Origin of the sequence: Stutzerimonas stutzeri, from assembly GCF_024448935.1 — a bacterium.
Taxonomy (GTDB): domain Bacteria; phylum Pseudomonadota; class Gammaproteobacteria; order Pseudomonadales; family Pseudomonadaceae; genus Stutzerimonas; species Stutzerimonas stutzeri_AO.
In genome coordinates, this window is record NZ_JAMOIE010000014.1 from 1 (window position 1) to 56913 (window position 56913).

Consider the following 56913-nt stretch of genomic DNA (forward strand, 5'->3'; position numbering starts at 1 on the left):
AACCGGCCATATCCGTCGGCCCGTCACCGCAACCGCCCCCACCCTCTCGATCGTCGGATTACGCCTTCGGCTAATCCAACCTACGTTGACTGGACACCGCGGAACGCGGTACGGGTGAAACCCGCGCGATTTGCAGGGCGCCGACACAACCGATGCGCGATCAAATCGCCCCACGCTCACATCAAATCGCCCCACGCTCACGCAGCAACTGGATCACTTGCCTGGCGCCCTCTTCCACGGTCAGCGCTTCGGTGTCGATCACCAGGTCGGCATTCACCGGCACGTCGTAGGGGAAGGACTCGCCCGGTATATTTTCGCCACCGGCGGCATACAGGCCCTGCGGGTCACGCTGCTGGCAGGCCTGCGGTGACGCCTGGACGTAGACGGTGATGGCGCGCTCGCCCCCGATCAGCGCCTTGGCCTGCTCGCGGCCTTCGGCGTCCGGCGCAACGAACGCGGCCAGGGTCAGCAGGCCCGCCTCGTTGAATTGCCGTGCGACCTGGGCGGCGCGCCGCCAATTCTCGGTGCGCCCGGCGCGGTCCTGCGGCAGGCCTTTGTTCAAATCGTGGCGCAGGTTCTGGCCGTCCAGTACGAAGACCGCGCGGCCCATGTCGAACAGCTTGCGCTCCACCGCATAGGCCAGGGTGCTCTTGCCGGCGCCGGACAAGCCGGTGAACAGCACGGTCGCCGGCTGCTGGCCGAAGCGGCTTGCACGCTCTTCGGTGGAGACATGAGCCAGCGCGCCATGGTGTCCGCCGGCACCATGGACGACCGGCTCGGCAATGATCATGCCGGCGCCAACGGTGCCGTTGCTGAGGCGATCGATGATAATGAACGAACCGGTAGTACGGTTCTGCGCGTAGCCGTCCAGGGCAATCGGCGCATCCAGGCTGACCTTGACTCGGCCGATCTCGTTGAGCTGCAGGCTGCTGGCGGGGCCATGCTCCAGTGTATTCACATCGACCCGGTGAGTAATGCTGGCGATTGAGCCCGGCACGTAGCTGGTGGCGCGCTTGATGTCGTATTTCTTGCCCGGCAGCATCGGTTCCTCGGCCATCCACACCAGCATTGCGTCGAAACCGTCTGTGATGCGCGGCAGGTTGTCGGCATGCACGAGCATGTCACCACGAGACACGTCGATCTCGTCTTCCAGCGTCAGGGTAACCGCCTCGCCCGGTGTCGCCTGTTCCAGTTCACCGTCGAAGGTGACGATGGACTTGACGGTACTGCGCTTGCCGGACGGCAATACCACGACCTCGTCGCCCTTGCGCACGATGCCGCTGGCCAGGGTGCCAGCGAAACCGCGGAAGTTGAGGTTGGGCCGGTTGACGTACTGCACGGGGAAGCGCAGGTCGTCGAAGTTGCGGTCGCCGGCGATCTCGACGCTTTCCAGAATCTCCATCAGCGACTGCCCTTCATACCAGGGCGCGCGCTCGGAACGGTGGACCACGTTGTCGCCCTTGAGCGCGGACATCGGCACGAAGTGCAGCGACGACGGCTTGAGCTCGATGCGTTCGGCAAAGGCCAGGTAATCGGCCTTGATGCGCTCGAATACGGACTGGTCGAAGTCCATCAGGTCCATCTTGTTGATGGCCACGACGATGTGCTTGATGCCCAGCAGCGAGGTGATGAAGCTGTGGCGCTTGGTCTGGGTCTGCACGCCATAGCGGGCGTCGACCAGGATGATCGCCAGGTCGCAGGTGGACGCACCCGTCGCCATGTTTCGCGTGTACTGCTCGTGGCCAGGGGTGTCGGCGATGATGAACTTGCGCTTGGCGGTGGAGAAATAGCGGTAGGCGACATCGATGGTGATGCCCTGCTCGCGCTCGGCCTGCAACCCATCGACCAGCAACGCCAGGTCGACGTCATCGCCGGTGGTGCCGGATTTCTTCGAGTCGCGGGTGATGGCTTCGAGGTGGTCCTCGTAGATCATCTTCGAATCGTGCAGCAGCCGGCCAATCAGCGTGCTCTTGCCGTCATCGACGTTGCCGCAAGTGAGAAAGCGCAGGAGTTCCTTGCGCTCGTGCTGCGCCAGGTAGGCGAGGATGTCGGCGGAAATAAGGTCAGAACTATGCGACATGCTTTCTTCTCTATCGCTGGAGGCTTTAGGCTGGATGGCTTGACGAAAAAGCCCTCTGGCCGGCCTGGGTTATTTCTGGTGGAGGAGCTTGAGCAGACCGGAGAGCATCGCAGCGACCCGCTTGCTGCGCCTTATCCAGTCGTTTCCGCATTCAGCGGGAATAAATCCCACCTCAACCCCTATGTATATTTGTGTCCGCAACTCCGAGCACGAACCCTTCGCGATGCTCAGAAAGTAGCGTTTTTCCTTATCACCATCCCGAGTCATGCCTTCGGCAATGTTGCTTGGGATTGAAAGGCCAGACCGGGTGATCTGATCCTTGAAACCAAAGTCTCGGCAGTCAGCCAGCTCCCGATAAATATCAACAGAAAGCCGCGCCGACAGTTTCCATACATCCAGGCGTTCGAAATCCATTCGTTCAGCCTCCAGCCTTTAGCCTCCAGCGGCCTTAAAAATACCCCTGCCGCTTCTTCTCCTCCATCGAACCTGCGCCATCGTGGTCGATGACGCGGCCCTGACGTTCGGAAGTACGCGTCAGGAGCATTTCCTGGATGATCTCGGGAAGGCTTGACGCCGTAGATTCCACCGCACCGGTCAACGGGTAGCAGCCAAGGGTACGGAAGCGGACCATGCGCTTTTCGATGCGTCCCTTCTCCTCGTCGGTGAGATGTTCGAGGATGCGCTCATCGTCGATCATGATCAGGGTGCCGTTCTTCTCGATGACGTCGCGCTCGGCCGCGAAGTACAGCGGCACGATCGGGATCTGCTCGAGGTAGATGTACTGCCAGATGTCCAGTTCGGTCCAGTTCGACAAGGGGAACACGCGGATGGATTCGCCCTTTTTCACCTTGCCGTTGTAGAGATTCCAGAGTTCCGGGCGCTGGTTCTTCGGATCCCAGCGGTGCTTGCTGTCGCGGAAGGAGTAGACGCGCTCCTTGGCGCGGGATTTCTCCTCGTCGCGGCGGGCGCCGCCGAAAGCGGCATCGAAGCCGTATTTGTCGAGCGCCTGCTTGAGGCCCTCGGTTTTCATGATGTCGGTGTGCTTGGCGCTGCCGTGGGTGAACGGGTTGATGTTCTGCGCCACGCCATCCGGGTTGATGTGCGTGATCAGGTCCAGATCCATCTCGTTGACCATCTGCTCGCGGAAGCGGTACATCTCCTGGAACTTCCAGCGTGTATCGACGTGCAGCACCGGGAACGGCAGCTTGCCCGGAAAGAAGGCCTTGCGCGCCAGGTGCAGCATCACGGCCGAATCCTTGCCGATGGAATACAGCATCACCGGGTTGCCGAATTCGGCTGCCACCTCACGGATGATGTGGATGCTTTCCGCCTCCAGCTGTTTCAGATGCGTCAGTTTGTCGACCATGGCTACTCACGATTTGGCAGGTGGACGGCCGGCGGGCCGTGGATTGGGCGCAACTTTAACACGGCATTAGATTCTAATCAGGGCGCCTTTTAGATCTAAATGCTCTAGCTATATGCCGGGGAAAACCTTCCGTCCTTTTTGCATCACACCGCGTCGCAGCCTTCGAAGGGCTGCGTCACGCGGGGTTTGGGCAATCGATGAACAGGTGCTCGATGGCAAACCGCTTCGCCAGATGCTCACCCAGGGCCTGAACGCCGTACCGCTCGGTGGCGTGGTGACCGGCGGCAAAGAAGCTCAGTCCGTTTTCGCGTGCGATATGCACCGTAGGCTCCGAGATTTCTCCCGTCAGGTACGCATCGACGCCTGCGGTTACCGCTTGATCGATATAGCCCTGTGCACCGCCAGTGCACCAGGCGATCCGCCTGATCAAGCCAGGCCCTTCGACCATCAGCGGTTCACGCCCAAGCGCAGCGTGAACCCGACGCATGAAATCAGCCGGCATAAGCGGCATATCGAGAGCACCCACAAGCCCGACCGAGCGAGGATTATCCGGCTCCAAAGCGCCCTCGATGGTCAACCCGAGCAGGCGCGCCAACTGCACGTTGTTACCCACCTCGGGATGGACATCGAGTGGCAGGTGATAGGCAAGCAGACTGATGTCATGGCTGAGCAGGGTTTTCAGCCGTCGCTGCTTGATCCCAACGACACGCGGATCTTCGTTCTTCCAGAAATAGCCGTGGTGCACCAGCACCACATCGGCTTGCGCCTCGACGGCCGCATCCAGCAACGCCTGGCTAGCGGTGACGCCGCTGACGATGCGCTGTACCTGCGGGCGGCCCTCCACCTGCAAGCCGTTAGGACAATAATCGGGAATCTTCGCGGCGTTGAGGAAGCGGTCGGATTCCTCGACCAGGGTGGTCAGCGCGACGGCCATGCAAGCATGCTCCTTGTACAGAGTATCTACGGGATCAGTGAGTCGGCGCGGTCCATCGGCGAAACGGACGGGACACCAATCAGAAATGTTGCGGATTAAGCGTTCTGGACGGTGCGTTGCAGTTTTGCCGCCGGCAAGGCTGCTTTTCACGGCCAGCTTCGTATAATGCCGCCACCTTAAGAGGCGCTCTTGCCTTCCGCAACCTGTCCGGACGTCCCATCGCGATGATCAATGCCCTGCGTTTTTTTGGCTGGCCGTTGCTGGTAGGCCTGCTGGCGGCCCTGCTGATCATTCAGCGCTATCCGCAGCTGGTAGGACATCGCGCCGAGCCGGAATACAGCCTGCAGCAAGCGCCGCTGATCGGCATCCCCCAGCAAGGCCCCTACTCCTATGCCAACGCGGTCAGCAGCGCTGCGCCCGCAGTGGCCAATCTCTACACCACCAAGGTGATCGACAGCGCCAGCCAGCCGCCCATGCTCAAGGACGATCCGCTGTTCCGGCGCTTCTACGGGGACAACCTGCCGCGTCAACGCCGCATGGAATCGAGCCTGGGCTCGGCGGTGATCATGAGCCCGGAAGGCTACCTGCTGACCAACAACCACGTCACGGCGAATGCAGAACAGATCGTCGTGGCGTTGCGCGATGGCCGGGAAACCCTGGCACGGGTGATCGGCAGCGACCCTGAAACCGATCTGGCGGTACTCAAGATCGACCTGGCGGACCTGCCTGCGATCACCATCGGCCGCTCGGATGGCATTCGCATCGGGGACGTGACGCTGGCGATCGGTAATCCGTTCGGCGTCGGGCAAACCGTGACGATGGGCATCATCAGCGCAACCGGCCGTAACCAGCTGGGTCTCAATACCTACGAGGACTTCATCCAGACTGACGCGGCGATCAACCGCGGTAACTCGGGCGGTGCGCTGGTGGATACCGCCGGCCACCTGATCGGCATCAACACGGCAATCATCTCCGAGTCCGGCGGATCACAGGGCATCGGCTTCGCCATCCCGGTGAAGCTCGCCATGGACGTGATGAAATCCATCATCGAGCATGGCCAGGTCATTCGCGGCTGGCTGGGGGTCGAGGTGCAGTCCCTTACGCCGGAGCTGGCCGAATCGTTCGGCCAGGCCGGTCGGCCCGGAATCGTTGTTGCGGGTGTCTACCGCGACGGGCCGGCTGAACGCGCCGGCCTGCTGCCGGGCGACCTCATCCTCAGCATCGATGGGGCGCAGGCAAGCGATGGCCGCCGTTCAATGAACCAGGTTGCCCAGGTGCGACCCGGGGACAAAATCGATATCGACATTCTGCGTAACGGCAAGCCGCTGACGCTGACGGCCGAGGTGGGCATGCGGCCACTGGTGGAGAAAGCGCCGCAACAGCAAGCGCCGCAATAGCCCGCTCGCGCGGCCAAGCGATCAAGCGATCAAGCGGGAGCGTACTCGACGCTCGAGCAGGCCTGGGCGCTCGTTCGCAGTGGGGCGAAAACCGTAGCGGTAGTTCACCTGCGCAGAGAGACCACCGCAGGAGCGAAACACCTGCCCGGTCTGTGCCGAGCAGCGCCTGGGGAGAACGGGCGATACGCGATCAAACTGGCTGCGACCGCGGCCAGCACCGGCCGGAGACAGACGCTGCATGGGCCAGAAGGCTTGCAGCGACAGTGGTCAGCCGATGCGCTTCAGCGCATCGAGTAATGCCTGATTCTGCTCCGGCGCCCCGATACTGATCCGCAGAAACTGCTCGATGCGCCCCTGCTTGAAGTGGCGCACGATAACGCCATGCTCGCGAAGCCCGGCAGCCAGCGCAGCAGCATCGCGCTGCGGATGCCGGGCGAAGATGAAGTTCGCCGCCGAGGGCAGCACCTCAAAGCCTAACGCCTGCATGGCAACCGTCAAGGCTTCGCGACTGGCGATCACCTGCTGGCAGCTTTGCTCGAAATATGCACGATCTTCGAACGCAGCCGCCGCGCCGGCAATGGCGATGCGGTCCAGCGGGTAGGAATTGAAACTGTTCTTGATGCGCTCCAGCGCTTCGATCAGATCCGGATGCCCTACCGCCAGGCCGACACGCAGCCCTGCCAGCGAGCGAGATTTCGACAATGTCTGGGTGACCAGCAGGTTCGGGTAGCGATCCACTAACGCAATTGCCGACTCACCGCCGAAGTCGATGTAAGCCTCATCGACCACAACGACCGAATCGGGGTTCGTCTGCAGCAGCCGCTCGATGGCCTCCAGCGCCAGCAGGCGGCCGGTCGGTGCGTTGGGGTTGGGAAAAATGATTCCGCCGTTGGGCCGGGCATAATCGGCCACCTCGATCTGAAACCTGTCATCCAGCGCAATGGGCTCATAGGCGATGCCGTACAGGGCGCAATAGACCGGGTAGAAGCTGTAGGTCACGTCGGGAAACAGCAGCGGCTTGCCATGCTGGAAGAGTCCGTGAAAGACGTGGGCCAGTACCTCGTCCGAGCCATTGCCGACGAACACCTGGTCCGGCCGGACGTGATAGTAATCAGCGACGGCGCGCTTGAGTCGCTCGCCGTTCGGATCCGGATACAGCCGCAGGTTGTCGTTCAGCTCGGCCTGCATCGCTGCGAGCGCCCTGGGCGAAGGACCGTAGGGGTTCTCATTGGTGTTGAGCTTGACCAGATTGGTCAGCTTCGGCTGCTCGCCGGGCACATAGGGAACCAGCTGTTTGACGAAGGGGCTCCAGAATTTGCTCATCGGCCTTATTCCTTGGTATTCAAATGGTTTGATCGCTGGAAGCTGGAGGCTGAACGAAGATGCACGCGCGCAGCACCAACCTTGGCTGCGCCACCCAACCCGGAGCCAGCTTGCTGGCGAAGCTTTCAAGGCGGTTCGCGAGCAAGCTCGCGCCTACACGTCCAGCCTTCAAGCCCGCAGCGTTTTGTTCGTCTTTACCGCTTTATCCGGTATTCGGCGCTGCGTGCGTGAGCGGTGAGCGACTCACCGCGCGCCAGTACCGAGGCGACCTTGCCCAGCGCGGATGCACCCTCAGCCGAACAGTGGATGATCGAGGAGCGCTTCTGGAAATCGTACACGCCCAAGGGTGACGAGAATCGCGCAGTGCCCGAGGTGGGCAAGACATGATTCGGCCCAGCGCAGTAATCGCCCAGCGCCTCGGCGGTGTAACGCCCCATGAAAATCGCTCCCGCATGGCGAATCTGCGGCAGCCACGCATCGGGATCAGCCACGGACAGCTCGAGGTGCTCGGGCGCGATGCGATTAGCGACATCGATCGCCTGCTGCATGTCAGCAACCTGAATCAGTGCCCCGCGCCCCAGCAGCGAGGCGCGAGCGATTTCGCTACGCTCAAGGCTCGGCAGCAAACGGGAGATGCTTTCAGCGACCCGATCAAGAAAGGACGCATCCGGGCTGACCAGGATCGACTGCGCATCTTCGTCGTGCTCGGCCTGGGAGAACAGGTCCATGGCGATCCAGTCGGGATCGGTCCGGCCGTCGCACACCACCAGAATCTCGGAGGGGCCGGCGATCATGTCGATACCGACCTTGCCGAATACGTGGCGCTTGGCCGTCGCGACATAGATGTTGCCGGGCCCGACAATCTTGTCGACTGGCGGGACGCTTTCGGTGCCGTAGGCCAGCGCAGCGACGGCCTGAGCCCCACCGATGGTGAAGACCCGGTCGACGCCGGCGATGCACGCGGCCGCCAGCACCAGTTCGTTGAGCTCACCGCGCGGAGTGGGGACCACCATCACCACCTCCGGCACCCCTGCAACCTTCGCCGGGATGGCGTTCATCAGCACTGACGACGGATACGATGCCTTGCCACCCGGCACATAGAGACCCGCGCGATCAAGCGGCGTGACTTTCTGACCAAGCACGGTGCCGTCAGCTTCGGTGTAGCTCCAGGAGTCCTGCTTTTGCCGTTCGTGGTAAGTACGGACCCGTTCAGCGGCAGCTTCCAGCGCCTGGCGCTGGGCCGGGCTGATCCGTGTGAGCGCCAGTTCAAGCCGCTCACGCGGCAGGATCAGGTCAGCCATGGAGGCCACCTCAAGGCCGTCGAACCGCTGGGTCAGCTCCACCAGTGCGGCATCGCCACGCTCGCGCACGGCCCTGATGATCTCCAGCACACGCTGATTGACACCATCATCGGAGACGCTTTCCCAGCTCAGCAGACGATCCAGGTGTCGCGAGAAGTCGGGATCGGCGGCGTTGAGTCGGCGGATGTCGATGGGAGCGGTCATAACGGGCCTCATGAACGGATGAATACAGCGATAGTCAGGCGCCCTAGACTAACAAGCCGACCGCGCGGGCACCTGGATATTTAGGCTATGACGCGGATCGGCTGGCCGGCGGTTTAGCGTCCGGCCGGTGCTCACGGGTGCTGGGCAGTGGCGCTCTGGAGCGCATCGATCAGGGCCTGGATGCGCGCATGCTGCATCTTCATCGAGGCCTTGTTGACCACCAGGCGCGAGCTGATCATGGCGATCAGTTCCTGGGGCTCCAGACCATTGGCGCGCAGCGTATTGCCGGTGTCGACGACGTCGATGATCTTGTCTGCCAGCCCCACCAGGGGCGCAAGCTCCATCGAGCCGTAAAGCTTGATGATGTCGACCTGCCGCCCTTGCTCGGCGTAGTAGCGCTTGGCGACGTTGACGAATTTGGTCGCGACCCGCAGACGCCCCTTGGGCTCTGCTGCGCCGACCTTTCCGGCGGTCATCAGCTTGCAGTTGGCGATCCGCAGGTCCAGCGGCTCGTACAGCCCTTGCCCGCCGTATTCCATCAGCACGTCCTTGCCGGCGACGCCAAGGTCCGCTGCGCCGTGCTCGACATAGGTCGGTACATCCGTGGCACGCACGATCAGCAGACGCACATCCTCCTGCGTAGTCGGGATGATCAGCTTACGGCTTTTTTCCGGATTCTCGGTGGGGACGATGCCGGCGGCGGCGAGCAGCGGCAGCGTATCGTCCAGGATGCGACCTTTGGACAGGGCGATGGTGAGCATGAACGGTTAATTCCTTGAAGCCTATTGATGGCGACCTTGGCATCGGCCCGGGCAGGGCAGGTACGGATCTCGACCTTGGCCGCCGGCAGCGCCGGCAGCCGCAGCCTGTTCCGCCAGTTAGCCCGGCACGCGACGAATCTTGGCGCCCAGCAATTGCAGCTTTTCCTCGATGCATTCGTAACCGCGGTCGATGTGGTAGATGCGGTCGATCAATGTGTCGCCCTCAGCCACCAGGCCCGCGATGACCAGGCTCGCTGACGCGCGCAGGTCGGTCGCCATGACCGGTGCACCCTTGAGCCTGGACACGCCGGTCACGATGGCGGTATTGCCCTCGACCAGAATCTGTGACCCCATGCGATTCATTTCGTAAACGTGCATGAAGCGGTTCTCGAACACCGTCTCGATAACTGTCCCGGTGCCTTCAGCGATCGCATTCATGGCAATGAACTGCGCCTGCATATCGGTCGGAAACGCAGGATAAGGCGCTGTGCGAACATTTACCGCTTTTGGCCGATTGCCCTTCATGTCCAGCTCGATCCAGTTGCTCCCGGTGTCGATGTGCGCACCGGCCTCGTCGAGCTTGTGCAACACCGCCTCGAGCAGCGTCGCATCGGTGTCCTTGAGCTTTACGCGTCCGCCAGTGGCGGCAGCGGCCACCAGATAGGTGCCCGTCTCGATGCGGTCGGGCATCACGCTGTAACGGCCGCCACCCAGGCGCTTCACGCCGTCGATGGTGATGGTATCGGTGCCGGCGCCGGTGATCCGTGCACCCATGGCGTTGAGGAAGTTGGCCAGGTCGACCACCTCCGGTTCACGCGCGGCGTTCTCCAGCACCGAGCGGCCATTGGCCAATGCCGCCGCCATCATGATGTTCTCGGTACCGGTCACGCTGACGATGTCGAAGAAGAAGTGTGCACCGCGCAGACCGCCAGCTGGCGCCTTCGCCTTGATGTAGCCGCCTTCGACGTCGATCTGTGCGCCCATGGCTTCCAGACCGCGAATGTGCAGGTCCACCGGACGTGAGCCGATGGCACAACCGCCGGGCAGGGCCACTTCGGCTTCGCCGAACCGAGCCACCATCGGCCCCAGAACGAGAATCGAAGCCCGCATGGTCTTGACCAGCTCGTACGGCGCGACCAGTGTCTGGATGCCGCTGGCGTCGACTTCAACGCTGAGTTTTTCGTCGATGATCGGTTGCACGCCCATGCGGCCGAACAGCTCGATCATGGTGGTGATGTCGTGCAAGTGTGGCAGGTTGCAGACGGTCACCGGCGTATCGGCCAGCAAGGTAGCGGCCAGAATCGGAAGGGCCGAGTTCTTGGCGCCGGAGATGCGAATCTCGCCGTTGAGGCGGGCACCGCCAGTGATGATCAGTTTATCCATGAATGTTCCCGTAACCCACAGGCTCGAAGCACTGGCGAAGGAGAGCCGCGCACGACCCTGACGGTCGCGCACGGACTGACTGAGAGATGCCTGTTATGACCGGCGATCAGCCACGCGCAAGCCAGTCGGCACGACTGAAGAATTTCATCGTAACGGCGTGGAGGCTGCCGTCGGCGATCCACGGATTCAGATGAGCATAGATCTGTTGCTGGCGCTTGACCGGGCTCATGCCCGCCAACTCGTCGCTGATCACATTCAACTGGAAGTTGCAGCCCTCGCCTTCGACTTCCACCTGAGCGCCTGAAAGCTTCTCTTCCAGAAAATTCTTAACTTCTACGGCCTGCATGTTCAACCTCGATCGGCGCCGGACGCGCACGGCCGGTCATCATACAAAAAAGCCCGGAGACTGCGAACCCCGAAGCCACGCTGACTGACGAAGCTGCATTCAGTCGAGCGTTTCGGCATCGGCGTCGCGCCGCTGCGGATGTCGGCTGCTGGCCGCCACCGCGGGGAAACGAGATGACGCGAAGCGCACCACCAGAACAGCCACTGCCAGCAGCAGGATCGCTGCGGAAATATAGACGACACCCATATCCGGACGGTGGTGGTGCGAGACGTCGGAGATCAGCAGCCGGGTCAATGCGGTGATTGCGACATAGATCAAAAAACGCACCGGCATATGGTTGGTCTTGAAGTAGATACCCACCATCGCACCGAGTTCGAGGTAGATGAACAGCAGCAGAATGTCATCAACGCTGATGCTGCCTTTCTCGACCATGCCCAGAAACGCAACCAACCCAGCCCAGGCGGTGACGGCGCCGATCGCGAACAGCGACAGGTAGTGAAAGGTCTCGACCAGAAGATTACCCAACGACTCAGCGGCCAGGTGCACCTTGGCCCGCGCCGCTTCCGCCCAGCGCAGCACCATCAGGCAGCGCCTCCCGTGTCGTCTGCCAGCGAAAGGATATCCAGCAAACCGGAGACCCGCGCCAACTCCCGCATGTCTGCCGGCAGGCCGGTAATAACCAGCTCATCGCCCTGTTTCTGCACATCCCGGGTGAAGGCCAACAGCAAGGACAAGCCGACGCTACTGGATCGTTCAACCGCAGAGCAATCGACCGACACGCGCGCGCCCTTGGCCTGACGAATCAGCGCCTGACCCTGCCGACGCAAGGCTGGGCCGGACTGATGATCGAGCACGCCCGACAGGCGAATCTCGCCGTCAGCGCCCCGCTCAACCCGTCCGTCACTCATCGCCCGCCGCCCGTTGGCCCGCCTCGGTGTCCTTGGCTCGCGCCACTACCTCGGCCCAGCCATCGATGGTCTTGTCCAGGTCGCCGTTGTTTTTCTGCATGGCGTCGGCAAACTGATCACGGAACAGCTTGCCGATGTTGATGCCGTTGATGATCACGTTGCGAATCATCCAATTGCCGTCATGATTGACCATGGTGTAGGAGATTGGATAGATCTCGCCCTGGCGCCCGGTCACCTCCATGCCGACACTGGTGCGCTGCGGGTCCTGCTTGCCGCTGGCGGGAAGGACCTTGATCTGCTGGTTGTTGTATTCCAGCAGCGCATTTCCGTAGAACTGCATCAGGCTGCGCTTGAAGCTCTCCTGGAAGCGAGTCAGCTGGGCGGGACTCGCATTACGCGAGTACTTCACGGTCATGATGCTCCGTGAAATGCCTTCGGCATCCACCACCGGCCCCAGAATATCGTTGAGCGAGTCGTAAAATGCGCTCGGATCCTGCCGGTACTGCTCCTTGTTGGCCTTGATATCAGCAAGCAATTCATCAGTGGTGCGCTGGATCACTTCGTGGGCGCTGGGCGCCGCCTGAACCAGGAGGGGGAAGGCAGCCAGCAGCACCAGCAAGCCGCGACGCAGGGCAGTCATCATGGGTTGCACCTCACTCTTTATTAACCGAATTGAGTAGAAACTTGCCGATCAGCTCTTCGAGCACCAACGACGACTGGGTATCGTGGATCGTGTCGCCGTCGCCGAGCGTTTCCTCTTCGCCACCAACGCTGATGCCAATGTATTTCTCGCCGAGCAACCCGGCAGTGAGGATAGAAGCGGTGGAGTCGATCGGCAGGATGTCGACGTCTTTCTGAACTTCCAGGGTGACACGTCCGGTATAGCTTTCGCGATCCAGATCGATCGCCGTCACCTTGCCGATGGTCACCCCAGCCATGGTGACTCTGGAGCGGACACTCAGACCGGCCGTATTGTCGAAATAGGCGTACAGCTTATAGGTGTCGGTACTGGCAACGCTCAGTCCGCTGACCCGCAACGACAGCAGCAGCAAGGCCAGAACGCCCGCCAGCAGAAACAGACCAACACCTATTTCCAGGGTGCGGATACGCATCAGAAATCTCCATACATCAAGGCGGTCAGAATAAAGTCGAGACCGAGTACCGCCAGCGAGGCGTAAACCACGGTTCGGGTGGTGGCGCGACTGATCCCTTCGGACGTCGGTTCGCAGTCGTAGCCCTGGAATACCGCGATCCAGGTCACCACGACAGCAAACACCATGCTTTTGATGACGCCGTTCAACACATCGGACGAGAAGGTGACACTGTCCTGCATGTTGGCCCAGAACGAGCCTTCATAAACGCCGAGCCAGTCCACCGCAACCATGGCGCCGCCCCAGATGCCGACGACGTTGAAGATTACGGTGAGCAATGGCAGCGATATGAAGCCGGCCCATAACCGCGGTGCGACGATGTACTTCAACGGATCGACACCGATCACTTCCAGGCTGGACAGCTGCTCGGTGGACTTCATGTTGCCGATCTCGGCCGCCAGTGCCGAGCCCGCACGCCCGGCAAAGAGTAATGCTGTGACCACTGGCCCCAATTCGCGCAACAGCGTCAGCGCCACCATCTGGCCCACGGCCTGCTCGGAGCCATAACTGCTGAGGATGCTGTAGCCCTGGAGCGCCAATACCATGCCAATGAACACCCCAGAGACCACGACAATCGCCAGAGACAGCACGCCAACCGAATACAACTGCCTGATCAGCAGAGAGAATCGACCGTCCAGCCCGCTGGGGCCGCACAATGCGCGAAAAAGAAACAGCGTCGCGCGCCCCTGAGCCGCGACCACGTTCATTCCAGCCTCACCTACCAGGCGGACACGCTCGATCAACGAAGGTTTACGCATCTGGGCCTCGCAAAAGATCCTCGGCATAGGCCGGCGCCGGAAAATGGAACGGCACCGGACCGTCCGCGGTCCCTTTCATGAATTGCCGAATCCGCGGGTTGGTCGATTCGTGAAGCTCCGCCGGCGTCCCCTGCCCCAGTATCTGGGCGTCGCCCACCACATAGATGTAGTCAGCGATGCTCGCGGTTTCGGCCACGTCGTGGGAGACGACGATACTGGTGATTCCCAGCGCGTCGGTCAGCATGCGAATCAGCTGTACCAGAACGCCCATTGCAATGGGGTCCTGTCCCGCGAACGGCTCGTCATACATCAGGATCTGCGGGTCGAGCGCGATGGCACGCGCCAGCGCCACCCGCCGTTTCATTCCGCCCGACAGCTCTTCGGGCATCAACTCGACTGCACCGCGCAAGCCAACCGCCTGCAGTTTCATCAGCACGATGTCGCGAATCATCTCTTCGGACAGCTTGGTGTGGACGCGCAGCGGGAAGGCGACGTTCTCGAACACATCAAGGTCCGTGAACAAGGCGCCGCTCTGGAACAGCACACCCATCTGCTTGCGCATGTCGAACAGCTCGCGACGCGACAGCGTCGGCAAATTGGTTCCCGACACCCAGACTTCACCGTGGGCCGGCTTGAGTTGGGCGGCGATCAGGCGCAGCAAGGTAGTCTTGCCACAGCCGGAAGGGCCCATGATGGCCGTCACCTTGCCGCGGGGAATGACCATGTCGACGTTGTTGAAAATGCTCCGGTCACCGCGCTTGAAGGTCACATCCTTCAGCTCGACGGCGTTAGCGTTGGCGGTGCTCATCGGATCTCCTCGGATACAGCTTGCGAATCAGACGCCCCCCGTTCTTTCGGAGATACTTCGCAGAGCCGTTTTTGGCGGTGCGAACTATAGCACCGCGTCATGGGCGCCCCAAGCCGGTCTCTGTATCGCTGCATGAACGAGCGTACAGTCGTTCAGCCTGGGTTCAGCTTCAAACGCGACGATCCGCGCCACGCTTTTCGGTGAGCGGCGCCCAGTTTACCGTTATAATCCCGCGCTTTCATTCAGGCGATGATCCAGACATGAGCCAGAGCAGCCAGCTGATCGAGACTGCCCAGCGTACCATCCGCATGGAAATGGAGGCAGTGGAGCAGCTCAGCACACGCATCGATGAGCACTTCGTCAACGCTTGCGAACTCATCCTTCGGTGCAAGGGCCGAGTCGTTGTCGTCGGCATGGGCAAGTCCGGGCACATCGGCAACAAGATCGCCGCCACGCTCGCCAGCACCGGTACCACGGCATTCTTCGTCCATCCGGCCGAGGCCAGCCATGGCGACATGGGGATGATCACGCATGATGACGTGGTGCTGGCGCTTTCCAATTCGGGAACCACCAGCGAAATCGTCACCTTGCTGCCACTGATCAAGCGCCTCGGCATCACCCTGATCAGCATGACGGGCAACCCCGATTCAGTGCTCGCAAAGGCGGCGGCGGTGAACATCGACGCGAGCGTCGCCATCGAGGCCTGCCCCCTGAACCTGGCACCGACATCCTCGACCACCGTCAGCCTGGTATTGGGTGACGCGCTGGCGATTGCGCTGCTGGAAGCGCGCGGCTTTACCGCCGAGGATTTCGCCTTCTCACATCCGGGCGGCGCCTTGGGCAGGCGCCTGCTGCTGAAGGTCGAGCATGTGATGCACACTGGCGACCGCCTGCCGCTGATCAATCGTGGCACATCCCTGCGCGAGGCCCTGCTGGAAATGACCCAGAAAGGACTCGGCATGACGGCGGTGGTCGAGGCAGACGGCCGCCTGGCGGGGATCTTCACCGACGGCGACTTGCGCCGCACGCTGGACAAGGACATCGATATTCGTCAGGCCAGCATCGATCAGGTCATGACACTGCACGGCAAGACCGCTTATGCCGACATGCTTGCGGCCCAAGCACTGAAAATCATGGAAGACAACAAGATCAGCGCGCTCGTGGTGGTTGATGAAAACGACCGACCGATTGGCGCGTTGAACATGCACGATCTGTTGCGCGCAGGAGTGATGTAAGTGAACGACTTGTTACGACGTGCCCGCGACGTTCGCCTGGCCATATTCGATGTCGATGGCGTACTCACCGACGGCAAGCTGTACTTTCTTGTCGATGGCAGCGAGTTCAAGACCTTCAACACCCTGGACGGCCACGGCATCAAGATGCTGATCAACTCCGGCGTACGCACCGCGATCATCAGCGGCCGCAAGACCCCGGTGGTTGAACGCCGGGCGCAAAACCTGGGCATCCAGCACCTGTATCAGGGGCGTGAGGACAAGCTCGTGGTGCTCGATGAATTACTCGGCGAACTCGGCCTCGACTACGCCGAGGTCGCCTACCTCGGCGATGACCTGCCAGACCTGCCGGTGATTCGCCGGGTAGGCCTGGGCATGGCGGTCGCCAGTGCCGACGCGTTCGTTCGCCAGCATGCTCACGGCGTCACCACCGCCCGTGGTGGCGAGGGCGCGGCGCGAGAATTCTGCGAACTGATCATGCGGGCCCAGGGCAGCCTCGAAGCCGCTCAGGCCGCTTACCTCTAGGGGCATCCATGTTAAGCAGACTCCACTTCCCCGTCATTCTGCTATTCATCGCTCTGCTTCTGATTGCGATCGGCTACTGGAACATTCGCCCCGAGAGCTTCATGCAGGACGCACCCGCGACCCAGGACAAAGAGTCGACCATCGACTTCTACGTCAGCAACTCCCGCACCGTGCAATACCAGCCGGACGGCAAGCGCAACTATGAGCTGACTGCCGAAAGGGTGGAGCATATCAAGGCCAGCGATATCAGCTTGCTGACCCGCCCCGACCTTCGTTCCTTTCGAGGGTCCGAGCTGCCGTGGCAGGTCACCAGCGAGCGCGGCGAAGTGGGCCCGCAGGGCGAGGAAGTCGAGCTGATCGATAACGTCAGGATCGAACGCAATGACGCCAAGGGCCGCCCGACGGTCATTACCACCAGCCGGATGACGGTGCTGCCCGAGAAGGATTATGCCGAGACCCGCCAACCCGTTAGAATCCTTGCCGCAAACGGTGTAACGACCGCTACGGGCATGAAAGCGTATCTAGATGAAGGCAGGATGCTCCTGCTATCCAACGTAAGAGGCCAGCATGAGCTGCGTTAAGACCCTCCCCCTCCTGATCGGTTTGAGTATCTTCCTGCTCGGCTCGAACGCCCATGCGCTTCCAGAAGACCGCAACCAGCCTATCCGCGTGCAGGCCGACACCGCCGAACTGGACGATAAACAGGGCGTAGCCGTCTATCGCGGCGATGTGGTCATCACCCAGGGCACCATGAAAATTACGGGCAACACGGTCACCATCACCCAGGACGAAAACGGTGATGTCGAGGTTTTCACCGCCATCGGCAAGCCGGCCCACTACGAGCAGAAGCCAGCGGCAGACAAGGAAATCGTCAAGGCGTACGGGCTGACCATCCAGTATTTCGCCGCGAACGAAAGGATCGTGCTGATCGACCAGGCAAAGGTCGTACAGGAAGGCAACACGTTTGAAGGCGAAAAGATCGTCTATGACAGCCAGCGGCAGATCGTCAATGCTGGTCGCGCCACTGATACCGATGTGACCACGCCGCGCCCCCGTGTGGACATGGTCATCCAGCCGCGCAAGAAAGACCGGCCGGCAACGGAGCAGACCGAGTAATGGCAATTCTCAAGGCCCAGCATCTGGCGAAGAGCTATAAGAGTCGTCAGGTCGTGCGTGATGTCAGTCTGTCCATCGAAAGCGGCCAGATCGTGGGCCTGCTGGGCCCAAATGGTGCCGGCAAGACCACCTGCTTCTACATGATCGTCGGTTTGGTAAACGCGGATCAGGGCCGGGTGCTGATCGACGACCAGGACGTGACGCACCTGCCCATGCACGGCCGAGCCCGAGCCGGTATTGGCTATCTGCCGCAGGAGGCCTCGATCTTTCGCAAGCTGTCGGTAGCCGACAACATCATGGCGATCCTGGAAACGCGCAAGGACCTTGACCGCAGCGGTCGGCAACAAGCCCTGGAAGGCCTGCTGCAGGAATTTCACATTCACCACATCCGCGACAGCCTCGGCATGAGCCTGTCCGGTGGCGAACGACGCCGCGTCGAGATAGCCCGTGCCCTGGCCACGGCACCCAAGTTCATTCTTCTCGACGAACCCTTCGCTGGCGTCGACCCGATCTCGGTCGGCGACATCAAGCAGATCATTCATCACCTGAAGGTCAAGGGCATCGGTGTGCTGATCACCGATCACAACGTCCGCGAGACGCTGGACATCTGCGAAACCGCCTACATCGTCAATGACGGTCAATTGATCGCCGAAGGCGACGCAGAGACCATCCTGGCCAACCAACTGGTCAAGGAAGTCTATCTGGGACACGAATTCCGCCTTTGACGTGGTTTTTTCTGCCCGGACGAACCTGCAGGGCTAGGCAAAGGCTTCATTGGCAGGCATATAATTTGCTTACGCGGGCGCGCGGCGCCAGCGAAATCGGAACAGGCGCGGTTGCGCCGGCAAACAAGGTTCGAAGTCCTCTGCCATGAAACCATCGCTAGTCCTGAAGATGGGCCAGCAGCTGACGATGACACCGCAGCTGCAACAAGCCATACGATTGCTCCAGCTATCCACGCTCGATCTGCAGCAGGAGATCCAGGAAGCGCTGGACTCCAATCCCATGCTCGAACGCGAAGAAGACGGAGAAGATTTCGATAACTCCGACCCGATGGCCGAGTCGATCGAAAAGAACAGCGAAAGCCCTCCAGCCGACTCGCCCGCGCAGAGCGAGCCGGACAATCACCATGACGAGCCCATCAATACCGTTGAGAACCTCGAAGAAGGCGACTGGGGCGATCGCATCCCCAATGAACTCCCGGTAGACACCGCCTGGGAAGACATCTATCAGACCAGCGCCAGCAGCTTGCCGAGCAGCGATGACGATGAGTGGGATTTCACCAGCCGGACCACCAGCGGCGAAAGTCTGCAAAGCCACCTGCTCTGGCAACTCAACCTCGCCCCGATGAGCGACACCGACCGCCTCATCGCGGCCACCCTGATCGATTGCATCAATCCACAGGGTTACCTCGACGAAACGCTTGAAGAAGTCCTCGAATCCTTCGATCCAGAACTTGAAATCGAACTCGATGAGGTCGAAGTGGTGCTGCGCCGCATCCAACAGTTCGAGCCCGCAGGCATCGGTGCCCGCGATCTACGCGAGTGCCTGTTGTTGCAGCTTCGTCAACTGCCCGAACGCACCGAGTGGCTGAGTGAGGCCATCCGGCTGGTGAGTGATCACCTGGATATTCTTGGCGGGCGCGATTACAGCTTGCTGATGCGCAGGATGAAGCTCAAAGAAGACGAACTGCGCCAGACCATCGACCTGATCCAAACGCTCAATCCACGCCCCGGCTCGCAGATCGAAGCGGGCGAGCCCGAATATGTGGTGCCTGACGTGATCGTGCGCCGGCACAATGGCCGCTGGCTGGTGGAACTGAATCAGGAGGCAATGCCGCGCCTGAGGGTAAATGCCCAATACGCCGGGTTCGTCAAACGTGCCGACTCCAGCACCGATAACACCTTCATGCGAAACCAGCTGCAAGAAGCCCGCTGGTTCATCAAAAGCCTGCTCAGCCGCAACGAAACGCTGATGAAGGTGGCCACCCAGATCGTCGAACATCAGCGGGGCTTTTTCGAGCACGGCGACGAGGCCATGAAACCGCTGGTGCTGCACGACATCGCCGAAGCGGTGGGGATGCACGAGTCGACCATTTCACGGGTCACGACGCAAAAGTTCATGCACACCCCCCGGGGCATCTACGAACTCAAATACTTCTTCTCGAGCCATGTGAGCACTGCCGAAGGCGGCGAGTGTTCATCCACCGCCATCCGCGCAATCATCAAGAAACTGGTGGCCGCGGAAAACCAGAAAAAGCCATTGAGCGACAGCAAGATCGCTGGTCTACTGGAGGCACAGGGGATTCAGGTCGCACGCCGCACCGTCGCAAAGTACCGCGAATCACTCGGTATCGCGCCATCCAGCGAGCGCAAGCGGCTGATGTAACACCAGGGCACTGGTCGATTTCTTCCGATGGCGGCTTACAGCCCACCAATCCGCACGTGACAAAAAGGAGACGCAGTATGCAAGTCAACATCACTGGCCTTCACCTGGAAATCACCGAACCCCTGCGTGACTACGTCGAGGAGAAATTCGAGCGGTTAGAACGGCATTTCGATCGCATCATTGCCATTCAAGTCATTCTTCAGGTCGAGAAGCTGAGGCAGAAGGCCGAAGCGACCTTGCATGTAGCCGGCCGCGAAGTTGTCGCCAACGCCGAGCACAGCGACATGTACGCCGCGATCGATCTGCTTGCGGACAAGCTCGACCGGCAACTCATCAAGCATAAGGAAAAGCAGCTCGACCACCTTCAGGGCGCCCTGGCTCGCTAACCCATCATGATCCGAATCGAAAATATCCTGACCCCCGGCCGCGCCCTGGTGGGCGTACCGGGCGGCAGCAAGAAGCGCGTCCTGGAGCAGATCGCCAAGGTGCTTGGCGGGGACCTGCCGGATCTTGATAGCCAAGCGATCTTTGAAAGTTTCATTGCCCGCGAGAAACTTGGCTCAACCGGCTTCGGCAATGGCATTGCGATCCCGCACTGCCGTATGCCCGGCTGCACATCGCCGCTCAGTGCAGTGCTGAGGCTCGATACGCCAGTAGATTTCGATGCGATCGACGGCGCTCCCGTCGATCTATTGTTCGTATTGCTGGTGCCAGAAGCAGCCACCGATGAACATCTGGAGCTGCTCCGCCAGATTGCCAGCATGCTCGATCGCGAAGAGGTCCGTGAACGGCTGCGCCAGGCCACGTCGGGACAGGAACTGTATCAGGCGGTGGTGGATATTCAGAACGGTCGTTAGTGGTCGGCCGAAACAACTTAAGCGGTGGCAGGCAAGCCCGACCGCCGGGTTCCGTGGAGGCCCGAAGGAACGCGCATGGATGGGCTATGGCTGTGTTCTGACCGGGTTCGCAGCCGTGGCTGTTTTAACGAGACATGTCTGCTCGAGTGGTTTTCCAACAGCCTGCTAGGACAGCGCAGTATTCTGCCGCCCTACGCTGAGTGAGAAAAGAACGTGCCCCTTATTTGCCAATACAGCCCCTGCCGGGGCGACGCGAAAAAAGCTTTTCGAGGCCAAGCCCTGCTCAATGGTGCAGTTCGATGCGGTTGATCATCGTCAGTGGGCGCTCTGGCTCCGGCAAGAGCACTGCGCTAAATGTCCTTGAAGACAATGGTTTCTACTGTATCGACAACCTCCCCGCCGGCCTTCTGCCAGAGCTGGCGGAAAGGGCGCTGTTGCACACAGAGCTGCTGCAGCCACAAGTCGCGGTGTCTATCGATGCGCGCAACCTGCCGAGTCAACTGAAACGCTTTCCCGAGCTGCTCGAAGACGTCCGTGGCCGATATATCCAGTGCGATGTACTGTATCTCGATGCCGCCGACGAGACATTGCTCAAGCGCTTTTCGGAGACCCGTAGGCGGCATCCGCTGACCAACCAGAACCGCTCCCTGGCCGAAGCCATCCGTGACGAAGAATTGCTTCTGGCGCCTATCATCGATCACGCCGATTTGAAGATCGACACCACACACCTGAATCTTTATCAGCTACGAGACACGCTGAAGCTGCGCCTGCTGGACAAGCCGGAGCCGGGTACGGCTTTTCTCTTCGAGTCCTTTGGCTTTAAACGTGGCATGCCGGTGGACGCCGACCTGGTATTCGATGTGCGTTGCCTGCCCAACCCCTACTGGAAGGCCGATCTGCGCGATTTCTCCGGGCTTGATCAGCCTGTTGTCGATTATCTTGCGGCGCAAACGGATGTCGAAGAGATGTTTCAGGATATCTTCGCCTACCTGAGCAAATGGCTTCCGCGCTTCGCCGCCAGCAACCGCGCCTATGTCACGGTCGCCATTGGCTGCACCGGTGGACACCACCGTTCGGTCTATCTGGCCGAGCGGCTCGGTCATGCGCTGCGCGCACCTCTAAAGAACGTCCAGGTCCGCCACCGCGACCTGACCTAGGAATACACATGCCGTCGTGCGAAATCACCATCATCAACAAGCTCGGTCTGCATGCCCGGGCAGCTGCCAAGTTTGTCGGAGTCGCTAATCGATTCCCTTGCGACATCCGCTTGGGGCGCTGTCCCTCCAGCCTCATAGATGGCAAAAGCATCATGGCGGTGATGATGCTCGCTGCCAGCAAAGGCACCCGTCTGCACGTGCAGACAGAGGGCGAACAGGCGCATGAAGCGCTCCAGGCGCTGCTCGCCCTGATTGAAGACTGTTTCGAAGAGGGCGAATAGAGCCGCTGAAGGCTGAAGGCTGAAGGCTGAACAGTTTCAGGCCCGACCTGGTCAGGCTGCTAGTTTCCGGCTTACGGCTGCTTTTCCGTCCAGCTTTCCAGCCTCCAGCGCCGTTGTCGTCTTTTCAGCTTCCCGCCACCTTCATCCGCTCGATCAGCACCGACCCGGTGTGAATGCTGCTGCGCGACTCGACATCACAGCCAACCGCAACGATCTGGCGGAACATGTCGCGCAGGTTTCCCGCGATGGTGACCTCCTGCACCGGAAACTGAATCTCGCCGTTCTCGACCCAATAACCACCGGCGCCGCGCGAATAGTCACCCGTCACCAGGTTCAAGCCCTGCCCCATCAGTTCGGTGACCAACAGCCCACGGCCCATTCGGCGGATCAGTGCGGCCTGGTCTTCATCACCTTGGCTGACGAAGAGGTTGTGTACCCCACCCGCATTGGCAGTACTGGGCATGCCCAGCTTGCGCCCGGAATAGGTGCCAAGCACATAAGAGACCAACTGGCCATTCTCGACGAACGGCTTGGCATAGGTCGCCAGGCCATCGCCGTCATAAGCCGAACTGGCCAGCCCGCGAGGCAGATGCGGACGTTCGTCGAGATTCAGCCATTGCGGAAACAGCGTCTGCCCCAGTGCGCCTTCCAGATAGGACGAGTTTCGATAGAGATTGCCGCCGGAGATCGCCGCGAGAAAATGCCCAAACAGCCCCGTCGCGAGGTCCGCAGAAAACAGCACCGGCACATCGCAGGTCGGAACGGGACGCGCACCCAGTCGGCGAACGGCACGCTCGGCGGCACGCCGGCCAATCGACTCGGCAGAGGCCAGGTCGGCTGCAACACGCGAGACGTCGTAGTGATAATCCCGCTGCATCTGCCCGCCGGCCTCGGCAATCATCACGCTGCTGAGGCTGTGACGAGAACTGCAGTAAGCACCGATGAAGCCATTGCTGTTGCCATAACCGCGGCACCCCTGGTGGGTGCTCAGGCTGGTGCCGTCGGCGTTGAGAATCCGCTTGTCCGCGGCGAAAGCCGCCGCCTCGCAGCTGAGCGCCAGCTCGATGGCTTCGTCAGGAGAGATCCCCCAGGGATGATAGAGATCCAGGTCCGGCACGTCCTTCGCCATCAACGCCGGATCGGCAAGCCCGGCAAACTCGTCGGCGGACGCGTGTTTGGCGATCGCCAAGGCAGCCGCCACGGTTTCGCGGACCGCTTGGTCGCCGCTGCCAGTCGTGCTCGCCGAGCCTTTGCGCTGACCGACGTAAAGCGTGATGCCGAAGCCCTGATCGCGATTGAATTCGACCGTTTCCACTTCCCGCTGGCGGACCGTTGTCGACAGGCCCTGCTCCATCGAGACGGAGACTTCGCAGGCACTGGCACCTTGTCGGCTGGCCTCCTCCAAGATCTTCGCGATCTTTTCGCGCACGCCTGGCAACGCATGCGGACCGATCCCCTCGACTTCACTCATACATACTCCAACAACTGATTCGACCAAGTTGCAGCCAGCGCTGCTCGGCTGAGCTCCGTCGCTAGGCTACTGTTATCATGGCGGCATTACCTACTGGATCAGCCCCATGCCTGATATTTCCGATCTCGACGGTTTCGAGGAAAAAAGCAAAACCCAGGTCAAGCGCGAACTGCATGCTCTGCAGGATCTGGGTGAACGCCTCACGACCCTAAAGCCCGATGTGCTAGACCGCCTGCCACTTACCGATGCACTGCGCAAGGCGCTTGCCGACGCACCGAAACACACTGCGCATATCGCGCGCAAACGTCACCTGCAATACATCGGCAAACTGATGCGTGATCAGGATGTCGACGCCATTCTCGCCCTGGTCGACCAGCTCGATGCCTCGACCCGCCAGTACAACGAACGCTTCCACGCCTTGGAGCGCTGGCGCGACCGTCTGATCGCTGGCAATGACGAAACCCTCGAAGCCTTCATCATCGAATATCCCGAAACCGACCGTCAGCACCTGCGCAGCCTGATCCGCCATGCCCAACACGAAGCTGCGCGGAACAAGCCGCCGGCCGCCAGCCGCAAGATCTTCAAGTACATCCGCGAGCTGGACGAGGCGCTACGCGGACTTCGCTAGCTGAAGCTTCAAGCTTCAAGCTTCAAGCTTCAAGAGGAGCCCTGCCCTGGACGGCTTTAACTTGCGGCTTGCGGCTTGCGGCTTGTGGCTTGCAGCTTGTGGCTTGCGGCTTGAAGAAGCTTCAGGCCCCGGTCCCCCCCACCGTGATGCCATCGATCTTCACCGTCGGCTGACCGACGCCGACCGGTACCGACTGGCCGTCCTTTCCGCAGGTCCCGACGCCGCTGTCCAGGGCCAGATCGGTACCCACCATCGACACTCTGTTCATCACCTCCGGCCCGTTACCGATCAGGGTCGCCCCCTTGACTGGCGCGGTAATCTTGCCGTCCTCGATCAGATACGCCTCGCTGGTCGAGAACACGAACTTACCGCTGGTGATGTCCACCTGCCCGCCACCGAGGCTCGCGCAGTAGATACCCTTCTTTACCGAGCGAATGATTTCCTCGGGATCGCTTTCGCCCGCCAACATGTAGGTGTTGGTCATCCGCGGCATTGGCAGGTGGGCATAGGATTCGCGCCGTCCGTTGCCGGTGGGTGCAACCCCCATCAAGCGTGCGTTGAGCTTGTCCTGGATGTAGCCCTTGAGTATGCCGTTCTCGATCAGGGTGGTGCACTGCGTCGGCGTGCCCTCGTCATCAACGCTCAACGAGCCACGCCGATTGACCAGCGTGCCGTCATCGACGATGGTGCACAGCTTGGAGGCGACCTGCTGACCTATCCGGCCGCTGTAGGCCGAACTGCCCTTGCGATTGAAGTCGCCTTCCAGGCCATGCCCGACAGCCTCGTGCAGCAATACGCCGGACCAGCCCGGCGCCAATACCACCGGGAGCGTCCCGGCGGGGGCGGCAACGGCGTCCAGATTCACCAGCGCTTGACGCAAGGCCTCGCGGGCATAGCCCATTGCTCGGTCCTCACCGAGAAAATAGTCATAGCCGGTACGCCCGCCGCCGCCCTGGCCACCGCGCTCACGACGTCCGTTCTGCTCGACGATAACGCTGACATTGAAGCGCACCAACGGCCGTATGTCGGCCGCCATGCCGCCGTCCAGGCCAGCCACCAGAATGTGCTCCCAGACGCCCGCCAGGCTTACGGTGACTTGCTTGATACGCGGGTCCAGCGCCCGTGTGGCGACATCGATACGCTTGAGCAGCTCGACCTTTTCCGCTCGACCGAGCCCGTCCAGCGGATTGTCCTGACCGTATAGCGGCGAAAAAGCGGCGCTGGACAGCACCTTGACGCGCCCCTGCTGGCCGTTCCTGGCAATCGAACGAGCCGCTTCGGCGGCCTGCCGTAGCGCCTCGGCAGTGATCGCATTGCTGTAGGCGAAGCCGGTCTTTTCACCGGACAGCGCGCGCACACCTACGCCTTGCTCCAGATGGAAACCGCCCTCCTTGACGATCCCGTCTTCCAACACCCAGGACTCGGTCACCTGATCCTGGAAATAGAGGTCGGCGGCGTCGATCCCGGGGCCCGCCAGCTCGCCAAGCAACTCAGGCAGGTCATCGACGCCCAACCCGCCCGGGGTTAGCAGACGCTCGGTGACAGCTAACAACAGTTCACTCATATCTACTCCAATGTCCCCGAAACGATACGGGGCGCGGTAAAACGACGATGATCCAGCACCGGCATACGTTGGCGCGTCGCCGCCTGACCAGCCGTGTCTCGCCCGACGACCAATGCAGCCTCGCCGGTTGAATGCTCGCGCATCACTCGCCCCCAGTAATCAACAACAGATGAATGGCCGTGGGTCAACCGCCCGCCTGGGTGTTCGCCACCCTGCGCTGCCGCCAGCATATAGCATTGTGTCTCGATGGCCCGCGCGCGCAACAACATCTCCCAATGCGCCTGGCCGGTCACCGCAGTAAACGCCGACGGAACACTGATCAACTCGGCCCCAGCCAGACGCAGAGCTGTGTACAACTCAGCGAATCGCAGGTCGTAACAGACACTCATGCCCAGCCGACCAACCGGCGTATCGACCACCACCAAGCGGTCGCCCGCCGCATAGTCATTCGACTCCTGATAGCGGCCACGCGCATCGCTGACGTGCGCATCGAACAGATGCAGCTTGTCGTAGCGTGCGACTCGCTGCCCCTGATCATCCACCAGCAGCGAGCAAGCCCGAACCTTGGCCTGCGGCTGGCCGTCCGCCGGCAGCGGTAGCGTGCCGGCAACTATCCATAACCTGAGGTCGATGGCAGTCCGTTTCAACCAGGGCAGTATCGGCCCGACCCCTTCGGCTTCGGCACGCCCGACCGCCGGCAGATCGGTGCGGCCCATGGCTGCGAAGTTCTCGGGCAGCACCGCGAGCTGTGCGCCCGCCTCAGCGGCTCGTTGCAGCAGCCGTCTGGCGTTGGCGAGGTTCGCCCGGATGTCGGCCTGACTGGCCATCTGGATAACCGCCAGGGTCATATTGAGGCTCCTCTGCAGCACGCCTCCATCTGTCGGCACGCGGATCAGTTGGGTTTTTCGAAGGGCTTGTCGTAACTGATGGTCGGCGCCTGCCAAGGCCCCTCGACGCTGTATCGAACAGTCGCAAAGCGTGCGACCCTGTCGCCCAGCAATTTATCGACGACGAACAGGGCGCCACCGATGGCCGGTGCGCCGACGATCAGTGCAGCCAACGGCAAGTTGTTGCTCACCGGGAGTGTCACCGACAGCTTGGCGTCGATGCGATCCTCGACCAGATCCAGGCGGCCATCCAGTTCGAGGTTACTGGAGGGCCCTGCGACTGTCAGCGGCCCGGTCGTCACGTAGACGCCGTTCGTCGCACGCAGCTCGGCCTTGATTCGGTCGTAGCTCAGGCCCTTGCTGAACAGGTCCGAAAAATCCAGCCGCAGGCGCCGCCCGATCGAATCGAAATTCAGCAAACCAAATACCCGTAGCGCCTGCGCGCCGCCGTCTACCTCATGCAGCTGGCCCTTGCGCAACCGGGCGTCGAGCCGACCGGAGAACCGATTTAGCGCGAAGGCCGCCGGTGAGCCGGACCAGCCGCCATCCACGTCCAGCCGGAAATCCTCGCTGGTGGTCGAGGGCGCGAAGCCCCAGGCCAGCAAAACATCGGCAAGGTCCTTACCCTCCAACCGACCCTTGTACCAGGTCCGCGAACCGTTCCATCCGCCAGCACCACCGATCTTCAGCCCCCTGAGATTGAGGTCGAGGTCAAGGAATGTGACCCCCTCTGCGCTGGGTCGCATCTTCAATGCGCCCGCCCCCAGCAGCTCGTTGCCCCGCAGCAGTTCGGCTACGACAATATCAACCGCAGGCAGAGCCTTCGGATCGACGCCGGCCAGGCGATCCTGAAGCGGCGCCTCGGCGTCGCTGGGTTCGGCGCCAGGAAAGCGCAAGCGCGACAGGTCAACCGCGATCGGCGCGCCCTCGGCATCGGGCAAGCGAACGGTCCCCGCCACCGTATCGCTCTGCAAGCCAAGCCGCCAGCCTGCTCGCTGGCGCTGCAGCTCGACGCGCAGATTGTCGACCTCTGCACCAAGCCCAGAAAAGACACCGATCTCGAGTTGAGCGCGCCGTAACATCGAACCGCCCGGAGCCGTTGCCGCGCCGCCATATTGGTCCAGCAAGGCCTGCCACTCGCCCAGATCGAAGCGCGGCACGCTGCCACGTATGTAGAAACCCTCATCGGTGCGCAGGTTCGCCGCAGCGCCACCGAGCACCAGCTCACCGCCGCCCACGCGCCAGTCGTCGTTCGGCGCGACGAAGGTCAGTGCTGCCAGCGCGTCATATCGGAGCGTATAGCGCTGCCGCTCACCACCGAAGGTCATACGTAACGTCGTGTCGCGCCGCTCCCCGGCCGTCTTGCCGAAGGGTGCAGGAAGCGCCAACGTGGCACCCAACAGAGAAGAGTCCACCTGCAGGTGGTTGTCCGTACTGCTCAGAAATAGGCTCAGCCGCAGGGGCAGCGTCCCTGAGGCGGGCAAGGGCTGTTCAATGTTGCGCCAGGCCAGAAGTGGCGTCACGCCGACCGTCCCGGTCGCTTCGATCCGCGTGGATGGTCTGCCCGGTTCGCCGGCCGCAAATGCCCGCCCCTTGATCGCACTGCCCAGCGCGCGGCCCTGAAAAGCCTTTGCGCTGAAGCCACGTTCGCTGTCGTAGCGAAAGGCGCCTTCCAGCGCCCCGATTTGCAGATCCGCCTGGGCGATGAACAGAGAGGCATCGGCTGTCGAAAACTCGGCATCGACCTGAGGCTGCCCGCCTTTGGCCAGAGGAATGCCCAGCCTGAGCGTGCCGCTCAACGGCCCATCGCCGTGCCAGCCGGCGAACAACTCGCCCGTGCCGATCGGCGCTACCTGCAGCAGGGTCAATGCATCCCGAACATAGCCGTCCACCTGCCCGTTGATGTCCAGCTTTGCCGTCTTGGCGTCAGGGTTGCGAAGGAGTTCAGCCGTCGCGTCGTGCACACGGCTGTCAAGCATCCGTGCATCGGCCAGGCGCACGCGCACTCCGCTGTTCTCGATGAGCACCTCTGCGCGACCTTCACGCAACACCGGCCAGCCCGGCTGGAACGCCAACTCGGCATCTTTCACCTTGAAGTACAGGCTCAGGCTGCGGTCTGTAGACGCAGCGTTCGTGTTCAGCGAACCCTGATACTGAAAATAACCCTGCTCGACGGTGCCGCCGCGAATCGCGGTGCTCAGCCACTCGGCCAATGCCGGGCTCAGCGCTGACGAGCGTGTCGGTAGATACTTCCCGGTGTAGCGCGCGTCTCCATCGGAGAGGCCGACACGCAGGTCCATGTAGTCCTCGGCCGCCGGATCGCGCATCAGACGGATGAGGAAATCGCCAGCGATATGGCCCTCTTCGCCTTCCACCTGCAGGTAGGGCGCGGCGAGGGTGAACGCCTGATCGTCGAGGGTCCAACGGAGGCTTCCACGGGCACGCTGATAATCCCAGGGACGCGGAAACAGTTTAGCCAGATGCAGCGCGAAATCCCGATTGTCGAAGCGCAGCTCGCCCCCGCCCAGATTGCCCCGCACCGCGCCGCTGACGTTGCGCACAGCCGGCACCCATTGATGCGCAGCGATACTGATTGCATCGAGGTTGGCAGTGAAAGCCAGGCGCTCGTCACGGGTCGCCGCTGGGCGGTAATCGACTTGCAGATTGCGCAGCGTTCCGCTGGGAGCAAGACCTTGCAGATACTCACGGGCCAGCTCGGGCAGTGGCAGTATCGCCTCGACCAGTTTTGCCACCGGCGCGACAGCGATGCGATCGGCCTGCAGTCGCCAGCTCTCTTCAGCAAGATTGTGCTGGGCAAGCAGTGTCGTATCCCGCCAACGGTCATTGTCGAAGGTGAACGCCAGCCCGTCGAGCTGGAGCCGGTAGCCCTCGCTCGCTCGGTCAAGGTAGGCATTTACCACCAGATCCTCGATCGTTAGCGGACCGTCGGGCTGGCGGCCCAACCGCACCGCGGGCGCATTCAGCCGAGCAACTGCTCGGGACAGTCCGCGCCCGCGCCAGTCGAGCCACAGCTCGCCGCCCGCCTGCAACTGCTCGAGGTTCCAGCTTCCGGTCAGGCTCGCAGGCAACCAGGCCGCCCAGTCGCTTTGCGGCAAGCTGAGGTACAGTTCAGCGTCGCTGGCCAGCCAGTCCGCCGGCTGCACCTGCGCCTCGGCATGCAGGCTCAGCGGCTGCCCATCGGGAAGCAACAGGCGACCATCCAGGCCCAGCCGCTGTCCCAGGCTGTGCAATTCGAGATTGGCATAGGTCAACGTCAGAGGCGCTTCGTCGAGGGCCTCAACGGTCAACTGGCTATCCAGCAACCGAAGACGCCCGATACGCTGCAATCGAGTAATCGACGTCGCCAGGTTCAGCGGCGGTTGGTCGCCACGCTCGGGCAGGCCATCGACACGCCATTTACCTTCAGCCGTCTGCACCAGGCCGAGGCTCAGGCCGGCCAATTCAACGGTATCCAGTTTCAGCTGTCGGGCCAGAAGACTGCCCGAAACGTCAGGCACCAGAGCCAGACGATCCAGGCGTACCGCCCCGTCGCCTTCACCGATAATCACGTTGTGAGCCATCAGTTGGGGAGCAAAACCCTCCCAGCGGCCTTCCAGCTGGCCGAGCGTAACCGGCATATTGAGCAGGTCGCGCGCTTTGTCCTGAACCTCGAGGCGATATTCAGCCACCAGCGGCACCAACTGCCGCCCGAGGCTCACATAGAGCGCAAGCAATATCACGCCCATTGCACCCAGCCAGAGGCTGCGGCGCAAAACGGCCAGTACGATGGTCAAGAGCCGACTCATGCGGCTACGCTCCGCACGCCCAGGCCCGAGCGCCCAGGGTCCGTTGCCGTTTCGTCGCGGCCGCAGCAAAACGGCAACAGAGCCTGGTCAGAGCAGCACCACGTCGTACTGTTCCTGGGAATAGATGGTCTCCACCTGGAATTTGATCGAGCGGCCGATGAAGCTCTCGAGGTCAGCGACGTTGCCCGACTCCTCGTCCAGCAGCCGGTCAATGACCTTCTGGTTCGCCAGTACCCTGTAGCCTTCGGGCTGGTACGCGCGCGCTTCCCGGAGGATCTCGCGGAAGATCTCATAGCAGACGGTTTCCGGCGTTTTCAACTTGCCGCGTCCCTGGCAGCACATGCAGGGCTCGCACAATACCTGTTCGAGGCTTTCGCGGGTGCGTTTGCGGGTCATCTGCACCAGGCCCAGCTCGGTGATGCCGATGATGTTGGTCTTGGCGTGATCACGTTCAAGCTGTTTTTCCAGTGTACGCAAAACCTGGCGCCGGTGTTCTTCATCCTCCATGTCGATGAAATCGATGATGATGATGCCGCCGATGTTGCGCAGCCGCAACTGGCGCGCAATCGCGGTGGCCGACTCGAGGTTGGTCTTGAAAATGGTTTCTTCGAGGGTGCGATGACCGACGAAGGCACCGGTGTTGACGTCGATGGTGGTCATCGCTTCGGCCGGATCGATGATCAGATAACCGCCAGACTTGAGCATGACCTTGCGCTCGAGCGCCTTCTGGATTTCGTCCTCGACGCTGTACAGGTCGAAGATCGGCCGCTCGCCGGGGTAGTGCTCAAGATGCTCGCCGAGCTCGGGCATCAGCTCATCGACGAACTGGCTGACTTTCTGAAAGTTTTCCCGCGAGTCGATGCGAATCTTCTCGATACGCGGATTGACCAGATCACGCAGGGTGCGCATGGCCAGAGACAGGTCCTCGTAGATGATCGAGGGCGCGCCGGCCGTTTTCATTTGCCCGTCGATTTGCTCCCATAGGCGGCGCAGGTAGCGGATGTCCATCAGAATCTCATCGCTGCCGGCGCCCTCGGCAGCAGTGCGCAGGATGAAGCCACCGGTTTCCTCGATGCCTTCGGCCACAACGCACTCGGCCACTACCTGCTTGAGTCGCTCGCGCTCGCCTTCATCCTCGATACGCAGAGAAATCCCGACATGGCTGGTTTTGGGCATGTACACCAGGTAGCGCGAAGGTATCGATAACTGGGTCGTCAGCCGCGCGCCCTTGGTGCCGATCGGGTCCTTGGTCACCTGCACGACCAAGGCCTGCCCATCATGGACCAAGGCGCTGATCGGTTCGACAGCGTTGCCTTCACGGTTGGAAATCTCCGAGGCATGAATGAACGCCGCTCGTTCCAGCCCGATGTCGACGAACGCCGCCTGCATGCCGGGCAGCACCCGCACCACCTTGCCCTTGTAGATGTTGCCGACGATGCCCCGGCGCTGGGTGCGCTCGACATGCACTTCCTGCAGGACGCCGTTTTCCACCACCGCCACCCGCGACTCCATGGGGGTGATGTTCATCAGGATTTCTTCGCTCATTATTGTTCTCGGCCGATGGCGGTGGGTATAGCAGCCGAAGCTGACCAGTTGGCTCGATTCTAACGGCATACGCCGCCAAGCCCCAGGCTCTATACCGAGCTTTTACACCAGTACGGAAGCCCGAATGCGTCGAGCAGTTGGGCCGTTTCACACAACGGCAGCCCAACCACGGCCGAATAGCTGCCTTCCAGCGCGCTGACGAATACCGCACCCCAGCCCTGGATCGCGTAACTGCCGGCCTTGTCCTGCGGCTCGCCGCTGGCCCAGTAGGCTTCGGCTTCGTCGATACTGATCGGACGGAAGCGCACCCGGCTGGGAACCAGCCGCACCGCGCAACCCGACCGATTAGCCAACGCAACGGCGGTCATCACCTCGTGCTCACGCCCAGAGAGGGCGCGCAGCATTGCCAGCGCATCCGCCTTGTCGACCGGCTTGCCCAGAATTTGCTGATCCAACACAACCGTCGTGTCTGCGCCCATCACGCAAGCCGAGTCGTCGCCGACGAGCGCCAGGCCAGCCAAGGCCTTCTCCCGCGCCAGGCGCTGGACATAGACATCAGGCGATTCCGCTGCGCCGGGCGTTTCGTCGATGGCAACGGAAAGAAGGGAGAATGGAACGCCGATCTGAGTCAGCAATTCACGGCGTCGTGGCGACGCGGAGGCAAGAAACAAATTGGGCATGCCGGCTCCTGGGTGGTCGAGCGCAGCAGATTCACACATCCGCACAACGATCGAAAGCCGTCTGCAGGCTCAATAGACATCGAAGCGCCGCCGCGCCCATTCCAGCCCGACAAACACCCAGGGCCAAAAGAGTGCACTGACCGGCACGGGGACCAGAAACAACAGTGTCGGTGGGCGGTTGCCGGTCAGTGTATTGAGCCACAACTGCACCAGTTGCCCGATTCCCAGAATCACCAGCAACACCAGGCTTTGCTGGAGCAACGGGAACATACGCAGGCGCTGCTGCAGGCTCAGCACCAGAAAGGTAATCAGCAGCAGCGGCAAGCCGTTCTGCCCAAGCAAAGTGCCCGACAACACATCCAGCATCAGCCCAAAGAAGAAGGCCGCCGCCATCCCTCCACGATGCGGCAGGGCGATTGCCCAGTAGGCGATGAACATGCCGAGCCAGAGCGGACGCGCCAGGCCGAAACTCTGGGGCATGGGGGCCACGCTGAGCAGTAGCGCCAGCAACAGCGACAGCCAGATAACCCAGCCACTGTTTGAACGACCGGGGATCATGGTCGCTCCTCCGGTTGCGGGGATGGGGATGGCGTATCGGACGTTGTGGGTGCAGTGGGCGCGGCGGGCGCCGACTGCCCCGAAACCGCACCGTCGCCAGCCGTTGGCTCTTGCGCCTTGCGCTCGGCGGACTCCTGGGCCTGGGCCGCTGCGGCCGCCCTTTCCTCCGGGCTACGCGAATCGCTGAAGACCAGCAGCAGGTAGCGGCTGCGATTGAGCATCGCGGTGGGAATGGCCCGCACGATCAGAAAGGGTTGCCCCGAGCCGCGCACCACTTCGGTCACCTGGGCGACCGGGTAACCACTGGGAAAGCGCTGCCCCAAACCGGAACTGACCAACAGATCGCCTTCCTTGATGTCCGCCGTCTCGGCGACATGACGCAACTCGAGATAATCCGGGCTCCCGGTGCCAATTGCAATGGCCCGCAATCCATTGCGATTGACCTGCACCGGAATGCTATGCGTCACGTCTGTCAACAGCAGCACGCGCGCCGCGTAGGGCATGACCTCGACGACCTGGCCCATCAGCCCGCTGGCGTCGAGCACTGGCTGGCCGAGAAACACGCCGTCGCGCTCACCCTTGTCAATCAGGATGCGGTGGGTGAACGGATTCGGGTCCAGCCCGATCAGCTCGCTGACGATCACCTTGTCGTCAACCAGCGCGGCAGAGTTGAGCAATTCGCGCAGGCGCACGTTCTGCTCCGTCAGCATCGCCAGCTTTTGCAGGCGCCGCTGCATGAGCAATGCTTCGGCCTTCAATCTTTCGTTTTCGGCCACCAGGCTGGTGCTGCTGCTGAGCTGCTCGGTCGCCCGCTGCCAGGTGCGAACCGGCAAATCGGCCAGCCAGTAAAAGGGCGTGAGCACCAGCCCCATCTGGCTACGCAAAGGCTTCAGCGTCTCGAAACGCGCATCCACCACCATCAGCACGACACAGAGCACGGAGAGCACCAGCAGGCGCACTCCGAGCAAGGGTCCTTTGGCGAAAAGCGGTTTGATGGGCGGGTCCTCGCAGCTGCAGGCTTCACACTAAACGCGAAAAGCCGAGAGCAGGGCAGGCCCTGTCATCGGCTTGTAATCAGAGCCTGTCAGCTCACTCCGTGGACAGCAGGTCCATGGCGTGACGGTCCATCATTTCCAGCGCGCGACCGCCGCCGCGCGCTACGCAGGTCAGCGGCTCTTCCGCGACGATGACCGGCAAGCCGGTTTCCTGCGCCAGCAGCTTGTCCAGGTCACGCAGCAGGGCGCCGCCCCCCGTCAGGACCAGGCCGCGCTCGGCGATATCGGAAGCGAGTTCTGGTGGCGACTGCTCCAGCGCACTCTTGACCGCCTGAACGATGGTGGCCAGGGACTCTTGCAGCGCCTCGAGCACTTCATTGGAATTGAGGGTAAAGCTGCGCGGTACGCCTTCGGCCAGGTTGCGGCCACGTACGTCGATTTCGCGGATGTCGCTGCTTGGAAACGCGGAACCGATTTCCTGCTTGATGCGCTCGGCAGTGGACTCGCCGATCAGGCTGCCGTAGTTACGGCGCACGTAGGTCACGATGGATTCGTCGAAACGGTCACCACCGACCCGAACGGATTCAGCGTAGACCACGCCATTCAGCGAAATCAGGGCGATTTCGGTGGTGCCACCGCCGATATCCACGACCATGGAGCCGCGCGCTTCGTCTACTGGCAGGCCGGCGCCGATGGCGGCGGCCATGGGCTCTTCGATCAGGAACACTTCACGCGCGCCCGCACCCAAGGCGGACTCGCGGATCGCACGACGCTCAACCTGCGTGGACTTGCAGGGCACGCAGATCAACACCCGTGGGCTGGGCTGCAGGAAGCTGTTTTCGTGAACCTTGTTGATAAAGTACTGAAGCATCTTTTCACAGACGCTGAAGTCGGCGATGACGCCATCTTTCATTGGGCGGATGGCATTGATGTTACCTGGAGTACGACCCAGCATGCGTTTGGCGTCGGTACCCACGGCAACAACACTCTTCTGGTTGCCATGGGTACGGATGGCAACGACCGAGGGCTCGTTCAGGACGATGCCGCGATCGCGCACATAGATGAGGGTATTGGCAGTCCCCAGGTCGATCGACAAATCGCTGGAAAACATGCCACGCAGTTTCTTGAACATGGGAAAAGGGCCCTGGGGCAAACGCGTGGGGAAAAAAGTGCCGCAAACTCTAACAATGGCGCGAAGTTAGGGCAAGGCGAGAGTCCGTGGTCATCGGCCCATACGTGAGCCATTGCGCGAAATGCATGCGCCTCGGAAAAACCCCGCAAGGCGCAGCCGTGCTACCGAGAAGCCCCACAGGCATGTAAGATTGACGGCTTTTCCGGGCTCGAATGCCCGCCGCTGCGGCTCGAACCCGCCGCCCCTCGTCGTGCTTTGCCGACGAAAGGCGCAGCCGACTCGCTTCCCGCTGGAGAATCCCGATGACGCTTGAACGCTCCGAGGTGGAACAGATCGCTCATCTGGCCCGCCTGGGTCTGAATGAAGACGACCTGCCCCGCACCACCGAGACCCTGAACAACATCCTCGGCCTGATCGATCGCATGCAAGCCGTGGACACCTCGGGCATCGAGCCCCTGGCCCACCCACTGGAAACCAGCCAGCGTCTGCGTGCCGACGCGGTCACCGAGACCAATCGGCGCGATGCCTACCAGGCCATCGCCCCGGCCGTAGAGGACGGTCTGTACCTGGTTCCGCGGGTGATCGAGTAATGAAGGACGCCTACATGCATCAACTGACCCTCGCCGAGATTGCCCGCGCGCTGGCAGACAAGCAGTTCTCCGCCGAGGAGCTGACCCGTTCGCTGCTGGCACGCATCCAGCAGCTCGATCCGCAACTGAACAGCTTCATCACCGTGACCGAAGAGCGGGCTTTCGCCCAAGCCAAGGCCGCCGATGCGCGCCGTGCCGATGGCGAGCACGGCGCGCTGCTCGGCGCACCGATCGGGCATAAGGATCTGTTCTGCACCCAGGGCATTCGCACCAGCTGCGGCTCGAAGATTCTCGACAATTTTCTGGCCCCCTACGACGCCACGGTCGTCGAGCGCCTCTGTGCTGCTGGCGCAGTCTCGCTGGGCAAGCTGAACATGGATGAATTCGCCATGGGCTCGGCCAACGAGTCGAGCTACTACGGCGCCGTGAAGAACCCTTGGGACACCAGCCGCGTACCCGGCGGCTCGTCCGGTGGTTCCGCTGCGGCGGTCGCGGCGCGCCTGCTGCCTGCGGCGACCGGCAGCGATACCGGCGGCTCGATCCGCCAGCCCGCCGCGCTGACCAACCTCACCGGCCTCAAGCCGACCTACGGCCGCGTCTCGCGCTGGGGCATGATCGCCTACGCCTCCAGCCTCGACCAAGGCGGCCCGATTGCCCGCACGGCTGAAGACTGCGCGTTGATGCTGGGTGCCATGGCGGGTTTCGACCCGAAGGATTCAACCAGCATCGACCAGCCGCTGGACGACTATCTCGGCGCATTGACCCAGCCGCTGACCGGCCTGCGCGTCGGCCTGCCGAAGGAGTATTTCGGTGATGGTCTCGATAGCAAGATCGCCGACGCGGTAATGGCGGCGGTCGAGGAGCTGAAGAAGCTCGGTGCCACGGTGAAGGAGATCAGCCTGCCGAACATGCAGCACGCGATCCCGTCCTACTACGTGATCGCGCCGGCCGAGGCCAGCTCCAACCTGTCCCGCTTCGACGGCGTGCGCTTCGGCTATCGCTGCGAGAACCCGGCGGATCTGACCGACCTCTACAAGCGTTCCCGCGCCGAAGGCTTCGGTGACGAAGTCCGCCGCCGCATCATGGTCGGCACCTATGCGCTGTCAGCGGGCTATTACGACGCCTACTACCTGAAGGCGCAGAAGATCCGTCGCCTGATCAAGAACGACTTCGTCAGTGCCTTCGATGAGGTGGATGTGATCCTCGGCCCGACCACGCCGAATCTGGCATGGAAGCTTGGCGAGAAGAACCACGACCCGGTCTCGGCCTACCTCGAAGACATCTACACCATCACCGCCAACCTCGCGGGCATCCCGGGCCTCTCCATGCCGGCTGGCTTTATCGACGGCCTGCCGGTGGGCGTGCAGTTGCTGGCCCCCTATTTCCAGGAAAGCCGCCTGCTCAACGTCGCTCACCAGTACCAGCAGGTCACCGAGTGGCATAAACAAGCACCGAGCGGATTCTGAGGACGAACACATGCAATGGGAAACCGTGATCGGGCTGGAGATCCACGCACAGCTCGCGACTCGATCGAAGATCTTCTCCGGCAGCGCCACCACCTTCGGTGCCGAGCCCAACACCCAGGCCAGCCTGATCGACCTGGGCATGCCCGGCACCTTGCCGGTGCTCAATGCCGAAGCGGTGCGCATGGCCTGCAAGTTCGGCCTGGCGATCGATGCCGAGATCGCCGAGAAGAACGTCTTCGCGCGCAAGAACTACTTCTACCCGGACCTGCCCAAGGGCTACCAGACCAGCCAGATGGACCACCCCATCGTCGGCAAGGGTTATCTGGACATCACCCTGGAAGACGGCACTACCCGCCGTATCGGCATCACCCGCGCACACCTGGAAGAGGACGCCGGCAAGAGCCTGCACGAGGACTTCCAGGGCATGACCGGCATCGACCTGAACCGCGCCGGCACGCCGCTGCTGGAGATCGTCTCCGAGCCGGACATTCGCTCGGCGAAGGAAGCGGTGGCTTATGTCAAGGCCATTCATGCCCTGGTGCGCTATCTCGGCATCTGCGACGGCAACATGGCCGAAGGTTCGCTGCGTTGCGACTGCAACGTATCGGTACGCCCCAGGGGCCAAGCCGAATTCGGTACCCGTGCCGAGATCAAGAACGTCAACTCCTTCCGCTTCATCGAAAAGGCGATCAACCACGAAGTGCAGCGGCAGATCGAGCTGATCGAGGACGGCGGCAAGGTGATCCAGGAAACCCGCCTGTACGACCCGAACAAGGATGAGACGCGTTCGATGCGCAGCAAGGAAGAAGCCAACGACTACCGCTACTTCCCCTGCCCCGACCTGCTGCCGGTGGTGATCGAACAGCGCTTCCTCGACGAAGTGCGTGCCAGCCTGCCGGAACTGCCGGTCGAGAAGCGTGAGCGCTTCCAGCGCGAGTTCGGCCTGTCCGCGTACGACGCCAGCGTACTCTCTGCCAGCCGCGAACTGGCCGACTACTTCGAACAGGTCAACAGCACCTGCGGCGACGCCAAGCTGGCCGCCAACTGGGTGATGGGCGAGCTGTCCAGCCTGCTCAACAAGGAAGCCCTGGAGATCGAGCAGTCACCGGTTAGCGCCGAGCAGCTGGGAGGCATGATCCTGCGCATCAAGGACGACACCATCAGCGGCAAGATCGCCAAGATGGTCTTCGAGGCCATGGCCGCCGGCGAAGGCTCGGCTGACGAGATCATCGAGAAGAAGGGCCTCAAGCAGGTCACTGATTCCGGCGCCATCGAGTCGATGCTGGACGAAGTGCTGGCAGCGAATGCCGAGCAGGTCGAACAGTACCGCGCCAGCGACGAAGCCAAGCGTGGCAAGATGTTCGGCTTCTTCGTCGGCCAGGCGATGAAGGCTTCCAAGGGCAAGGCCAACCCTGGCCAGGTGAACCAACTGCTGAAGAAAAAACTCGAAGGCTAAGCTGAGCGATGGCCCTCCGCGGTTGCCCCTGCTGCAACCGCGGACATCGCTGCATCACCGCTCCCGGCATCGCCACAACGTCACGACACCTGCCGCGGGCCATCGCCGACTCAGCGATCGACCCAACGGAAGGATTGTTCATGCGCCTGACACGCTTCACCGCCCTATTGTTGCTGGCCTTGCTGGTCAGCGGCTGCGCAGATCGCCAGCCGGCTCAACCCGCCAAGGCACCACCGACCACGCAAGAGCGCTTCAGCCAGAGCGGCAAGGCCTCCTATTACGCGCGGATGCATCACGGCCAGCGCACCGCCAACGGCGAAACCCATGATCAGAACGCGCTGGTGGCCGCTCATCGCAGCCTGCCTTTCGGCACGCGGGTGCGGGTCACCAACGAGCAGAACGGCAAGCAGGTGGTGGTACGTATCAACGACCGCGGACCATTTCGCCGCGGCCGCATCATCGACCTTTCCCGCGCCGCGGCGGCACAACTGGACATGCTCAAGACCGGCGTGATCCGCGTGCGTATCGAAACCCTCCCATGAAGGAACAGGCACCTGCAGTGATGTCACAGAGCACAGACTGCGCTACCCCAGCCAAGGGAGCGCCCGCATGTCGCTGATTACCTTTGGCTACCTCATCAGCGGCCTGGTACTGCTCGTCGTCGGTGCCGAAGCGCTGGTACGCGGCGCGGCCAAACTGGCCAGCCGCTTCGGCATTCCGCCCCTGATCATCGGATTGACGGTGGTGGCCTTCGGCACCAGCGCCCCGGAAACAGCCGTCAGCGTGCAGGCGTCGCTTAATGGCAGCGGTGACATCGCAGTAGGCAACGTGATCGGCAGCAACATCGCGAACATCCTGCTGATTCTCGGCATTTCCGCACTGATCGCACCGCTGGTGGTATCCCGGCAACTGATCCGCCTCGATGTGCCAGTGATGATCGGCGCCGGCCTGCTCTGCTATGGACTGGCCTGGAACGGCAGCATCAGCCGACTGGACGGTATCCTGCTGCTCGTTGCCCTGATTGGTTACACGCTGTTTCTGGTCCTCGCCAGCAAGCGGGACAAGCCGGGACCAGGCGTCGATGAATTCGACACCGAGTTCGGCCCGGACGCTGGCGACAAGCCTTATGCCTGGGTGCTCCAGCTGCTGCTGATCCTGCTCGGCCTGGGGCTGCTGGTGGGAGGCTCGAATCTGCTGATCGAAGGTGCCGTTGGCCTTGCGCGCGCGCTCGGTCTTTCCGAGCTGGTCATCGGCCTGACGGTGGTTGCGGTCGGCACCTCGATGCCGGAGCTGGCGACCTCGGTGCTGGCGGTCATCAAGGGGGAGCGCGACATTGCTGTCGGCAATGTGGTGGGCAGCTGCATCTTCAACCTGCTGCTGGTACTCGGCGCCGGCGCCGCGGTGGCCGCGGAAGGCCTGTCCATTTCCCCCAATGCGCAGTCCTTCGACTTCCCGGTAATGCTGGCCGTGTTCGTCGCCTGCCTGCCGATTTTCTTTTCCGGGTATTGCATCCGGCGCTGGGAAGGGCTGATGTTTTTCGCCTATTACCTGGCCTACACCCTGTATCTGGTGATGTTCGCCACCGGCCTGGGTGCCATCGAGCTGCTGCGCGACGCGATGCTCTGGTTCGCGTTCCCCTTGACGGCCGTCACGCTTTTGGTGATCTTCCTGCGCGCCTGGCAACACCAGCGCTGAAACACCTACTTTCTGGATTTTTTGCGGAGCGCCCCATCGTGACCCTGATGACCTTTGTCTACCTCATAGCCGGCCTGGTGCTGCTCGTTGCCGGCGCGGAGGTCCTGGTGCGAGGTGCAGCCAAACTCGCCGCCCAGTTCGGCATCTCCCCACTGGTCATTGGCCTCACCGTGGTCGCCTTCGGCACCAGCGCGCCGGAGACGGCCGTCAGCGTGCAGGCCGCACTCAATGGCAGCGGTGACATCGCGATCGGTAACGTCGTGGGCAGCAACATCGCCAACGTGCTGCTGATTCTCGGCATGACCGCACTGGTCGCACCACTGGTGGTATCGCGTCAGCTGATCCGTCTGGATGTGCCGATCATGATCGGCGCCAGCCTGGTGACCTTCGGCCTGGCGTGGGACGGAGAACTCAGCCGTATCGACGGTGCACTGCTGTTCACCGCGGTGGTGGTCTACACGCTGTTCCTGATCATAAGCAGTCGCCGCGAAAAAGCTGCGGAAGTCGACGACGAGTTTGCCAAGGAGTTCGGCCTGGATGAGCCGGCCAAGCCGCATGCTGGGCTGATCAACGCTGGCCTGGTGATCGCAGGCCTGGTGTTGCTGGTGGTGGGCTCCAACTTCCTCGTCGAGGGCGCCGTGGCCCTGGCCCGGGCGCTCGGCCTATCGGAGTTGGTCATTGGCCTGACCGTGATCGCCATCGGCACCTCACTGCCAGAACTGGCCACCTCGATCATGGCGGCCTTTCGCGGCGAGCGCGATATCGCCGTCGGCAACATCGTTGGCAGCAACATCTTCAATCTGCTCTGCGTACTCGGCCTGGCCTCGCTGGTGTCGCCGCAGGCGATCGGCGTGTCTTCGAACGCGCTAGCCTTTGATTTCCCGGTGATGATCGCGGTAGCGGTAGCCTGCCTGCCGATCTTCTTCGCCGGCTACTGCATCAAGCGCTGGGAAGGCGCCCTGTTCGTCGCTTATTACGTGGCTTACACCCTGTACCTGGTGCTGACCAGTACCGGCCGCCCGTTGGCCGAAGTGTTCGGTGACGCCATGATCGGCTATGTGCTGCCACTGACTGCGGTGACCCTGGTGGTGATTGCCGGTCGGGCCTGGAAGACCCAGCGCGCCTGATGCTCACGCCGGCTGGTCAGATCCAGCCGGCCCAGCCCAGGAGGAACAACCCGACATTGATCGTCAGCGCCGCGCCGAGCGTGGTGATGACGATGATGGTAGCGGCCAGCTGATGGTTGGAATTGACCGCACGCGCCATAACGAAGCTGGACGATGCCGTCGGGCAGCCGAAGTAGAGAAACAGGATCCCCAGTTCGGCGCCGCGAAAGCCGCACAGCCAGGCGCCTAGCGTTGCCAGCGCCGGGAACCAGACCATCTTCATCAGGCTCGAGCTCATCGCCACGCTGCTGCTTTCGCGCAATACCGAAATCGACAGCGTGCCGCCAATGCAGATCAGAGCCAGCGGCAACGTCAGCTGGGCGAAATACTGACCAGATGTCATCAGCCAGTCGGGCAATGCGATTTGCCAGTAGGCAAAAGGGATCGCCGCAGTCACCCCGATGATCAGCGGGTTGCGCACGATGCTGCGAATGATCGCCCCGGCATCGGCCTGGCCATCCGGGCTGTAGATGGCCAGCACCACCGCGGACAGGCTGTTGTACAAGAGGATTACCAGACCAGCCAGCACACCGCCCAGTGACTGACCGTAGTCTCCGTAGAGGCTGGTCGCCAACGCCAGCCCCACCACTCCATTGTTGCCGCGGAAGGCGCCTTGTACATAGACGCCGCGGTCGGCAACCGGACAGCGCCAAAGCGCCCAGGCCCACGCCAGCAGAAATCCTCCCACCGTAGCGGCAACGTAATAGACGAGCAGGGTTGGCTGAAGCGCGGCGCCAAGGTCCGCCTTGATCACTGACAGGAACAGCAGGGTTGGCATCGTGGCCTTGAATACCAGCGTCGATGCGGTGTGAATGAACGCGCCATCGATCAAGCGCAGTCGCATCAATGCGACGCCGATGAACAGCATCACGAATACCGGAGCGGTAACGTTCAGGGTCTGAAGGACCAGGGAAAGCATGGAGGGCCTCGGGGGATGCGGCTGGAGGCTGGAGGCTGGAGGCTGGAGGCTGGAGGCTGGACGATGCTTTGCCTTTTCGTCCAGCCTCTAGCGCTATTCTCGGCTTGCCGGCCTGCCAGCTGGCTGGCTTAACGCCTTACCGGGCGCTTCTGCAGTTTTCGCTGCAGCGTCCGCCGATGCATGCCCAGCGCACGGGCGGTGGCGGAGATATTGCCGTCGTGCTCGGCCAGCACCCGCTGGATATGCTCCCACTGCAGGCGATCCACCGACATCGGGTTTTCCGGCACCAGCGTATCCAGATCGGCATGTTTGGAGAGCAATGCGGCCAGCACATCGTCGGCGTCGGCGGGCTTGCACAGGTAATTGCAGGCCCCACGCTTGATCGCCTCTACGGCCGTGGCGATGCTCGAATAGCCGGTCAGGATCAATACCTTCATTTCCGGGTCCAGTTCGAGCAGCTTGGGAAGCAGCACCAGCCCCGAGTCGCCTTCCATCTTCAGGTCCAGCACCGCGTAATCAGGCAGCTCCTGCTTGGCCATCTCCAGGCCTTCTTCAGCCGACCCGGCAATGCTGACATGCAGGCCGCGGCGGCTCATGGCGCGTGCCATGACGCGAGTAAAGGTCGGGTCGTCGTCTACCAGCAGCAGATGAGGCTGTTCTTCGCCTTCGTGCTGCAACTCTTCGGTCATGTTTGCATTCCTCGCGTAATGATCGCGTCTGGTCAGGCCCGTACCGAGCCATGCGGCAGACGCAGCTCGGTCAGGGTGCCACCCTCTTCGTGATTGTAAAGCTTCACTGTGCCACCGGCGCGCGTCACGCTCGCCTGACTCAGGAACAGGCCAAGCCCAAATCCTTTGCCCTTGGTTGTGATGAACGGTCTGCCGATCTGTTCGGCGATGGCCAGCGGTACACCCGCACCGTGGTCGCGGATGGTCAACTTGATCCACTGTGCGTCCCAGTCCAGACGAATGTCCAGGTTGTCCGGGCTGGCATCGGTGGCGTTGTTCAGCAGGTTGAGCAGCGACTGCCCCAGATCCGCCGGGGGCATCAGGCGCGGCGGAGCGCCCTTGCCCAGGCACTGGAAACGATAGGTGGCTTCCGGATGCATCAGATGCCAGCGCTGCAATACCGACTCGACCCATTCGCGTACGGTCTGTTCGACGATGGCCTGGCGACGATCGGCTTCGGCCGCACGGACCAGCTGGCGCAGGCTGTCCTTGCACAACTGAACCTGCGACTGCAGCAATGCCAGGTCCTCGCTGAGCTCCGCAGGCTCCTTGTAATCCTGACGCAACTCCTTGAGCAGCACACTCATGGTCGCCAACGGCGTGCCCAGCTCATGAGCGGCTCCCGCGGCCTGTGTCGCCACGGCCAACAGCTGCTGGTCGCGCATGCTTTCTTCACGACGCTGAGCTTGAAGCTGCTCCTGACGACGCAGTTGTTCGGCCATGCGCGCCACGAAAAAAGTGATCAGCGCCGCCGCCAGTGCGAAACTCAGCCACATGCCATAGACCAGCAGCGTGGTGCGATCGACCGGCGGCACGATGACCGGGTCATACCACACCAGCATCAAGGTGTATCCAGCAAGCGCGAGCCCGGACAACGCCACCGAATACAGCCACGGCAGCGTTGCCGCTGCGATGGTAAGCGGCACCAGGTAGTAGGAAACGAACGGATTGGTCGAGCCGCCCGAGTAATACAGCAGGGCACTGTGGATCAGCAGATCGGCCGCCAGGTGCACCGCGTATTCCTGCTCGGTCACCGGCCAGGGACCGCGCAGCCGTAGCGCCGTGCCCAGACAGATCAGCGCCGAGACGGCCAGCGTGATGCCCAGATGAAACCACGGCAGACCGAACAGCTGGGTGGCGTAGGCGAGCCCTACCGCACCGGCCTGGGCAGCCAGCACGAGGACGCGGATCAGGGTGAGCAGACGGAGGTTCTGACGGCTGGCAGACAGCAGGTGAACGGATGCGTGCATGGGCTCTCCAAAGGAGTCGCGAGTATAACCAAGCCGTCCGAAACACAGCCCGTCTGCGGCAACTCGCCGCACGGACAACTGCGCACTCGCGCGCAAAGGGCTAAGGTTTCTGCGCCGCACCGTTGGTGCCACCGAATTCAGGAGTTTCCATGTTCGTTTCCGTTCCGCGCGGCATTGCGCTGCTGGCCTGCCTGGCCGGCCTTCCCGCTGTAGCCGACGAGCAACATTACAATCAGATTTCGCTGCGCGCCGAGGCCAGCCGCGAGGTGGCCCAGGACCGCATGCATGTAACGCTGTTCACCGAGTCGCAGCACGAGGCCCCGGCGCAGTTGGCAGCGCAGACGACCCGGACCATGAACAAGGCACTGCAACGCGCCCGGCAGGCAAAAGAGGTGGAAGTCAGTCAGGGCAGCCGTAGCACTTACCCCGTCTATGAGGAAAAGGGTCAGCAGATCACCGCTTGGCGTGAACGCGCCGAACTGCGCCTGGAAAGTGGAGACTTCGCCGCGCTCTCCAAGCTCACCGGAGAGCTGATGCAAGACCTGAAGATGGGCGGCATGTATTTCAGCGTGTCTGACTCGATCCGCCAACAGAACGAAGACGCCTTGCTCAAGGATGCGGTAACCGCCTTCCGCGCCCGCGCGCAGCTGGCCACCGAAGCGCTCGGAGGCAGCGATTACCGCATCGTAAATCTCAACCTGGGCAGTGGCGGCGGCTATCAGCCGGTGATGCGCAATTTCGCCATGAAGAGCATGGATTCAGTACCTACGCCGGATGTAGAAGCCGGCACCCGGCAGATCAGTATCAACGCCGATGGTGTGATCGAAGTGCAGATGCCCTGACCCAGGACGCGCAGCCCGGCCAGGGGCAACCCACAAGCGGTACACAACTGCCCCCATACCGACCCCTCGCTTATGGCACTGCCGCGACCACAGTCAGAAGCGGGCCGACCGTAACGTTCAGTGACCGCCCAATCCGACCAAGGAGATGCTGAAGACCACAGGCAAAGGGCTGGAGCTGTCGCCAATCACCCGCCCCAACGATCTGCTTGCAGGCGAAGCAGCCGAGCTTGTCTTCCTGCTCGACGGCAAGCCCGCTGCTGATGTGCCTGTTCGGCAAACGCGGTTCGAACCGCGCCGCCGATTGCTGCCTGGGTCAGAACGACATGTTGGCGCTGACGCCGAAGGCACGCGGCGAGCCCGGCAGGATGTTGGTATTGTTGTGGGCCGACGCGTAGTACTCCTCGTCCAGCAGGTTCTCCACGTTCAACTGCAGGCGCAGGTCCGGGTTGACGGTGTAGTAAACCGCCGCATCGACGCGAGTGAAGCTGGGCAACTCGACGGCGTTGTCGGCGCTGGCGTAAACGGCGTTCTGGTAGACCGCGCCGAGGCCGACGCCCCACTGGGCGTTGAAGTTGTAGCGGTTCCACAGCGAGACGGAGTTGCGCGGCACCTGGGCGATTTTGTTGCCGTCGGTGGCGCCCGGTGTCTTGATCTCGCTTTCCTGGTAGGCATAGCCAGCAGTGACCTGCCAGGCGTCGGTCAGGTTGCCGGTCAGGCCGAGTTCCACGCCATCGACGCGCTGGCCGTCGACCAGGGTCGAGCGGGTGATGTCGTTGGGGTCGGTAATCGCGACGTTGGTACGGTCCAGTCGATAGACCGCAGCAGTGGCGGCCAGGCGCGGGTTGATGTCCCACTTGACGCCGATTTCGCGATTCTTGAACTCTTCGGGGTCCAGCGCCTCGGTGGTGACGGTGAGGCCAGCCAGTTGCTCACCAGCACGCGGCAGGTAGGACTTGCTGATGCTGGTATAGAAGGACAGATTGTCCAGCGGCTTGTAGATCAGACCGGCCCGTGGCGACACCAGGTCATCGGAGCTCGACAGCTGCTGGCCGTTGCGGTTGTTGTCCAGGTCGATCTTCACCTTGTCGTAGCGTGCACCGAGAATCAGCTCCCACTGCGAGTTGAGTTCGATCTGGTCCTGCAGGTAGATCGCCGCGGACTTGGTAACGCTGCGGTTGTCGGCATCGGTAGTGCTCTGACGGAAATCGATCGGACCGGTATAACGTGTATTTGGCAGGCTCACGCTGCCGGCCGTCGCGTTCGGGCCGAGCGCTGTGAAGTTGCCGGTTTCGCGGAAGTTTTGCGTTTCCTGGCGGCTCAGCTCGGCACCCACCAGGAAGGTGTGGTTCATGCCCAGGGCGCTGGTCACGATGGTCAGGTCGGTCTGGTTGATCAGGTTCTCACGGTCGGTGGCGTTGTTGTAGGCCGCCACGCGAATGCTCTGGTTCGCCGGGGTGTAAGCGCCGGAGAACACGTTCTGGTAGAACTTTTCGTAGTCGGCGAAGCGAGTCTGGTTGACCAGCGTGATGTTGTCGGAGAAGTCATGGGTGATCCGTGCGTTCAGCGCATCCACCTTGGCGGTGGCGTAGCTGTCGTCCAGACTGCCGATGAAGGTCGACTCGTCGAGCTTCAGCGGCTTGCCATTGAAGGAAGGCACGCCTCGGTCGACGGTGCGGTCGTCATCGAAGTGCTCGTAGCCCACTTCGATGCTGGTGGCATCGCTGAGGCGGAAGGTGGCGGTCGGGTTGATCGCCCAGCGCTCCAGCTCGACATCATCGCGGAAGCTTTCGGAATCTTCGAACAATGCGGTCAGGCGCACGGCGACGTTCTCGTTGACGCCCTGGTTGAAGTCGCCGGTCATGCGGCGGTTCTTCCAGGAGCCATAGGTCAGGCCGAGCTCGTGACCGTCGGCCCAGTTGGCCTGTTTGGTGACACGGTTGATCAGACCGCCGCTGGCGCCACGACCAAAGATCATACCGCTCGGACCCTTGAGCACTTCGACGCGCTCGACGTTATAGAGGTCGCGCAGATACTGCACGTCGTCGCGCATGCCGTCGACGAAGAAGTCTGCGGTGGAGGTGTTGCCGCGCAGGATCGGCGCATCGCGATGACCCTCGCCTTGTGCCATCTGCACGCCGGGTACGTAGCGCACCACGTCGGCCATGCTTTGCATGTTCTGGTCGCGGATCTGCTCGTCGGTCACCACGCTGATCGACTGCGGAATGTTGCGCAGGGGGGTGTCAGTCTTGGTAGCAACCTTGCTGCGCTCGACGCGATAGCTGTCGCGCTGCTCGACCACTTCCATCGATTCCAGCGTGACGCTCTCGGCGTCCGCTGCACCGGCCCACTGGGTCGAAGCTAGCAGCGGCAGACCATACACGGCCATACGAATGACGTTCGCCATCCGGGTTTTCCTGAAGCGTGGCTGCTGCGACATCTCTACTCCTCCAATCACTTAATTTAATACGAATTATTCGTATTAATATTACGATGATAAATTCGCGCAACACCCAAAGTCCAGCGCTTGGCTTCCAGTTAACGCGAATAAATCGCAATATTTTTCGGAAAAGCCGCAATTGGCCACAGCACGCAGAAAGCGTCGGAACAGGATTCGATGAACTCGAACGCAGGGCGGGAGAAACCCGCCGAGCGTGGAGCACCACCGCAGTTTTTTGCCTTGCGAGGCAAGGCCGAGAAAAAGAAATCCGCCTCAGGGCAGGGTTTCGTTTCGCAAGATCGAGTTAGAAACCGCGCGGGTTTCACCCGCCCTACAAAGCCAACAGCAAAACGCCCACACGAGGTGGGCGTCAGCTGAAGCGATGAGGCTTAGATGTAATAGGCCTTCAGCGGCGGGAAGCCGTTGAACTCCACGGCGCTGTAGCTGGTGGTGTAGGCACCGGTGGAGAGCCAGTACATGCGATCGCCGATGGCCAGGTTCAGCGGCAGGCCGTACTTGTAATTTTCATACATGATGTCGGCGCTGTCGCAGGTCGGGCCGGCGATCACCACCTCTTCCATCTCGCCCTTCTTCTCGGTCCAGATCGGAAACTTGATGGCTTCGCCCATGGTTTCGATCAGGCCGGAGAACATGCCGACATCGGTGTAGACCCAGCGCTCGACCGCAGTACGCGACTTGCGCGCCACCAGCACCACTTCGCTCACCAGGATGCCGGCGTTGGCGATCAGCGAACGACCCGGCTCGAGGATGATTTCCGGCAGGTCATCGCCGAAATCTTCCTTGAGGAAACGGATGATTTCCTCGGCGTAGGTTTCCAGGCTGTTGGTGCGGGTGATGTAGTTGGCCGGGAAGCCGCCACCCATGTTGATCATCTTCAGCTCGATGCCGTCTTCTTCCTTCAGGCGCTCGAAGATCACCTTGACCTTGGCGATCGCCGCGTCCCACACGGAAATGTCGCGCTGCTGCGAACCGACGTGGAAGGAGATGCCGTAGGGCTCCAGCTTCAGCTGCCGGGCCAGGATCAGCAGGTCCATGGCCATGTCGGTCTGGCAGCCGAACTTGCGCGACAGCGGCCAATCGGCGGTGGTCGAACCTTCAGTGAGGATGCGCACGTAGACTTTCGAACCCGGCGCGGCCTTGGCGATGTTGCGCAGGTCGGCTTCCGAGTCGGTGGCGAACATGCGCACACCCTTTTCGTAGAAGTAGCGGATGTCCTTGGCTTTCTTGATGGTGTTGCCGTAGCTGATGCGCTCCGGGCCGACGCCGCGGGACATCACCTTGTCCAGCTCGTAGATCGAGGCGATGTCGAAGTTCGAGCCCTTGTCGCGCAGCAGGTCGATGATTTCGACCGCAGGGTTGGCCTTCACGGCGTAGTAGACCTTGGCGAATTCGAAACCGGCGCGCAGATCGTCGTAGGCCTTGTCGATGGTCTGGGTATCGATGACCACGAACGGCGTCTCGTGCTGGTCAGCGAAATCCTTCATCTTCTGGAAGGTGGATCGGGAATAATAATCTTCGATCTTGATCGGCATGCATGGCTCCAAATCGGGAAACGTAAAGTCGGATTAGGGGTGAACGCCTGATCAGTTTCCCCACTTTGGTTCGCCTACTTCCCAAGGCATGTCGCCGAGTATCACGGCCAGATCATTGCAATGGATGCATCGACCTGGTGGATCATGATCTTTCGTCGTCAGTACTTGAGCCGGATGGATCGTTGCCAGCATGGACGTTCGGGCGCGAACTTTAGAACCACAGCTGGTCGAGATCAATGAAAAATCCGCGCTCACTCCCATTTTTAGCCAACTCGGCAAACCTACCGTATTAAACCGACAGATACGCAGCGGGGATGTTCCGTTCGTCTCGTCCCGTCGCGACTGACCGCGCTACTGGCGCGGCAGTCCTCAGGCGCCCTTTGCGCTATAATCGCCGGCTTTTTCCGACACGCTTTCTATACCGGGACCGCCATGACCTCTCAGGCCGCCGAAGTCGCGAAGCGCCGCACCTTCGCCATCATTTCCCACCCCGACGCGGGCAAGACCACCATCACCGAGAAGCTGCTGCTGATGGGCAAGGCGATTGCCGTCGCCGGTACCGTGAAGTCGCGCAAATCCGATCGCCACGCCACCTCCGACTGGATGGAAATGGAGAAGCAGCGCGGCATCTCCATCACCACCTCGGTGATGCAGTTCCCCTACCGCGAGCACATGATCAACCTGCTCGATACCCCCGGTCACGAGGACTTCTCGGAAGACACCTACCGCACCCTCACCGCCGTGGACTCGGCATTGATGGTCCTCGACGGCGGTAAGGGCGTCGAGCCGCGCACCATCGCCCTGATGGACGTCTGCCGCCTGCGCGACACCCCCATCGTCAGCTTTATCAACAAGCTCGATCGCGATATCCGCGACCCGATCGAACTGCTCGATGAGATCGAGGCGGTGCTCAAGATCAAGGCGGCGCCCATTACCTGGCCGATCGGCTGCTACCGCGACTTCAAGGGCGTCTATCACCTGGCCGACGATTACATCATCGTCTACACACCGGGCCACGGGCACGAGCGCACCGACGTCAAGATCATCCAGAACCTGGATTCGGACGAAGCACGCCAGCACATCGGCGACGAGTACGAGCGCTTCGTCGAACAGCTGGAGCTGGTGCAGGGCGCCTGCCACGAATTCGACCAGGACGAGTTCATCCAGGGCCAGCTGACCCCGGTGTTCTTCGGTACCGCACTGGGCAACTTCGGCGTCGATCATGTGCTCGATGCCGTGGTCGACTGGGCGCCGCGCCCGCTGCCGCGCGCCGCCAACGAGCGGGTGGTGGAGCCGGTCGAGGACAAGTTCACCGGCTTCGTGTTCAAGATCCAGGCGAACATGGACCCCAAGCATCGCGACCGCATCGCCTTCATGCGTATCTGCTCGGGCAAGTACGAGAAAGGCATGAAGCTGCGCCATGTGCGCATCGGCAAGGACATCCGCATCGCCGATGCCCTGACCTTTTTTTCCAGCGAGCGTGAACAGCTGGAGGAAGCCTGGGCCGGCGACATCATCGGCCTGCACAACCACGGCACCATCCAGATCGGCGACACGTTTACCGAAGGCGAGAACCTGGGCTTCACCGGCATCCCGCACTTCGCGCCGGAACTGTTCCGCCGCGTCCGTCTGAAGGACCCGCTGAAATCCAAGCAGCTGCGTCAGGGCCTGCAGGAGCTCGCCGAAGAAGGGGCCACCCAGGTGTTCTTCCCCGAGCGCAACAACGACATCATCCTCGGCGCCGTCGGCGTGCTGCAGTTTGACGTCGTCGCCAGCCGCCTGAAGGAGGAATACAAGGTCGAGTGCGCCTACGAGGCGATCAACGTCTGGTCGGCCCGCTGGATCGAGTGCGATGACAAGAAGAAGCTCGAAGACTTCAAGAACAAGGCCTACGAGAACCTGGCCATCGACGGCGGCGGTCATCTGACCTACCTGGCACCGACCCGAGTCAACCTGAGCCTGATGGAAGAGCGCTGGCCGGAGGTGAAATTCAGGGCGACGCGTGAGCATCATTAAAGGGACGTGATTCTGCCGGAGCGGAGTCCTGAGCGCTTCGGCAGATCCATGATCGCCAGCAAGCTGGCTCCTACGAAAAGCCAAGGCAAATGTATTTACCCTGTAGCCAGCTTGCTGGCGATCCGGCCCCGCTACGCTGGAAAGAACAAAAGTTCGTTAATCCACATGGAGGTGGATATGCCAAGCCAATTCAATCACCGCGGCCATGCACTGCGTCGCGGCAGACATTCCGAGCCGGGTCAGGTTTACCTGGTGACGGCGGTTACAGAGCGACGCAAACGCCTCTTTGCCGATCCGATGCTGGCTCGTCTGCTGGTGAGCGAAATGCGCCACCTCCATGACGAACGCCACGTCGAATCTCTGGCCTGGGTCGTCATGCCGGATCATGTTCACTGGCTGATCGAACTGGGTTCGGCGCCGTTGCCAAAAGTGGTCCAGCGTTTCAAGTCCCGCAGCGCGGTAGCCATCAACCGCATTACAGGCGAACCGGGGACGCGGGTCTGGCAGCGAGGTTTCCATGATCGTGCGCTGCGCCAGGATGAAGATCTGATCGACGCTGCGCGGTACGTCGTCGCCAACCCGTTACGAGCAGGCCTGGAGAAGCGGATTGGCGACTATCCGTGGTGGGATGCAGTTTGGTTGTAATCCCGTAGCCATGATCGCCAGCAAGCTGGCTCCTACGAAAGCAGATGTTTTGCCTAATATGCGCGGCTCTTCCAGCCTGCAGCCACGATAAAGACGCATCCTGCAGGAGTGAGCCATGATCGCCAGCAAGCTGGCTCCAGGGTATGACCACGCTGGCTTTTCGTAGGAGCCAGCTTGCTGGCGATCCCGACGTCTCGTACAAGCAAGCCGTCGGAAGCATCACGGTAATGTTGCGGCCCTTCTTACCTGCGACTCAAATCCACCCCAATCACCAACGGATCATGGTCAGACGCCCGGTATGGCTCGGTGCTGTACAGCATCGATTGCTGGCGTGGCGTCTTGAACTCCAGGTTGTAATCCAGTACCCGCGGTTCGTCGGCGTTGATATGCCAGTCGGTGGCGCCCTTGACCTGTGAGGCGAGGCTGGCGCTGGCCAGGCCGTGGTCGAGGTAGCCGGACTGCCCGGCGAACACGTAGGAGTACGCGTCTCCCCCGGCGAAGGTTGCCAGCAGATCGGTGTAACCGGACGCCCTGATCACATTGATCGGATCTTCCTTCGCATAGGCGTTGAGGTCGCCGATGATCAGCCGGTCCGGATCGTAGGAGCGCGTGGGATCACGGCCCAGCCAGTCGACCAGCGCCTGGGCGGCTCGAACACGGGTCAGGTTGCAGTTGCCCTGGCCGTCACCCATGTCCTTGTCGCCACGATCATCGCAACTCGATCCCTTGGACTTGAGGTGATTGACCGCCACCGTCAGACGCTCGCCGGTACGGCGTTCACGGAAGGTCTGCGCCAGTGCCGGACGGTTGCGCGTGTCGTCAAAGCGCGGGTCGACGGTGGCGTCCAACACCGCCGCAGCCTTGTGCGGGCTGACCCTGTTCTGGCGGTAGATCAAGCCGACGGCAATCTGGTCGGTGCCGAGCCGATCGCGTTTCGGATCGATGAAGGCGAAACGGTCCCGACTCGGTGAAGCAGCATTGAGCCCAGCCACCAGGTCGGCGATGGCGCTGTTCTCAGCGTAACCGTCGTTCTCGATTTCCATCAGCCCGATGATGTGCGCATCGGCGCCGATGATCGCGGCAATGATCTTGTCGCGCTGGCGATTGAATTCTTCACGGGTATCCGCGCCCCGCGAGGTGGGGAAGCCCGCGCCACGACCATCGCCGTTGAAGTAATTGAGCACATTGAAACTCGCCACGCGCAAGCGACCCTCGATGGGCTTTGGCGCCTCCGGCCGGGGGTTCGCCGCGATGAATCGCGGTGCCTGGGTCGGCTGGACGCGGTAGCTGCCGGCCAGGTAATGCAGCACGCCCTGCACGTCGGTGACTTCATAGCCCACCCGCAGCGTGCGGTAGGCGTCCAGCTCCGGTGAGGGGTAGCGGATCGGGTCGGGATTCTGCCCGCTGCGGCCGTCATCCAGGACGATGCGGTTGAGGTCGTTCTGCGCCTGCAGCTGCCGGGCCGGCTCGCCGGGCGAGACCTTGTTGGTGGGTATCCACAAGCGCCCGCCAGAGGAAAGCACCATCTCGCCGTAACGGCCGAGGTCATAGACTTCGCTGACCGTCAGTGTCTGAGCGAAGCGAACCTGCATGCCTTCGTAACGCTCGAGCGCATCCGCTGAGACCAGCGGCAGGCTGATCTGCGCCACGCTCGGCAGCGGTTGCTTGTGTGCCAGAACACTGACCTGCGGCGAAGTGAGCTCGGTTAGCCCGTTGAATTCGGTAACCATTCCGCGCACCTGCACGCGATCGCCAACCTGCACCTCAACGCCATTGCCGGCGCCGTAAATATACAAACCCTCGGATGTCCGCGGATCGTCGTCGGTCTCGTTATCCGGTGCCTGGATGAAGAAGCCGCCCAACTCACCTTCAGCCTGAAAATCAGCCACGACGATGCCTTCGACAATCACCGCCTGGTTCACCAGCGGACTGACGTCGCCGGCCCCCTGGACTTCCGCAATCGCGCGTCGCCCGGCATCGCCGCCACCCGGCTCGCCTTCGCCGTACTGGCCCAGATAGGCGAAGGTGTTGACCGGGTAGCCCTGCCACCCCGTTGCCGGATCGAAGGCGTCATCGGGGTTGCGATCGCCGATGCGGACCGACACCTTTCGGGTCAACGTACGGTCGGCCGTCTGCGTCTGCCCCGAACCCCAGGCACTGCCCGGATCGACGCCGAGCTGGCCAAAGCTGTCGAGGATGTCACCGGACGGGCCGCGCAGCACAATGGCATCGTCGCCGTTGTACCAGCTACCGCCGCCACGCTGATTGGCCTTCGCCTGCAACGCGGGGTCGCCGCTCTCGTGCGCCAGGACATGCACGCCACCCGGCGCCACCTCACCCGCCAGGCTGATGCTCCGGCCGCTGCTGGTCGAGCCATTGAAGTAGAAGTCGACACGGTAGCCGTCGAGGGCAATCGCCGTCTCGCCAGCGTTGTAGAACTCCAGCGCCTTGTTGTTGCCGCTGCCCTCCAGATACTCGGAAATCAGCAGATCGGCGGCGGCCATGGAGTGCACGCCCATCGCGGCGATTGCCAGCAGGGCGGCGGTGAGCGGGTGCGGCTTGAAGCGGTCGTTGCGGCGCATGGATGTCGCTCCCTGGTATCAGGCGTGTTGGGGTTCGAGGGTTATGGAAAAGACCGAGGCCCCGTCGATATCGCGAAGGGTGACGCTCAGGGCGCCGCTGCGTGAATCGATTTCCACTTCACCGAAGAACTGAAAACCGGCGTAGGGCGATGCGTTGGCATAAGCGGGTGCCTTCTGGAACACCCGCTCGGGGCCAAAGGTGGCATCCAGCGGATTGGGGCCGAAGCTGCCCGCATTGAGCGGCCCGGCGACGAACTCCCAGAACGGATCGAAATCCTGGAATAGCGCGCGGTTTGGATGGTACTGGTGCGCTGCGCAATAGTGAACGTCAGCCGTCAGCCAGACCGTGTTGCGCACGCGGTATTTGCGCAGGTAACCCAGCAGTTCGGCGATCTCCAGCTCGCGCCCGGCTGCCGGCCCGTCCTGTCCGTTGGCGATCGCCTCCCAGCGCGCCCTGCCGGCCGCGTCCTTGCCGTCCGGCACATGCAGGCCGATGGGCATGTCGGCGGCGATCACCTTCCAGGTGGCGCGTGAGCGGCGCAGTTCGCGTTTGAGCCAGGCCAACTGCTCGGCACCGAGAAAAGCGGCCTCAGGGCCCTGCTCCGATTGCAGATTGTGGGTGTTGGGGCCGCGATAGCTGCGCATGTCCAGCACGAACACGTCCAACTGCGGGCCGTAGGCGATCTTGCGGTAGACACGGCCCATGGCGTCGCGGCCTGCGAGGCGCATCGGCGCGTATTCGAGAAATGCCTGACGACCGCGGCGGGCGAGCAGTTCGATGTCCTTGACCTGATAGCGCTCATCCAGCTCCTTGCCGGGCGACCAGTTGTTGGTGACTTCATGGTCGTCCCACTGCCAGATCTGCGGCACCTCGGCGTTGAACTGGCGCAGGTTGTGATCCAGCAGGTTGTAGCGGTAGTTGCCGCGGAACTCGTCCAGTGTTTCGGCCACTTTGGTCTTGGCCTCGGTGACGATGTTGCGCCAGAGGCGCTCGTCTTCTGCCGTCACTTCGGCCTGGATCGGACCGTCAGCGTAGATGGCGTCGCCACTCTGGATGAAAAAGTCAGGATGGCGCTGGCGCATGGCTTCGTAGATGCGCATGCCGCCGAAGTCGGCATTGATGCCCCAGCCCTGGCCACCGGTATCGCCGCCCCAGACGAAACGGATATCCCGCGCGCGCCTGGGCGCAGTGCGCAAATGGCCCATCCAGGGTTCGCTGCGGACATGATCGCCGGCATCCTCGAAACAGGCGCGGTAGAAGATCGACTGATCCGACGGCAACCCACTCAGATCGATACGCGCGGTGAAGTCGAGCCGCTCATCGGTGACCGGCGAAACCATCCGCCGAGCGTTGCTGAAGCCACTGCTGGTATCCCACTCCACCACCAGCCGCGCCGGCCGGTCGCAGCGGCTCCAGATCACGGCACGGTCAGCCAGTACGTCACCGGACTGTACGCCATCGGTGATCCAGGGCCGCGCAGTGGGTGCTGCGATGATTGCAGGTGATACGCCGAGGGCCGGCAGCGCCAGGCCAGCACCGATGCCTTGAACAAGTCGGCGGCGTGTCTGGTCCAGTTCTGGCTTGGTGGATTCGGTCATGGTCGTCCCCTTTCAGCGGATGCTGGGAGAAGGGTTTAAGCGAGCCGCTTGACAGAACCGTGACGCCCGGACGAACGGTCGTCAATAAATCGCCTGTACGCCAGGCTGCTGGCAAGCATGAAGGCCTGCTATTGGATCGCAGCCTGTCCAGCCCACCATCCCCTCGCAGCGCTGCGCTGCGAGGGGATAATGGGCTGATCATCAGGCCCATTGTCCGACCGGCCTAGTTCACATCATCTTCGAGCGTCCAGGCGATCACTGAGTCACCGATCTTCGTGCCGAACGAGCCGTGCCCGCCGGCCACCTGCACCACGTACTGCTTGCCGGTCTGCTCCGAGACGTAGGTCATCGGCGTGGCCTGTCCGCCCGCCGGTAGCCGCCCTTTCCACAGCTGCTTGCCGGTCTGCAGGTCATAGGCGCGCAGGTA

At 62.0% G+C, this 56913-nt stretch carries 53 protein-coding genes and 1 pseudogene (1 of these 54 only partly in view); 22 read left to right on the forward strand and 32 right to left on the reverse strand.

Annotated elements, in window-relative coordinates; all coding sequences use genetic code 11:
* Positions 1 to 181: 181 nt before the first annotated feature.
* The 4 genes from cysN to NA637_RS06110 all read right to left on the reverse strand — a co-directional run bounded on the left by cysN (position 182) and on the right by NA637_RS06110 (position 4380).
* Positions 182 to 2080, reverse strand: a complete 1899-nt coding sequence (gene cysN / locus NA637_RS06095) for a sulfate adenylyltransferase subunit CysN (RefSeq protein ID WP_256071439.1) — start codon at positions 2078 to 2080, stop codon at positions 182 to 184.
* 69 nt (positions 2081 to 2149) lie between these two features.
* Positions 2150 to 2494, reverse strand: a complete 345-nt coding sequence (locus NA637_RS06100; RefSeq protein WP_256071440.1) for a four helix bundle protein — start codon at positions 2492 to 2494, stop codon at positions 2150 to 2152.
* Positions 2495 to 2528: 34 nt separating this feature from the next.
* On the reverse strand, positions 2529 to 3446 hold the full coding sequence (gene cysD / locus NA637_RS06105) for a sulfate adenylyltransferase subunit CysD (RefSeq protein WP_256071441.1): 918 nt from the start codon (positions 3444 to 3446) through the stop codon (positions 2529 to 2531).
* Between the two features lie 175 nt (positions 3447 to 3621).
* Complete coding sequence (locus NA637_RS06110) at positions 3622 to 4380, reverse strand: Nif3-like dinuclear metal center hexameric protein (RefSeq protein WP_256071442.1); 759 nt, start codon at positions 4378 to 4380, stop codon at positions 3622 to 3624.
* Between the two features lie 224 nt (positions 4381 to 4604).
* On the opposite strand from NA637_RS06110, the gene algW reads away from it, so the two are divergent.
* Positions 4605 to 5777: a Do family serine endopeptidase AlgW gene (gene algW / locus NA637_RS06115; RefSeq protein ID WP_256071443.1), complete on the forward strand. Its 1173-nt coding sequence runs from the start codon at positions 4605 to 4607 to the stop codon at positions 5775 to 5777.
* A gap of 267 nt (positions 5778 to 6044) precedes the next feature.
* Here the strand turns inward: algW and hisC are convergent, their stop codons facing one another.
* The 11 genes from hisC to NA637_RS06170 all read right to left on the reverse strand — a co-directional run bounded on the left by hisC (position 6045) and on the right by NA637_RS06170 (position 14720).
* Complete coding sequence (gene hisC, locus NA637_RS06120) at positions 6045 to 7100, reverse strand: histidinol-phosphate transaminase (RefSeq protein ID WP_256071444.1); 1056 nt, start codon at positions 7098 to 7100, stop codon at positions 6045 to 6047.
* 194 nt (positions 7101 to 7294) lie between these two features.
* Positions 7295 to 8605, reverse strand: coding sequence for a histidinol dehydrogenase (hisD, locus tag NA637_RS06125; protein WP_256071445.1), 1311 nt, complete (start codon positions 8603 to 8605; stop codon positions 7295 to 7297).
* A gap of 131 nt (positions 8606 to 8736) precedes the next feature.
* A complete protein-coding gene (hisG, locus tag NA637_RS06130; RefSeq protein WP_256071446.1) occupies positions 8737 to 9366 on the reverse strand; it encodes an ATP phosphoribosyltransferase in 630 nt (209 codons plus the stop codon).
* 117 nt (positions 9367 to 9483) lie between these two features.
* Complete coding sequence (murA, locus tag NA637_RS06135; protein ID WP_256071447.1) at positions 9484 to 10749, reverse strand: UDP-N-acetylglucosamine 1-carboxyvinyltransferase; 1266 nt, start codon at positions 10747 to 10749, stop codon at positions 9484 to 9486.
* A gap of 106 nt (positions 10750 to 10855) precedes the next feature.
* The gene (locus NA637_RS06140) at positions 10856 to 11095 is read right to left on the reverse strand and encodes a BolA family protein (RefSeq protein ID WP_256071448.1); all 240 of its coding nucleotides are present in this window, start codon (positions 11093 to 11095) and stop codon (positions 10856 to 10858) included.
* Positions 11096 to 11194: 99 nt separating this feature from the next.
* Positions 11195 to 11677 carry a phosphate-starvation-inducible protein PsiE gene (locus NA637_RS06145; RefSeq protein ID WP_256071449.1) on the reverse strand — a complete coding sequence of 161 codons (483 nt, stop codon included), beginning with the start codon at positions 11675 to 11677 and terminating at the stop codon, positions 11195 to 11197.
* Positions 11677 to 12003: an STAS domain-containing protein gene (locus NA637_RS06150; RefSeq protein ID WP_256071450.1), complete on the reverse strand. Its 327-nt coding sequence runs from the start codon at positions 12001 to 12003 to the stop codon at positions 11677 to 11679. The genes NA637_RS06145 and NA637_RS06150 overlap by 1 nt, the downstream gene beginning before the upstream one ends.
* Positions 11996 to 12646 (reverse strand): MlaC/ttg2D family ABC transporter substrate-binding protein, encoded by a 651-nt coding sequence (locus NA637_RS06155; RefSeq protein WP_256071451.1) that lies wholly within the window; start codon positions 12644 to 12646, stop codon positions 11996 to 11998. Before NA637_RS06155 ends, NA637_RS06150 begins: the two co-directional genes overlap by 8 nt.
* Positions 12647 to 12656: 10 nt before the next feature.
* Complete coding sequence (gene mlaD / locus NA637_RS06160; RefSeq protein ID WP_256071452.1) at positions 12657 to 13115, reverse strand: outer membrane lipid asymmetry maintenance protein MlaD; 459 nt, start codon at positions 13113 to 13115, stop codon at positions 12657 to 12659.
* A complete protein-coding gene (mlaE, locus tag NA637_RS06165; protein WP_256071453.1) occupies positions 13115 to 13912 on the reverse strand; it encodes a lipid asymmetry maintenance ABC transporter permease subunit MlaE in 798 nt (265 codons plus the stop codon). The genes mlaD and mlaE overlap by 1 nt, the downstream gene beginning before the upstream one ends.
* Complete coding sequence (locus NA637_RS06170) at positions 13905 to 14720, reverse strand: ATP-binding cassette domain-containing protein (protein WP_256071454.1); 816 nt, start codon at positions 14718 to 14720, stop codon at positions 13905 to 13907. Before NA637_RS06170 ends, mlaE begins: the two co-directional genes overlap by 8 nt.
* A 260-nt stretch (positions 14721 to 14980) precedes the next feature.
* On the opposite strand from NA637_RS06170, the gene NA637_RS06175 reads away from it, so the two are divergent.
* From NA637_RS06175 to NA637_RS06220, 10 genes are all read left to right on the forward strand, one after another.
* Complete coding sequence (locus NA637_RS06175; protein ID WP_256071455.1) at positions 14981 to 15955, forward strand: KpsF/GutQ family sugar-phosphate isomerase; 975 nt, start codon at positions 14981 to 14983, stop codon at positions 15953 to 15955.
* Positions 15956 to 16477 carry a KdsC family phosphatase gene (locus NA637_RS06180; protein WP_256071456.1) on the forward strand — a complete coding sequence of 174 codons (522 nt, stop codon included), beginning with the start codon at positions 15956 to 15958 and terminating at the stop codon, positions 16475 to 16477.
* Positions 16478 to 16485: 8 nt separating this feature from the next.
* Positions 16486 to 17058, forward strand: a complete 573-nt coding sequence (lptC, locus tag NA637_RS06185; protein WP_256071457.1) for an LPS export ABC transporter periplasmic protein LptC — start codon at positions 16486 to 16488, stop codon at positions 17056 to 17058.
* On the forward strand, positions 17045 to 17593 hold the full coding sequence (gene lptA / locus NA637_RS06190) for a lipopolysaccharide transport periplasmic protein LptA (protein WP_256071458.1): 549 nt from the start codon (positions 17045 to 17047) through the stop codon (positions 17591 to 17593). Before lptC ends, lptA begins: the two co-directional genes overlap by 14 nt.
* Complete coding sequence (gene lptB / locus NA637_RS06195) at positions 17593 to 18318, forward strand: LPS export ABC transporter ATP-binding protein (RefSeq protein ID WP_256071459.1); 726 nt, start codon at positions 17593 to 17595, stop codon at positions 18316 to 18318. Before lptA ends, lptB begins: the two co-directional genes overlap by 1 nt.
* 145 nt (positions 18319 to 18463) lie before the next feature.
* Entirely contained in the window at positions 18464 to 19981 is a 1518-nt protein-coding gene (locus tag NA637_RS06200) for an RNA polymerase factor sigma-54 (protein ID WP_256071460.1), read from the forward strand.
* A 77-nt stretch (positions 19982 to 20058) separates the two neighbouring features.
* Positions 20059 to 20367, forward strand: coding sequence for a ribosome hibernation-promoting factor, HPF/YfiA family (gene hpf, locus NA637_RS06205; protein WP_256071461.1), 309 nt, complete (start codon positions 20059 to 20061; stop codon positions 20365 to 20367).
* 6 nt (positions 20368 to 20373) lie between these two features.
* Positions 20374 to 20838 carry a PTS IIA-like nitrogen regulatory protein PtsN gene (gene ptsN, locus NA637_RS06210; protein WP_256071462.1) on the forward strand — a complete coding sequence of 155 codons (465 nt, stop codon included), beginning with the start codon at positions 20374 to 20376 and terminating at the stop codon, positions 20836 to 20838.
* A 299-nt stretch (positions 20839 to 21137) separates the two neighbouring features.
* Entirely contained in the window at positions 21138 to 21995 is an 858-nt protein-coding gene (gene rapZ, locus NA637_RS06215) for an RNase adapter RapZ (protein WP_256071463.1), read from the forward strand.
* Positions 21996 to 22003: 8 nt separating this feature from the next.
* Positions 22004 to 22276: an HPr family phosphocarrier protein gene (locus NA637_RS06220; RefSeq protein ID WP_256071464.1), complete on the forward strand. Its 273-nt coding sequence runs from the start codon at positions 22004 to 22006 to the stop codon at positions 22274 to 22276.
* A gap of 124 nt (positions 22277 to 22400) precedes the next feature.
* On the opposite strand, the gene pmbA is transcribed toward NA637_RS06220, so the two are convergent.
* Entirely contained in the window at positions 22401 to 23747 is a 1347-nt protein-coding gene (gene pmbA / locus NA637_RS06225; protein WP_256071465.1) for a metalloprotease PmbA, read from the reverse strand.
* Positions 23748 to 23853: 106 nt separating this feature from the next.
* Here pmbA and yjgA point away from each other — a divergent pair, with 106 nt between their 5' ends.
* Positions 23854 to 24375, forward strand: a complete 522-nt coding sequence (yjgA, locus tag NA637_RS06230) for a ribosome biogenesis factor YjgA (protein WP_256071466.1) — start codon at positions 23854 to 23856, stop codon at positions 24373 to 24375.
* Positions 24376 to 24496: 121 nt separating this feature from the next.
* Here yjgA and tldD read toward each other — a convergent pair whose 3' ends face one another.
* From tldD to mreB, 8 genes are all read right to left on the reverse strand, one after another.
* Positions 24497 to 25939 carry a metalloprotease TldD gene (gene tldD, locus NA637_RS06235; RefSeq protein WP_256071467.1) on the reverse strand — a complete coding sequence of 481 codons (1443 nt, stop codon included), beginning with the start codon at positions 25937 to 25939 and terminating at the stop codon, positions 24497 to 24499.
* 2 nt (positions 25940 to 25941) lie between these two features.
* Positions 25942 to 26787 carry a carbon-nitrogen hydrolase family protein gene (locus NA637_RS06240; protein WP_256071468.1) on the reverse strand — a complete coding sequence of 282 codons (846 nt, stop codon included), beginning with the start codon at positions 26785 to 26787 and terminating at the stop codon, positions 25942 to 25944.
* A gap of 44 nt (positions 26788 to 26831) precedes the next feature.
* Positions 26832 to 30632 (reverse strand): YhdP family protein, encoded by a 3801-nt coding sequence (locus tag NA637_RS06245; protein WP_256071469.1) that lies wholly within the window; start codon positions 30630 to 30632, stop codon positions 26832 to 26834.
* Between the two features lie 87 nt (positions 30633 to 30719).
* Positions 30720 to 32177 (reverse strand): ribonuclease G, encoded by a 1458-nt coding sequence (gene rng / locus NA637_RS06250; RefSeq protein ID WP_256071470.1) that lies wholly within the window; start codon positions 32175 to 32177, stop codon positions 30720 to 30722.
* An 89-nt stretch (positions 32178 to 32266) separates the two neighbouring features.
* Positions 32267 to 32857 carry a Maf family protein gene (locus NA637_RS06255; RefSeq protein ID WP_256071471.1) on the reverse strand — a complete coding sequence of 197 codons (591 nt, stop codon included), beginning with the start codon at positions 32855 to 32857 and terminating at the stop codon, positions 32267 to 32269.
* Between the two features lie 69 nt (positions 32858 to 32926).
* Positions 32927 to 33415 (reverse strand): rod shape-determining protein MreD, encoded by a 489-nt coding sequence (gene mreD, locus NA637_RS06260; RefSeq protein WP_256071472.1) that lies wholly within the window; start codon positions 33413 to 33415, stop codon positions 32927 to 32929.
* On the reverse strand, positions 33412 to 34410 hold the full coding sequence (gene mreC, locus NA637_RS06265; RefSeq protein WP_256071500.1) for a rod shape-determining protein MreC: 999 nt from the start codon (positions 34408 to 34410) through the stop codon (positions 33412 to 33414). The genes mreD and mreC overlap by 4 nt, the downstream gene beginning before the upstream one ends.
* Before the next feature lie 94 nt (positions 34411 to 34504).
* Complete coding sequence (gene mreB / locus NA637_RS06270) at positions 34505 to 35542, reverse strand: rod shape-determining protein MreB (RefSeq protein WP_256071473.1); 1038 nt, start codon at positions 35540 to 35542, stop codon at positions 34505 to 34507.
* 302 nt (positions 35543 to 35844) lie between these two features.
* Here mreB and gatC point away from each other — a divergent pair, with 302 nt between their 5' ends.
* The 6 genes from gatC to NA637_RS06300 all read left to right on the forward strand — a co-directional run bounded on the left by gatC (position 35845) and on the right by NA637_RS06300 (position 41876).
* Positions 35845 to 36132, forward strand: coding sequence for an Asp-tRNA(Asn)/Glu-tRNA(Gln) amidotransferase subunit GatC (gatC, locus tag NA637_RS06275; protein ID WP_256071474.1), 288 nt, complete (start codon positions 35845 to 35847; stop codon positions 36130 to 36132).
* A gap of 14 nt (positions 36133 to 36146) precedes the next feature.
* Positions 36147 to 37598 carry an Asp-tRNA(Asn)/Glu-tRNA(Gln) amidotransferase subunit GatA gene (gatA, locus tag NA637_RS06280; protein ID WP_256071475.1) on the forward strand — a complete coding sequence of 484 codons (1452 nt, stop codon included), beginning with the start codon at positions 36147 to 36149 and terminating at the stop codon, positions 37596 to 37598.
* 10 nt (positions 37599 to 37608) lie between these two features.
* Complete coding sequence (gene gatB / locus NA637_RS06285) at positions 37609 to 39054, forward strand: Asp-tRNA(Asn)/Glu-tRNA(Gln) amidotransferase subunit GatB (RefSeq protein WP_256071476.1); 1446 nt, start codon at positions 37609 to 37611, stop codon at positions 39052 to 39054.
* A 140-nt stretch (positions 39055 to 39194) separates the two neighbouring features.
* Positions 39195 to 39596 (forward strand): septal ring lytic transglycosylase RlpA family protein, encoded by a 402-nt coding sequence (locus NA637_RS06290; protein WP_014821401.1) that lies wholly within the window; start codon positions 39195 to 39197, stop codon positions 39594 to 39596.
* A gap of 67 nt (positions 39597 to 39663) precedes the next feature.
* Positions 39664 to 40749 carry a calcium/sodium antiporter gene (locus NA637_RS06295; protein WP_014821402.1) on the forward strand — a complete coding sequence of 362 codons (1086 nt, stop codon included), beginning with the start codon at positions 39664 to 39666 and terminating at the stop codon, positions 40747 to 40749.
* A gap of 38 nt (positions 40750 to 40787) precedes the next feature.
* On the forward strand, positions 40788 to 41876 hold the full coding sequence (locus NA637_RS06300) for a calcium/sodium antiporter (RefSeq protein WP_256071477.1): 1089 nt from the start codon (positions 40788 to 40790) through the stop codon (positions 41874 to 41876).
* Positions 41877 to 41892: 16 nt separating this feature from the next.
* On the opposite strand, the gene NA637_RS06305 is transcribed toward NA637_RS06300, so the two are convergent.
* The 3 genes from NA637_RS06305 to NA637_RS06315 form a co-directional block, all read right to left on the reverse strand.
* Positions 41893 to 42834: an AEC family transporter gene (locus tag NA637_RS06305; protein WP_256071478.1), complete on the reverse strand. Its 942-nt coding sequence runs from the start codon at positions 42832 to 42834 to the stop codon at positions 41893 to 41895.
* Positions 42835 to 42962: 128 nt separating this feature from the next.
* Entirely contained in the window at positions 42963 to 43523 is a 561-nt protein-coding gene (locus NA637_RS06310) for a response regulator transcription factor (protein ID WP_045424659.1), read from the reverse strand.
* A gap of 32 nt (positions 43524 to 43555) precedes the next feature.
* Positions 43556 to 44812 (reverse strand): ATP-binding protein, encoded by a 1257-nt coding sequence (locus tag NA637_RS06315; protein WP_256071479.1) that lies wholly within the window; start codon positions 44810 to 44812, stop codon positions 43556 to 43558.
* 149 nt (positions 44813 to 44961) lie between these two features.
* On the opposite strand from NA637_RS06315, the gene NA637_RS06320 reads away from it, so the two are divergent.
* Both NA637_RS06320 and NA637_RS06325 read left to right on the forward strand, forming a co-directional pair.
* The gene (locus NA637_RS06320; RefSeq protein WP_256071480.1) at positions 44962 to 45654 is read left to right on the forward strand and encodes an SIMPL domain-containing protein; all 693 of its coding nucleotides are present in this window, start codon (positions 44962 to 44964) and stop codon (positions 45652 to 45654) included.
* 145 nt (positions 45655 to 45799) lie between these two features.
* Positions 45800 to 45931: pseudogene (locus NA637_RS06325) on the forward strand (DUF4198 domain-containing protein); the annotation flags it as partial.
* 36 nt (positions 45932 to 45967) lie between these two features.
* Here the strand turns inward: NA637_RS06325 and NA637_RS06330 are convergent.
* Both NA637_RS06330 and NA637_RS06335 read right to left on the reverse strand, forming a co-directional pair.
* Entirely contained in the window at positions 45968 to 48058 is a 2091-nt protein-coding gene (locus NA637_RS06330) for a TonB-dependent receptor (protein ID WP_256071481.1), read from the reverse strand.
* A gap of 422 nt (positions 48059 to 48480) precedes the next feature.
* Complete coding sequence (locus NA637_RS06335; RefSeq protein ID WP_256071482.1) at positions 48481 to 49644, reverse strand: type III PLP-dependent enzyme; 1164 nt, start codon at positions 49642 to 49644, stop codon at positions 48481 to 48483.
* A 432-nt stretch (positions 49645 to 50076) separates the two neighbouring features.
* Between NA637_RS06335 and NA637_RS06340 the strand changes: the two genes are divergently transcribed.
* Both NA637_RS06340 and NA637_RS06345 read left to right on the forward strand, forming a co-directional pair.
* Positions 50077 to 51660, forward strand: a complete 1584-nt coding sequence (locus NA637_RS06340; RefSeq protein WP_256071483.1) for a peptide chain release factor 3 — start codon at positions 50077 to 50079, stop codon at positions 51658 to 51660.
* A gap of 177 nt (positions 51661 to 51837) precedes the next feature.
* On the forward strand, positions 51838 to 52305 hold the full coding sequence (locus NA637_RS06345; RefSeq protein ID WP_256071484.1) for an REP-associated tyrosine transposase: 468 nt from the start codon (positions 51838 to 51840) through the stop codon (positions 52303 to 52305).
* A 242-nt stretch (positions 52306 to 52547) separates the two neighbouring features.
* On the opposite strand, the gene NA637_RS06350 is transcribed toward NA637_RS06345, so the two are convergent.
* The 3 genes from NA637_RS06350 to NA637_RS06360 all read right to left on the reverse strand — a co-directional run.
* A complete protein-coding gene (locus tag NA637_RS06350; protein ID WP_256071485.1) occupies positions 52548 to 54887 on the reverse strand; it encodes an ExeM/NucH family extracellular endonuclease in 2340 nt (779 codons plus the stop codon).
* Positions 54888 to 54905: 18 nt separating this feature from the next.
* Positions 54906 to 56486, reverse strand: a complete 1581-nt coding sequence (locus NA637_RS06355) for an alkaline phosphatase D family protein (protein ID WP_256071486.1) — start codon at positions 56484 to 56486, stop codon at positions 54906 to 54908.
* Positions 56487 to 56709: 223 nt separating this feature from the next.
* Positions 56710 to 56913 carry the end of a membrane-bound PQQ-dependent dehydrogenase, glucose/quinate/shikimate family gene (locus NA637_RS06360; protein ID WP_256071487.1) on the reverse strand. It continues 2205 nt past the right edge of the window, so 204 of the gene's 2409 nt are visible here — the last part of the coding sequence; its start codon lies off the right edge, out of view; the stop codon is at positions 56710 to 56712.

Excerpts from the sequence above, each read along its gene's own strand:
- ptsN (WP_256071462.1), top strand. The coding sequence starts at position 20,374 with ATGATCCGAATCGAAAATATCCTGACCCCCGGCCGCGCCCTGGTGGGC.
- NA637_RS06310 (WP_045424659.1), bottom strand. The coding sequence starts at position 43,523 with ATGACCGAAGAGTTGCAGCACGAAGGCGAAGAACAGCCTCATCTGCTG.
- NA637_RS06175 (WP_256071455.1), top strand. The coding sequence starts at position 14,981 with ATGAGCCAGAGCAGCCAGCTGATCGAGACTGCCCAGCGTACCATCCGC.
- hpf (WP_256071461.1), top strand. The coding sequence starts at position 20,059 with ATGCAAGTCAACATCACTGGCCTTCACCTGGAAATCACCGAACCCCTG.
- NA637_RS06155 (WP_256071451.1), bottom strand. The coding sequence starts at position 12,646 with ATGATGACTGCCCTGCGTCGCGGCTTGCTGGTGCTGCTGGCTGCCTTC.
- rapZ (WP_256071463.1), top strand. The coding sequence starts at position 21,138 with ATGCGGTTGATCATCGTCAGTGGGCGCTCTGGCTCCGGCAAGAGCACT.
- NA637_RS06170 (WP_256071454.1), bottom strand. The coding sequence starts at position 14,720 with ATGAGCACCGCCAACGCTAACGCCGTCGAGCTGAAGGATGTGACCTTC.
- NA637_RS06330 (WP_256071481.1), bottom strand. The coding sequence starts at position 48,058 with ATGGCGAACGTCATTCGTATGGCCGTGTATGGTCTGCCGCTGCTAGCT.
- NA637_RS06110 (WP_256071442.1), bottom strand. The coding sequence starts at position 4,380 with ATGGCCGTCGCGCTGACCACCCTGGTCGAGGAATCCGACCGCTTCCTC.
- cysN (WP_256071439.1), bottom strand. The coding sequence starts at position 2,080 with ATGTCGCATAGTTCTGACCTTATTTCCGCCGACATCCTCGCCTACCTG.
- hisC (WP_256071444.1), bottom strand. The coding sequence starts at position 7,100 with ATGAGCAAATTCTGGAGCCCCTTCGTCAAACAGCTGGTTCCCTATGTG.
- NA637_RS06245 (WP_256071469.1), bottom strand. The coding sequence starts at position 30,632 with ATGAGTCGGCTCTTGACCATCGTACTGGCCGTTTTGCGCCGCAGCCTC.
- hisD (WP_256071445.1), bottom strand. The coding sequence starts at position 8,605 with ATGACCGCTCCCATCGACATCCGCCGACTCAACGCCGCCGATCCCGAC.
- NA637_RS06295 (WP_014821402.1), top strand. The coding sequence starts at position 39,664 with ATGTCGCTGATTACCTTTGGCTACCTCATCAGCGGCCTGGTACTGCTC.
- gatB (WP_256071476.1), top strand. The coding sequence starts at position 37,609 with ATGCAATGGGAAACCGTGATCGGGCTGGAGATCCACGCACAGCTCGCG.
- NA637_RS06290 (WP_014821401.1), top strand. The coding sequence starts at position 39,195 with ATGCGCCTGACACGCTTCACCGCCCTATTGTTGCTGGCCTTGCTGGTC.
- NA637_RS06255 (WP_256071471.1), bottom strand. The coding sequence starts at position 32,857 with ATGCCCAATTTGTTTCTTGCCTCCGCGTCGCCACGACGCCGTGAATTG.
- gatA (WP_256071475.1), top strand. The coding sequence starts at position 36,147 with ATGCATCAACTGACCCTCGCCGAGATTGCCCGCGCGCTGGCAGACAAG.
- NA637_RS06350 (WP_256071485.1), bottom strand. The coding sequence starts at position 54,887 with ATGCGCCGCAACGACCGCTTCAAGCCGCACCCGCTCACCGCCGCCCTG.
- NA637_RS06355 (WP_256071486.1), bottom strand. The coding sequence starts at position 56,486 with ATGACCGAATCCACCAAGCCAGAACTGGACCAGACACGCCGCCGACTT.
- mreD (WP_256071472.1), bottom strand. The coding sequence starts at position 33,415 with ATGATCCCCGGTCGTTCAAACAGTGGCTGGGTTATCTGGCTGTCGCTG.
- rng (WP_256071470.1), bottom strand. The coding sequence starts at position 32,177 with ATGAGCGAAGAAATCCTGATGAACATCACCCCCATGGAGTCGCGGGTG.
- gatC (WP_256071474.1), top strand. The coding sequence starts at position 35,845 with ATGACGCTTGAACGCTCCGAGGTGGAACAGATCGCTCATCTGGCCCGC.
- NA637_RS06335 (WP_256071482.1), bottom strand. The coding sequence starts at position 49,644 with ATGCCGATCAAGATCGAAGATTATTATTCCCGATCCACCTTCCAGAAG.
- NA637_RS06200 (WP_256071460.1), top strand. The coding sequence starts at position 18,464 with ATGAAACCATCGCTAGTCCTGAAGATGGGCCAGCAGCTGACGATGACA.
- NA637_RS06345 (WP_256071484.1), top strand. The coding sequence starts at position 51,838 with ATGCCAAGCCAATTCAATCACCGCGGCCATGCACTGCGTCGCGGCAGA.
- mlaD (WP_256071452.1), bottom strand. The coding sequence starts at position 13,115 with ATGCGTATCCGCACCCTGGAAATAGGTGTTGGTCTGTTTCTGCTGGCG.
- lptA (WP_256071458.1), top strand. The coding sequence starts at position 17,045 with ATGAGCTGCGTTAAGACCCTCCCCCTCCTGATCGGTTTGAGTATCTTC.
- NA637_RS06145 (WP_256071449.1), bottom strand. The coding sequence starts at position 11,677 with ATGGTGCTGCGCTGGGCGGAAGCGGCGCGGGCCAAGGTGCACCTGGCC.
- NA637_RS06220 (WP_256071464.1), top strand. The coding sequence starts at position 22,004 with ATGCCGTCGTGCGAAATCACCATCATCAACAAGCTCGGTCTGCATGCC.
- NA637_RS06140 (WP_256071448.1), bottom strand. The coding sequence starts at position 11,095 with ATGCAGGCCGTAGAAGTTAAGAATTTTCTGGAAGAGAAGCTTTCAGGC.
- mreB (WP_256071473.1), bottom strand. The coding sequence starts at position 35,542 with ATGTTCAAGAAACTGCGTGGCATGTTTTCCAGCGATTTGTCGATCGAC.
- lptB (WP_256071459.1), top strand. The coding sequence starts at position 17,593 with ATGGCAATTCTCAAGGCCCAGCATCTGGCGAAGAGCTATAAGAGTCGT.
- hisG (WP_256071446.1), bottom strand. The coding sequence starts at position 9,366 with ATGCTCACCATCGCCCTGTCCAAAGGTCGCATCCTGGACGATACGCTG.
- NA637_RS06100 (WP_256071440.1), bottom strand. The coding sequence starts at position 2,494 with ATGGATTTCGAACGCCTGGATGTATGGAAACTGTCGGCGCGGCTTTCT.
- NA637_RS06150 (WP_256071450.1), bottom strand. The coding sequence starts at position 12,003 with ATGAGTGACGGACGGGTTGAGCGGGGCGCTGACGGCGAGATTCGCCTG.
- mlaE (WP_256071453.1), bottom strand. The coding sequence starts at position 13,912 with ATGCGTAAACCTTCGTTGATCGAGCGTGTCCGCCTGGTAGGTGAGGCT.
- pmbA (WP_256071465.1), bottom strand. The coding sequence starts at position 23,747 with ATGAGTGAAGTCGAGGGGATCGGTCCGCATGCGTTGCCAGGCGTGCGC.
- NA637_RS06320 (WP_256071480.1), top strand. The coding sequence starts at position 44,962 with ATGTTCGTTTCCGTTCCGCGCGGCATTGCGCTGCTGGCCTGCCTGGCC.
- cysD (WP_256071441.1), bottom strand. The coding sequence starts at position 3,446 with ATGGTCGACAAACTGACGCATCTGAAACAGCTGGAGGCGGAAAGCATC.
- NA637_RS06340 (WP_256071483.1), top strand. The coding sequence starts at position 50,077 with ATGACCTCTCAGGCCGCCGAAGTCGCGAAGCGCCGCACCTTCGCCATC.
- NA637_RS06305 (WP_256071478.1), bottom strand. The coding sequence starts at position 42,834 with ATGCTTTCCCTGGTCCTTCAGACCCTGAACGTTACCGCTCCGGTATTC.
- lptC (WP_256071457.1), top strand. The coding sequence starts at position 16,486 with ATGTTAAGCAGACTCCACTTCCCCGTCATTCTGCTATTCATCGCTCTG.
- yjgA (WP_256071466.1), top strand. The coding sequence starts at position 23,854 with ATGCCTGATATTTCCGATCTCGACGGTTTCGAGGAAAAAAGCAAAACC.
- NA637_RS06315 (WP_256071479.1), bottom strand. The coding sequence starts at position 44,812 with ATGCACGCATCCGTTCACCTGCTGTCTGCCAGCCGTCAGAACCTCCGT.
- NA637_RS06240 (WP_256071468.1), bottom strand. The coding sequence starts at position 26,787 with ATGACCCTGGCGGTTATCCAGATGGCCAGTCAGGCCGACATCCGGGCG.
- algW (WP_256071443.1), top strand. The coding sequence starts at position 4,605 with ATGATCAATGCCCTGCGTTTTTTTGGCTGGCCGTTGCTGGTAGGCCTG.
- tldD (WP_256071467.1), bottom strand. The coding sequence starts at position 25,939 with ATGAGTGAACTGTTGTTAGCTGTCACCGAGCGTCTGCTAACCCCGGGC.
- murA (WP_256071447.1), bottom strand. The coding sequence starts at position 10,749 with ATGGATAAACTGATCATCACTGGCGGTGCCCGCCTCAACGGCGAGATT.